This is a genomic window from Sphingomonas sp. (assembly GCF_964263785.1).
Taxonomy (GTDB): Bacteria; Pseudomonadota; Alphaproteobacteria; order Sphingomonadales; family Sphingomonadaceae; genus Sphingomonas.
In genome coordinates this window covers 1-54,842 of sequence record NZ_CAXVWL010000121.1, presented here as the reverse complement: position 1 = coordinate 54,842, position 54,842 = coordinate 1, and the positions used below count along the sequence as shown (strand labels likewise).

56 protein-coding genes and 1 pseudogene are annotated in these 54,842 nt (G+C 67.7%); 18 read left to right on the top strand and 39 right to left on the bottom strand.

Annotation, left to right across the window (positions count from 1 at the left end):
- Positions 1–109: 109 nt before the first annotated feature.
- The 5 genes from ychF to petA form a co-directional block, all read right to left on the bottom strand.
- Positions 110–1,210 (bottom strand): redox-regulated ATPase YchF, encoded by a 1,101-nt coding sequence (gene ychF, locus ACE5C1_RS16020; protein ID WP_374945070.1) that lies wholly within the window; start codon positions 1,208–1,210, stop codon positions 110–112.
- Between the two features lie 143 nt (positions 1,211–1,353).
- Entirely contained in the window at positions 1,354–2,184 is an 831-nt protein-coding gene (locus ACE5C1_RS16015) for a hypothetical protein (protein WP_374945069.1), read from the bottom strand.
- A 214-nt stretch (positions 2,185–2,398) separates the two neighbouring features.
- Positions 2,399–3,262 carry a cytochrome c1 gene (locus ACE5C1_RS16010; RefSeq protein ID WP_374945068.1) on the bottom strand — a complete coding sequence of 288 codons (864 nt, stop codon included), beginning with the start codon at positions 3,260–3,262 and terminating at the stop codon, positions 2,399–2,401.
- A 40-nt stretch (positions 3,263–3,302) separates the two neighbouring features.
- A complete protein-coding gene (locus ACE5C1_RS16005; RefSeq protein WP_374945067.1) occupies positions 3,303–4,589 on the bottom strand; it encodes a cytochrome bc complex cytochrome b subunit in 1,287 nt (428 codons plus the stop codon).
- A gap of 7 nt (positions 4,590–4,596) precedes the next feature.
- Positions 4,597–5,181 carry a ubiquinol-cytochrome c reductase iron-sulfur subunit gene (gene petA / locus ACE5C1_RS16000; protein WP_374945066.1) on the bottom strand — a complete coding sequence of 195 codons (585 nt, stop codon included), beginning with the start codon at positions 5,179–5,181 and terminating at the stop codon, positions 4,597–4,599.
- 177 nt (positions 5,182–5,358) lie between these two features.
- Here petA and ACE5C1_RS15995 point away from each other — a divergent pair, with 177 nt between their 5' ends.
- From ACE5C1_RS15995 to ACE5C1_RS15985, 3 genes are all read left to right on the top strand, one after another.
- The gene (locus ACE5C1_RS15995) at positions 5,359–5,805 is read left to right on the top strand and encodes a tRNA (cytidine(34)-2'-O)-methyltransferase (protein WP_374945065.1); all 447 of its coding nucleotides are present in this window, start codon (positions 5,359–5,361) and stop codon (positions 5,803–5,805) included.
- Positions 5,806–5,869: 64 nt separating this feature from the next.
- Positions 5,870–6,712, top strand: coding sequence for an oxygen-dependent coproporphyrinogen oxidase (gene hemF / locus ACE5C1_RS15990; protein WP_374945064.1), 843 nt, complete (start codon positions 5,870–5,872; stop codon positions 6,710–6,712).
- The gene (locus ACE5C1_RS15985; protein ID WP_374945063.1) at positions 6,703–7,296 is read left to right on the top strand and encodes a GNAT family N-acetyltransferase; all 594 of its coding nucleotides are present in this window, start codon (positions 6,703–6,705) and stop codon (positions 7,294–7,296) included. Before hemF ends, ACE5C1_RS15985 begins: the two co-directional genes overlap by 10 nt.
- Here ACE5C1_RS15985 and ACE5C1_RS15980 read toward each other — a convergent pair.
- The gene (locus ACE5C1_RS15980) at positions 7,275–8,027 is read right to left on the bottom strand and encodes a hypothetical protein (RefSeq protein WP_374945062.1); all 753 of its coding nucleotides are present in this window, start codon (positions 8,025–8,027) and stop codon (positions 7,275–7,277) included. The two genes, ACE5C1_RS15985 and ACE5C1_RS15980, sit on opposite strands and share 22 nt — an antisense overlap.
- Positions 8,024–8,842, bottom strand: a complete 819-nt coding sequence (locus tag ACE5C1_RS15975) for a glycerophosphoryl diester phosphodiesterase membrane domain-containing protein (RefSeq protein ID WP_374945061.1) — start codon at positions 8,840–8,842, stop codon at positions 8,024–8,026. The genes ACE5C1_RS15980 and ACE5C1_RS15975 overlap by 4 nt, the downstream gene beginning before the upstream one ends.
- Before the next feature lie 83 nt (positions 8,843–8,925).
- Between ACE5C1_RS15975 and lipB the strand changes: the two genes are divergently transcribed.
- From lipB to ACE5C1_RS15960, 3 genes are all read left to right on the top strand, one after another.
- On the top strand, positions 8,926–9,597 hold the full coding sequence (lipB, locus tag ACE5C1_RS15970) for a lipoyl(octanoyl) transferase LipB (protein ID WP_374945060.1): 672 nt from the start codon (positions 8,926–8,928) through the stop codon (positions 9,595–9,597).
- Between the two features lie 94 nt (positions 9,598–9,691).
- Positions 9,692–9,967, top strand: coding sequence for a hypothetical protein (locus tag ACE5C1_RS15965; RefSeq protein WP_374945059.1), 276 nt, complete (start codon positions 9,692–9,694; stop codon positions 9,965–9,967).
- A gap of 311 nt (positions 9,968–10,278) precedes the next feature.
- A complete protein-coding gene (locus tag ACE5C1_RS15960) occupies positions 10,279–10,923 on the top strand; it encodes a hypothetical protein (RefSeq protein WP_374945058.1) in 645 nt (214 codons plus the stop codon).
- Between the two features lie 7 nt (positions 10,924–10,930).
- Here the strand turns inward: ACE5C1_RS15960 and queE are convergent, their stop codons facing one another.
- From queE to ACE5C1_RS15935, 5 genes are all read right to left on the bottom strand, one after another.
- On the bottom strand, positions 10,931–11,563 hold the full coding sequence (queE, locus tag ACE5C1_RS15955; RefSeq protein ID WP_374945057.1) for a 7-carboxy-7-deazaguanine synthase: 633 nt from the start codon (positions 11,561–11,563) through the stop codon (positions 10,931–10,933).
- A gap of 1 nt (position 11,564) precedes the next feature.
- Positions 11,565–12,248, bottom strand: a complete 684-nt coding sequence (gene queC, locus ACE5C1_RS15950) for a 7-cyano-7-deazaguanine synthase QueC (protein ID WP_374945056.1) — start codon at positions 12,246–12,248, stop codon at positions 11,565–11,567.
- A gap of 262 nt (positions 12,249–12,510) precedes the next feature.
- Positions 12,511–13,404, bottom strand: a complete 894-nt coding sequence (locus tag ACE5C1_RS15945) for an Hsp33 family molecular chaperone HslO (RefSeq protein WP_374945055.1) — start codon at positions 13,402–13,404, stop codon at positions 12,511–12,513.
- Between the two features lie 134 nt (positions 13,405–13,538).
- Positions 13,539–14,456, bottom strand: a complete 918-nt coding sequence (gene argF / locus ACE5C1_RS15940) for an ornithine carbamoyltransferase (protein WP_374945054.1) — start codon at positions 14,454–14,456, stop codon at positions 13,539–13,541.
- A 138-nt stretch (positions 14,457–14,594) separates the two neighbouring features.
- Positions 14,595–15,785, bottom strand: coding sequence for an aspartate aminotransferase family protein (locus ACE5C1_RS15935; RefSeq protein WP_374945053.1), 1,191 nt, complete (start codon positions 15,783–15,785; stop codon positions 14,595–14,597).
- A gap of 171 nt (positions 15,786–15,956) precedes the next feature.
- Here ACE5C1_RS15935 and ACE5C1_RS15930 point away from each other — a divergent pair.
- Positions 15,957–16,603 (top strand): annotated as a pseudogene (locus ACE5C1_RS15930) (AIM24 family protein).
- Positions 16,604–16,683: 80 nt separating this feature from the next.
- Positions 16,684–16,875 carry a hypothetical protein gene (locus ACE5C1_RS15925; RefSeq protein ID WP_374945052.1) on the top strand — a complete coding sequence of 64 codons (192 nt, stop codon included), beginning with the start codon at positions 16,684–16,686 and terminating at the stop codon, positions 16,873–16,875.
- Between the two features lie 416 nt (positions 16,876–17,291).
- Here ACE5C1_RS15925 and parE read toward each other — a convergent pair whose 3' ends face one another.
- The gene (gene parE / locus ACE5C1_RS15920) at positions 17,292–19,286 is read right to left on the bottom strand and encodes a DNA topoisomerase IV subunit B (RefSeq protein ID WP_374945051.1); all 1,995 of its coding nucleotides are present in this window, start codon (positions 19,284–19,286) and stop codon (positions 17,292–17,294) included.
- A 140-nt stretch (positions 19,287–19,426) separates the two neighbouring features.
- On the opposite strand from parE, the gene ACE5C1_RS15915 reads away from it, so the two are divergent.
- The gene (locus ACE5C1_RS15915; RefSeq protein WP_374945050.1) at positions 19,427–20,293 is read left to right on the top strand and encodes an outer membrane protein; all 867 of its coding nucleotides are present in this window, start codon (positions 19,427–19,429) and stop codon (positions 20,291–20,293) included.
- Positions 20,294–20,539: 246 nt separating this feature from the next.
- On the opposite strand, the gene ACE5C1_RS15910 is transcribed toward ACE5C1_RS15915, so the two are convergent.
- Positions 20,540–21,274: a GcrA family cell cycle regulator gene (locus tag ACE5C1_RS15910; RefSeq protein ID WP_374945049.1), complete on the bottom strand. Its 735-nt coding sequence runs from the start codon at positions 21,272–21,274 to the stop codon at positions 20,540–20,542.
- Between the two features lie 53 nt (positions 21,275–21,327).
- Here ACE5C1_RS15910 and ACE5C1_RS15905 point away from each other — a divergent pair, with 53 nt between their 5' ends.
- Together ACE5C1_RS15905 and ACE5C1_RS15900 are read left to right on the top strand one after the other, a co-directional pair.
- A complete protein-coding gene (locus tag ACE5C1_RS15905) occupies positions 21,328–22,179 on the top strand; it encodes an ABC transporter permease (RefSeq protein WP_374945048.1) in 852 nt (283 codons plus the stop codon).
- Positions 22,176–23,465 carry a serine hydrolase gene (locus ACE5C1_RS15900; protein ID WP_374945047.1) on the top strand — a complete coding sequence of 430 codons (1,290 nt, stop codon included), beginning with the start codon at positions 22,176–22,178 and terminating at the stop codon, positions 23,463–23,465. Before ACE5C1_RS15905 ends, ACE5C1_RS15900 begins: the two co-directional genes overlap by 4 nt.
- Positions 23,466–23,508: 43 nt before the next feature.
- Here ACE5C1_RS15900 and ACE5C1_RS15895 read toward each other — a convergent pair whose 3' ends face one another.
- The 4 genes from ACE5C1_RS15895 to ACE5C1_RS15880 all read right to left on the bottom strand — a co-directional run bounded on the left by ACE5C1_RS15895 (position 23,509) and on the right by ACE5C1_RS15880 (position 26,563).
- Positions 23,509–24,021 carry a hypothetical protein gene (locus ACE5C1_RS15895; protein WP_374945046.1) on the bottom strand — a complete coding sequence of 171 codons (513 nt, stop codon included), beginning with the start codon at positions 24,019–24,021 and terminating at the stop codon, positions 23,509–23,511.
- Positions 24,022–24,037: 16 nt separating this feature from the next.
- Positions 24,038–24,811 carry a LysR family transcriptional regulator gene (locus ACE5C1_RS15890; protein WP_374945045.1) on the bottom strand — a complete coding sequence of 258 codons (774 nt, stop codon included), beginning with the start codon at positions 24,809–24,811 and terminating at the stop codon, positions 24,038–24,040.
- A gap of 148 nt (positions 24,812–24,959) precedes the next feature.
- The gene (apaG, locus tag ACE5C1_RS15885; RefSeq protein WP_374945044.1) at positions 24,960–25,358 is read right to left on the bottom strand and encodes a Co2+/Mg2+ efflux protein ApaG; all 399 of its coding nucleotides are present in this window, start codon (positions 25,356–25,358) and stop codon (positions 24,960–24,962) included.
- Positions 25,355–26,563 carry a trans-sulfuration enzyme family protein gene (locus tag ACE5C1_RS15880; RefSeq protein ID WP_374945043.1) on the bottom strand — a complete coding sequence of 403 codons (1,209 nt, stop codon included), beginning with the start codon at positions 26,561–26,563 and terminating at the stop codon, positions 25,355–25,357. The genes apaG and ACE5C1_RS15880 overlap by 4 nt, the downstream gene beginning before the upstream one ends.
- A 62-nt stretch (positions 26,564–26,625) precedes the next feature.
- On the opposite strand from ACE5C1_RS15880, the gene ACE5C1_RS15875 reads away from it, so the two are divergent.
- Positions 26,626–27,858, top strand: coding sequence for a phospholipid carrier-dependent glycosyltransferase (locus tag ACE5C1_RS15875; RefSeq protein ID WP_374945042.1), 1,233 nt, complete (start codon positions 26,626–26,628; stop codon positions 27,856–27,858).
- Between the two features lie 7 nt (positions 27,859–27,865).
- Here the strand turns inward: ACE5C1_RS15875 and ACE5C1_RS15870 are convergent, their stop codons facing one another.
- The 18 genes from ACE5C1_RS15870 to ACE5C1_RS15785 form a co-directional block, all read right to left on the bottom strand.
- A complete protein-coding gene (locus tag ACE5C1_RS15870; RefSeq protein ID WP_374945041.1) occupies positions 27,866–28,969 on the bottom strand; it encodes a glycosyltransferase family 2 protein in 1,104 nt (367 codons plus the stop codon).
- Entirely contained in the window at positions 28,966–30,018 is a 1,053-nt protein-coding gene (leuB, locus tag ACE5C1_RS15865; protein ID WP_374945040.1) for a 3-isopropylmalate dehydrogenase, read from the bottom strand. Before leuB ends, ACE5C1_RS15870 begins: the two co-directional genes overlap by 4 nt.
- Before the next feature lie 62 nt (positions 30,019–30,080).
- The gene (gene recO, locus ACE5C1_RS15860; protein WP_374945039.1) at positions 30,081–30,812 is read right to left on the bottom strand and encodes a DNA repair protein RecO; all 732 of its coding nucleotides are present in this window, start codon (positions 30,810–30,812) and stop codon (positions 30,081–30,083) included.
- Positions 30,813–30,848: 36 nt separating this feature from the next.
- Positions 30,849–31,745: a GNAT family N-acetyltransferase gene (locus tag ACE5C1_RS15855; protein ID WP_374945086.1), complete on the bottom strand. Its 897-nt coding sequence runs from the start codon at positions 31,743–31,745 to the stop codon at positions 30,849–30,851.
- Positions 31,746–31,747: 2 nt separating this feature from the next.
- Positions 31,748–32,698, bottom strand: coding sequence for a polysaccharide deacetylase (locus ACE5C1_RS15850; protein WP_374945038.1), 951 nt, complete (start codon positions 32,696–32,698; stop codon positions 31,748–31,750).
- A 665-nt stretch (positions 32,699–33,363) separates the two neighbouring features.
- A complete protein-coding gene (locus ACE5C1_RS15845) occupies positions 33,364–34,365 on the bottom strand; it encodes a type IIL restriction-modification enzyme MmeI (protein ID WP_374945085.1) in 1,002 nt (333 codons plus the stop codon).
- Positions 34,289–36,892: a DNA methyltransferase gene (locus ACE5C1_RS15840; protein WP_374945037.1), complete on the bottom strand. Its 2,604-nt coding sequence runs from the start codon at positions 36,890–36,892 to the stop codon at positions 34,289–34,291. The genes ACE5C1_RS15845 and ACE5C1_RS15840 overlap by 77 nt, the downstream gene beginning before the upstream one ends.
- 40 nt (positions 36,893–36,932) lie before the next feature.
- Positions 36,933–37,232 carry a CcdB family protein gene (locus ACE5C1_RS15835; protein WP_374945036.1) on the bottom strand — a complete coding sequence of 100 codons (300 nt, stop codon included), beginning with the start codon at positions 37,230–37,232 and terminating at the stop codon, positions 36,933–36,935.
- Positions 37,232–37,492, bottom strand: a complete 261-nt coding sequence (locus tag ACE5C1_RS15830) for a type II toxin-antitoxin system CcdA family antitoxin (protein WP_374945035.1) — start codon at positions 37,490–37,492, stop codon at positions 37,232–37,234. The genes ACE5C1_RS15835 and ACE5C1_RS15830 overlap by 1 nt, the downstream gene beginning before the upstream one ends.
- 42 nt (positions 37,493–37,534) lie before the next feature.
- A complete protein-coding gene (gene uvrC, locus ACE5C1_RS15825) occupies positions 37,535–39,457 on the bottom strand; it encodes an excinuclease ABC subunit UvrC (RefSeq protein WP_374945034.1) in 1,923 nt (640 codons plus the stop codon).
- Positions 39,458–39,593: 136 nt separating this feature from the next.
- A complete protein-coding gene (locus ACE5C1_RS15820; RefSeq protein WP_374945033.1) occupies positions 39,594–40,145 on the bottom strand; it encodes a hypothetical protein in 552 nt (183 codons plus the stop codon).
- The gene (locus ACE5C1_RS15815; protein ID WP_374945032.1) at positions 40,135–40,632 is read right to left on the bottom strand and encodes an ATPase; all 498 of its coding nucleotides are present in this window, start codon (positions 40,630–40,632) and stop codon (positions 40,135–40,137) included. The genes ACE5C1_RS15820 and ACE5C1_RS15815 overlap by 11 nt, the downstream gene beginning before the upstream one ends.
- A 14-nt stretch (positions 40,633–40,646) precedes the next feature.
- Positions 40,647–40,877 (bottom strand): F0F1 ATP synthase subunit C, encoded by a 231-nt coding sequence (locus ACE5C1_RS15810; protein ID WP_374945031.1) that lies wholly within the window; start codon positions 40,875–40,877, stop codon positions 40,647–40,649.
- 47 nt (positions 40,878–40,924) lie between these two features.
- Positions 40,925–41,704: a F0F1 ATP synthase subunit A gene (locus tag ACE5C1_RS15805; protein ID WP_374945030.1), complete on the bottom strand. Its 780-nt coding sequence runs from the start codon at positions 41,702–41,704 to the stop codon at positions 40,925–40,927.
- Entirely contained in the window at positions 41,704–41,994 is a 291-nt protein-coding gene (locus ACE5C1_RS15800) for an AtpZ/AtpI family protein (protein WP_374945029.1), read from the bottom strand. Before ACE5C1_RS15800 ends, ACE5C1_RS15805 begins: the two co-directional genes overlap by 1 nt.
- Positions 41,995–42,288: 294 nt before the next feature.
- On the bottom strand, positions 42,289–42,663 hold the full coding sequence (locus ACE5C1_RS15795) for a YdbL family protein (protein ID WP_374945028.1): 375 nt from the start codon (positions 42,661–42,663) through the stop codon (positions 42,289–42,291).
- A 1-nt stretch (position 42,664) separates the two neighbouring features.
- The gene (locus tag ACE5C1_RS15790; RefSeq protein WP_374945084.1) at positions 42,665–42,811 is read right to left on the bottom strand and encodes a YnbE family lipoprotein; all 147 of its coding nucleotides are present in this window, start codon (positions 42,809–42,811) and stop codon (positions 42,665–42,667) included.
- Between the two features lie 41 nt (positions 42,812–42,852).
- The gene (locus ACE5C1_RS15785; protein WP_374945027.1) at positions 42,853–45,978 is read right to left on the bottom strand and encodes a YdbH domain-containing protein; all 3,126 of its coding nucleotides are present in this window, start codon (positions 45,976–45,978) and stop codon (positions 42,853–42,855) included.
- 88 nt (positions 45,979–46,066) lie between these two features.
- Between ACE5C1_RS15785 and radC the strand changes: the two genes are divergently transcribed.
- Positions 46,067–46,750, top strand: a complete 684-nt coding sequence (radC, locus tag ACE5C1_RS15780) for a DNA repair protein RadC (RefSeq protein WP_374945026.1) — start codon at positions 46,067–46,069, stop codon at positions 46,748–46,750.
- Positions 46,751–46,809: 59 nt separating this feature from the next.
- Here radC and ACE5C1_RS15775 read toward each other — a convergent pair whose 3' ends face one another.
- A complete protein-coding gene (locus ACE5C1_RS15775; RefSeq protein WP_374945025.1) occupies positions 46,810–47,286 on the bottom strand; it encodes an EF-hand domain-containing protein in 477 nt (158 codons plus the stop codon).
- Between the two features lie 205 nt (positions 47,287–47,491).
- Between ACE5C1_RS15775 and purB the strand changes: the two genes are divergently transcribed.
- The 3 genes from purB to ACE5C1_RS15760 all read left to right on the top strand — a co-directional run bounded on the left by purB (position 47,492) and on the right by ACE5C1_RS15760 (position 50,470).
- Positions 47,492–48,802: an adenylosuccinate lyase gene (gene purB, locus ACE5C1_RS15770; protein ID WP_374945024.1), complete on the top strand. Its 1,311-nt coding sequence runs from the start codon at positions 47,492–47,494 to the stop codon at positions 48,800–48,802.
- Positions 48,803–48,994, top strand: coding sequence for a hypothetical protein (locus ACE5C1_RS15765; protein ID WP_374945023.1), 192 nt, complete (start codon positions 48,803–48,805; stop codon positions 48,992–48,994).
- 105 nt (positions 48,995–49,099) lie between these two features.
- Entirely contained in the window at positions 49,100–50,470 is a 1,371-nt protein-coding gene (locus ACE5C1_RS15760; protein ID WP_374945022.1) for a DUF418 domain-containing protein, read from the top strand.
- Positions 50,471–50,503: 33 nt separating this feature from the next.
- Here the strand turns inward: ACE5C1_RS15760 and dnaJ are convergent, their stop codons facing one another.
- Both dnaJ and dnaK read right to left on the bottom strand, forming a co-directional pair.
- Entirely contained in the window at positions 50,504–51,622 is a 1,119-nt protein-coding gene (gene dnaJ, locus ACE5C1_RS15755; RefSeq protein WP_374945021.1) for a molecular chaperone DnaJ, read from the bottom strand.
- A 70-nt stretch (positions 51,623–51,692) separates the two neighbouring features.
- Positions 51,693–53,591, bottom strand: coding sequence for a molecular chaperone DnaK (gene dnaK / locus ACE5C1_RS15750; protein ID WP_374945020.1), 1,899 nt, complete (start codon positions 53,589–53,591; stop codon positions 51,693–51,695).
- A gap of 168 nt (positions 53,592–53,759) precedes the next feature.
- On the opposite strand from dnaK, the gene ACE5C1_RS15745 reads away from it, so the two are divergent.
- Both ACE5C1_RS15745 and ACE5C1_RS15740 read left to right on the top strand, forming a co-directional pair.
- Positions 53,760–54,197: a copper chaperone PCu(A)C gene (locus tag ACE5C1_RS15745; RefSeq protein ID WP_374945019.1), complete on the top strand. Its 438-nt coding sequence runs from the start codon at positions 53,760–53,762 to the stop codon at positions 54,195–54,197.
- A 10-nt stretch (positions 54,198–54,207) separates the two neighbouring features.
- On the top strand, positions 54,208–54,669 hold the full coding sequence (locus tag ACE5C1_RS15740; RefSeq protein WP_374945018.1) for a vgr related protein: 462 nt from the start codon (positions 54,208–54,210) through the stop codon (positions 54,667–54,669).
- Positions 54,670–54,842 lie beyond the last annotated feature (173 nt).

Here is a 54,842-nt window from a genome sequence, read left to right as displayed (position 1 = left end):
CCCGACTCCGTTCGTGCTGAGCGAAGTCGAAGCACATTGCCCGGAACCATGCCCTTCGACTTCGCTCAGGGCGAACGGAATATAAGAATGCGATTCCGTCCAAAACGCTTCAAACGTTGAAGCGGAACAGCATCACGTCGCCGTCGTGGACGACATAGTCCTTGCCTTCCTGCCGCAATTTGCCCGCATCGCGCGCGCCGCTCTCGCCCTTGCACGCGACGTAATCGGCAAAGGCGATCGTCTCGGCACGGATGAAGCCGCGTTCGAAGTCGGTGTGGATCTCGCCCGCAGCTTGCGGCGCACGGGCGCCCGCGTGGACGGTCCAGGCGCGTGCCTCTTTGGGACCGACGGTGAAGAAGGTCAGCAGATCGAGCAAGGTGTAGCCGGCGCGGATCACGCGGGTGAGGCCGGTTTCCGACAGCCCGAGGTCGGACAGGAACTCGCTGCGATCCTCGGGTGCCATCGTCGCGATCTCGGCCTCGATCGCCGCCGACACGACAACCGCCTGCGCGCCCTCGGCCTTCGCCTTCTCGAAAACCCGCGCGGAAAAGTCGTTGCCCTCGGCGGCATGCGCCTCGTCGACGTTGCAGACGTAGAGCACCGGCTTGGCGGTCAGCAGCTGCGCCTGCGCGAAGACGCGGGCTTCCTCGTCGTCCTTCGGCTGGGTGAGCCGCGCGGGCTTGCCCCGACGGAGCAGGTCCAGCGCTCGACCGAGGACAACGGCGCCGATCTTGGACTCCTTGTCGCCCTGCTGCGCCTTTTTCGCGAGATTGGGGACCCGCTTCTCCAGGCTCTCCAGGTCGGCGAGCATCAGTTCGGTCTCGACCGTCTCGGCATCGGCGATCGGATCGACCTTGCCCTCGACATGGGTGATGTCGCCGTCCTCGAAGCAGCGCAGCACGTGGACGATCGCGTCGACCTCGCGAATGTTGCCGAGGAACTGGTTGCCGAGCCCCTCCCCCTTCGACGCGCCGCGGACCAGCCCGGCGATGTCGACGAAGGCGAGCTGCGTTTCGATGATCTTGGCGGCGCTGGCGATGGCGGCCAGCGAATCGAGCCGTTCGTCAGGGACCGCAACGTTGCCGACGTTGGGCTCGATCGTGCAGAACGGGTAGTTCGCCGCCTGCGCCGCCGCGGTCTGCGTCAGCGCGTTGAACAGCGTGGACTTGCCGACATTCGGCAGCCCGACGATACCACAGCGGAAACCCATCTCAGTCCTTCGTGCCGCAAAGCGCTGCGCCATAGAGGGCGGGGCCGCGAAACGCCAGCAGCGGCGGGCCGCTATGGCCCATCGAACCGCTGCCGGACTCGCCGATCCAGGCGCGTCAGCATCGAAGCCACGATACTGCCGCCTTAATTCGCGCGGATCGGCGTATCCCGCGTTGCGGCCGCGGATCGTCCGCCGCCGCCGCTGCGGCCGCCCCACTGACCGCCTCCCGGATTGCCGGTGGGCGTTGCGCTGGAACGATTGCCGCGAAACCCCTGCCCGCCATCGCTCCGGCCCCGATACCCTTGGCCGCCGGGATTGCCGCGATAGCCCTGCGCGCCATCGCTGCGAGACCCGCGAAAGCCTTCCGCACCGGGGTTGCCGCGGTAGGTCTGGGCGCCAGGGGTGCCGCGATCGGTCTGTGTACCTCGGTCGCCGCGGTAACCCTGTGTTCCCGGTCCGCCGCCATAGCCCTGATTGCCCGGCGTCCCGCGATAGCCTTGCGCGCCCGGCGCATAACCGTTGCGGTCGCCGCGGCCGCGGCCGTCACCGCGACCCTGCCAGCGGCCATCGTTGCCGTCGCCGCGACCCTGCCAGTTGCCGCCGCGGTCACCGCGATCGTTGCGGTAGAAGCCGTTCCACGATCCCTGGCCGTTCCAGTCGCGACTGCGATACCGCTGCTGTCCGCTCCAATAGCGTTGCTGGGCGTTGTTCCAGCGGTAGGGGCGGCGGTAGCTGTCGTAGACGTAGATGCCGGTGCCGGGATAATAATAGTCGCCGTACCAGCCGAAGTACGATGGCGAATAGCCCGCGTACCCGCCATAGCCGCTGTCGTAATATCCGTTGCCGTAATAGTCGCCGTAGCCGCTGCCATACCCCGTCTCGAGGCCGCCATAGCCGTAACCGTCGGTGCACGCGCCGAGCCCGAGGGCCAAGCCGACCGCGGCGCACAGGCCGCCGATGCGTCTGGAGATCATGTCGTCGCTCCCATACCCGGGGCATGCAGCGGATACGCGCTGCCGCTCTTCGGATAACGCGAACGGGTGTTGTGGGTTCCGGCGGGGGGCGCCCGCCGCATGCAACCCGCCCGGGGCACCCCTCAAAGTATTACTTTGATGGGATCCGTGGCGGGCTATGCTGCGCCGGCCGGGCTTGCGCGGGCGGCGGGGCGTGGCTGCGCCTGCGCTGCGCCTAGTGCTTCACCCCGCGCCACACGTTCTGGTACGCGCCCCATGCCAGGAAGCAGAAGATCACCAGGAACAGCACCGCAGCCAGCCCGGCGCCATGCCGCGCCTCGAGGTTCGGCTCGGCGGTCCACATCAGGAAGGCGGAGATGTCGCGTGCCATCTGGTCCTTGGTGGCCTTGGTGCCGTCGGCATAGCCCACCTGCCCGTCGGAGGTCAGCGGCGGCGGCATCGCGATGTTCAGGTTCGGATAGACCGGATTGAAATACAATCCTTCCGGCGTCTTGGCATCGGGGAACTTCTTCAGCAATTCCTCGCCGTGCTCGTTCTTGTAACCTGCCTGGTCGCGGTAGCCGAGCAGCAGCGCATGGACATAGTTCGCCCCGCCCTCGCGCGCCTTGGCCATCAGCGAGAGGTCTGGCGGCAGCGCGTTGTTGTTGGCGGCACGCGCGGCGGTCTCGTTGGCGAACGCCCAGGGAAAGCGATCGGACGGCACGTTCTTGCGGGTCGACGCCTCGCCGGTCTCCGGGTTCACCGTCGGCTGCTCGATCGCCCACTGGTTGGCGATCGCCTTCACCTCGGCCTCCGAATAGCCGATCTTCTGCAGATCGCGGAACGACACGAACTTTAGGCTGTGGCAGGCCGAGCAGACTTCCTTGTACACCTGGAAGCCGCGCTGGACCTGGCGGCGGTCGAAACGGCCGAACATGCCGTCGGACGCCAGCCCGATGCTCTCCGGCTCGACGCGGAACTCATGCTGCGCAGAGGGCGGCGCCGGATCGGTGATCGCGGTCTTCACCGTGCCGAACAGCGCGATCGCCAGCACGCCGACGAAGGCGAGCCCGATCAGGTAGGAGATTGCACGAACCATGTTTTGTCTTTCGTCCCCGAACTTTTCTAAACGCTCGTGCTCAATGCGCCATTGCGGTCTGCGCGGGGCTGGTGCCGCCGTGCTTGCCCAGAACCGCCTCGGTGATCGAATGGGGCAGCGGGCGCGGGCGCTCCGAGCGTGCGACCAGCGGCAGGATGATAAGAAAGTGCGCGAAATAATAGGCCGAGGCGAGCTGCCCCAGGATCACGTTGCGCGCATTCGCCTCGGCACCGCCGACATAGCCGAGCAGGAGGATGTCGAAGAGCAGCACGATGAGGAACACCCGGTATTTCGGGCGGTAGTTCGCCGAGCGGACCGGCGACGAATCGAGCCACGGCAGGAAGAACAGCAGCAGGATCGACCCGAACATCGCTAGCACGCCCCACAGCTTGGCGGGCAGGATGAAGTCTGCGGTGAACGACTTCAGGATCGCGTAGAACGGCAGGAAATACCATTCAGGCACGATGTGCGCAGGCGTCGAGAGCGGGTTCGCCTCGATGTAATTGTCCGGGTGGCCCAGCAGGTTCGGCGAGAAGAAGATGAGGGCGGCGAAGATCAGCATGAACACGCCCACCCCGACCGCGTCCTTCGCGGTGTAATAGGGGTGGAACGGCACGGTGTCCTGCTCGCCCTTGACGTCGACGCCGGTCGGGTTGTTCGACCCCGGAATGTGCAGCGCCCAGATGTGGAGGATGATGACTCCCATCGTCACGAACGGCAGCAGATAGTGGAGCGAGAAAAAGCGGTTGAGCGCGGCGTTATCGGGCGCGAAGCCGCCGAGCAGCCAGATGCGGATGCTTTCCCCGACAAGCGGGATCGCCGAGAAGAAGCCGGTGATGACCTGCGCGCCCCAGAAGCTCATCTGCCCCCAAGGCAGCACGTAGCCCATGAAGGCGGTGGCCATCATCAGCAGGAAGATGACGACGCCGAGCAGCCACACCATCTCGCGCGGCGCCTTGTACGACCCATAATACAGGCCGCGGCCGATGTGGATGTAGACGACCAGCAGGAACATCGACGCGCCGTTCGCGTGCGCATAGCGCAGGAACCAGCCTGCGTTGACGTCGCGCATGATGCTTTCGACCGAGCCGAAGGCGACGCCGGCGTTGGCGGCGAAATGCATCGCCAGCACGACCCCGGTGACGATCTGCAGCGTCAGCGCCATGCCGGCGAGGACGCCGAAGTTCCAGAAATAGTTGAGGTTGCGCGGTACCGGATAGCCTGCGCCGACCGCATTGTAGACGAGGCGCGGCAACGGCAGTTTCTCGTCGAGCCACCGCATCAGCGGCTGCTTCGGCTCGTAGTGCTTGGCCCAGGGAAAGCTCATAAGTGCCTCAGCCGACCGTGACGGTCGTGTCGGAGTTGAAGGTGTATTCGGGAACGAAGAGGTTCTTCGGTGCCGGGCCCTGACGGATGCGCGCCGCGGTGTCGTAGGCAGAGCCGTGGCATGGGCAGAAATATCCGCCGAACGGGCCGCGATTGTCGCCTTCGTGGATGCCCAGCGGGATGCAGCCGAGATGGGTGCAGACGCCGAGCGTGATGAGCCAGTTCTGCTTGCCCGCCTTGGTCCGTTCGGCGAGCGTCTGCGGATCGCGCAGCGACCCGATGTCGACCGCATTGGCCTCCGCGATTTCCTTCGGCGTCAGATTGCGGACGAACAGCGGCTGTTTGCGGAAGGTGGTGACGATGCCCTGCCCGGGTTCGATCTTGCTGACATCGACCTCCGTGGTCGATTGCGCCAGCACGTCCGCGCTTGGGTTCATCTGGTTGACCAGCGGCAGCACGATCGCGACCGCGCCGACGCCCGCGAAGGCGACAGCGGCGATGTTGATAAAATCACGGCGGCGGGGATCGTGGACGTCCTCGTTGAACGGCTCGGGCGATTCACCGGGAGGAACCATGTCTGCGTCAGTCGCCATTCACCTGGACCCGTTACCTTGAACTTGGAAAGCCTTGCAGCGGACCCGCCGTGCTTTCGCGCGACTGCCCGCTTCGATGCCCTTCGGTCCCGCGAAAGGCACGGGCCTGATAGACGCGGACACGCGGGTTTGCCAACAGCATTTGTGGGGACGGACCGGTCCGCGGGAGGGAGACGGATGCGCATCGCCTTGTACGAACCCGACATCGCGGGAAATGTCGGCACGATTCTGCGCACCGCGGCATGCTTCGGGGTGGCGGTCGACGTGATCGAGCCCGCAGGCTTTCCGTGGAGCAGCCGCTCGCTGGCGCGCGCGGGTATGGACTATGCGAGCCGGGCCGAGGTGGCGCGGCATGCCGACTGGGCGGCGTTCCGGAACGCGACGGACGGGCGGCTGGTGTTGCTGACCACGACCGGGGCGATCGACCTGCCCGAGGCACGGTTCGAGCGCGACGATGTGTTCGTGTTGGGTTCGGAAGGGTCGGGCGTGCCGGACCACATTCACGCCGCCGTCGACCTTCGGGTGCGGGTGCCGATGCGAGACGGGTTCCGCTCGCTCAACGTCGCAGCCACCGCGGCGATCGTGGTGGCGGAGGCCATGCGCCAAACGGGATGGGTTTTGTAGGTCCTTTTCGAGCTTGTTCGGGGAGGAATTGCGGTGGGCTCGCGGCTTGCGTAAGCCTTTCCCCATGCACCCGCTCGACCCGCAACAAGCCGCCGCACGCACCTGGTTCGAATCGCTGCGGACGCGGATTTGCGCCGTCTTCGAGGGCATCGAGCGCGAGGCCGGGTCGGACGCCGCGTTCGACTATCTCTCCTGGGACCGCGTCGATCCCTCGGGAGAGCCGGGCGGCGGCGGCGTGCGCGGGGTGATGAAGGGGCGGGTGTTCGAGAAGGTCGGGGTCAACGTATCGACCGTCGGCGGCACGTTCGAGGGCGACTTCGCCAGGTCGATTCATGGCGCCGGCGAGAACCCGGCGTTCTTCGCGACCGGGATCAGCCTGGTCGCGCACATGGCCAATCCGCACGTCCCCGCGGTGCACATGAACTGCCGCTATCTGGTCACGACCAAGCGCTGGTTCGGTGGCGGCGCCGACCTCAATCCGCCGCTGCCGGTGGCCGAGGACACCGCCGATTTCCACGCAACGTTGCAACGCGTGTGCGACGCCCATGACGCGGAGTATTACCCCAAGTTCAAGGCGTGGGCGGACGCGTATTTTTGGCTGCCGCATCGCCAGGTCCACCGCGGCGTCGGTGGCATTTTCTTCGATCACTTGGAGAGCGGGTTCGATGCCGACTTCGCGTTCGTGCGCGATGTCGGCGAGGCGTTTGTCGACGCCTATCCGCGAATCGTGCGGCGGCGCATGCACGATCCGTTCGACGAGGCCGACATCGCGGCGATGCGGGCATGGCGGGGGCGCTACGCCGAGTTCAACCTGGTCTACGACCGCGGCACGCTGTTCGGGCTGAAGACCGGGGGCAACATCGACGCGATCCTGATGAGCCTGCCCCCGGTTGCGACATGGGACTGACGCCGGTCGCGGCGGATCATGTCGCGACGGTGGTGACCTCGCTCGAGATGACGCAGCGACCGGCCTTGAGGCCCCTTCCCGCCTCCCCGCTGCGGCTGGTGACATGGCAGCGACCTGCGCCGGAGCGATATCGCGCGCTGTTCCGGCGGGTCGGCGCGCGGTGGCTCTGGTATTCGCGCCTCGCGCTCGACGATGCCGCACTCGTGCGAATCGTCCACCACCCGCGCGTCTCGGTGTTCGCGGTGGTGGATCGCGCGGGAATCGAAGTGGGCATGGTCGAGCTCGACGTCCGAACCGCAGGCGATTGCGACATCGCCTATTTCGGGCTGGTGCCCGAATTGGCCGGGCACGGGCACGGGCGATGGCTGATGGCCGAAACGCTGGCACGGGCCTGGACCGCGGGGGTCGTCCGGGTGCGGGTGAACACCTGTACGCTGGATCATCCGTCGGCGCTCGGCTTCTATCGCGCGCAAGGGTTCGCGGCGACGGCGCGCACGCTGGAGACCTTCCCCGATCCGCGCGCGCTGGGACTGCTGCCGCCCGACGCGGCACCGCAAACGCCCTATCTGGCGAGCCGCCGGTAGAGCGCGACCTGGGCGAGTGCGAGTACGAGTGCTGCCACCCACGCCACCCCGGCGGCGGCGGCGTCGATCATCGCGAGCAGCACCGGGTTGGCGAAGGTGCCGGCGCGAACGCCGTGCTCGGCGGCGATCACCGATGCGCCGAGCACCTGCCCGCCGACCATCGCCGCGCCGACCAGCAGCCCGATCGCCAGCCCGTGGCCGCGGGTGGATCGCCAGCTGCGCGCGATCGCAGTCACCGCGCCGGTGCCGCGTTCGCCGATCACCACCGGGCCGATCAGCACGGTGCGGGCGAGGACGTAGACGATGGCGGGCAGCACGACGACCGGCGCGAACGGGATCGAGAGCGCGATCAGCGCCACAACTCCGCAGGGCAGCGACACCAGCGCCGTGGCGAGGAACGCGCGGGGGAACAGCAGCGCGGCGCGCGCCAGCGCCGCACCGGTCGCGCGCGTAGGCGCAGCGTAGAGCGAGACGATCGCGAGCGCACCATATTGGCCGACGAGCGTGGCAGCAACGTACCAGCCGCCATAGGCCGCGATCCAGGGCTCGAGCGCCTGGGCCCACGTCTCCACGCCCGTACCCGGCGCACCGGCAGGCATCGGTGGGACAAGCAGCAGCAGCGCATATTGCGGCAGGAAGACCAGCAGCGCCGACACCGGCGACAGGATCGCCCGGTCGCGCCGCCACAGCGCGCGGACATGGCGCAGGATCGCGGCGAGATCGAGCGTCATGCGAAAACCGCCGCCACCCCTCGCTGCGTCACCGCGACGTAGAGCTGCGCGGTGAAAGCGGCGGCGATGACGGAGAAGATCGTCGTCACCACGCCCGCGGCGGCGGCGGCCAGGAAGGCGACGGTGGCGGAGCTGTCGAGCAGCAGGCCGAACACCGCACCGGTGATGAACTGCGCGGCACTGACCGCTACTCCGATGACGACCAGATAGAGCAGGACCACCCCGACGAGCCGCCACGTCAGTCCGCGGGTCAGCTCCCACGAGCGACGGAATGCGCCGAGGCCGCGGCGTTCGTTGAGCACGACGGCATTGGTCAGCACCAGCCGCACGCCGATCAGCAAGCCGGCGATCAGCAGCGCCAGCGCATAGAGTGCGAGGAACGCGGCGGTGCCGCCACCGATGTCGGGCAGCGTTCCGCGCGTCCCCATTGCGGTGAAGTCTGCGCCCGACAGGCCGACGACGACCCCGACCGGCACCAACAGCATCATCACGACCAGGATCGCGACGATCGTGACTGCCAGCGCCACCGGGAAGCGAGCGGTCGCCTGGCGGGTCGCATCGGCGTGGGTGGTCGCGGGATCGGTGGCGACTGCCAGCAGCGCCAATTGGCCCCACAAAGCGATGAGCGCGGCGACGATCGCGAGCAGGCCACCCGCCAGCGCGAAGCCGGTCGAGCCCGGCGTCAGCAGCAGCGTGACCGCATCGCGCACCAGCGCGGGCAAGAACAGCGTCGACGCCGCGATACTCGCGAGCACGCCGGTGCGCCCGCGCACGACGTCCATCGCCCGATCCCACACATTGCTCATCGAAACCATGCCGACCCCCGTTCGCTTGCGCGGCACCTAACGCACCGCGTGCCGGCTTGCCAGCGCGGCCGTGCTGCGCGAGAGCGTCGTCCGTGCCGAACCCGCCCGATCTTGCCGATATCGACTGGCGCGTGGAGCCGCGGCTTGTGCCCTACCGCCAAGCGCTCGCGACGATGGAGGCGCGCGCCGCGGCCGTGCTGGCGCGGGAGGCACGCGAGTTGATCTGGTTGGTCGAGCACCCGCCGCTCTACACCGCGGGGACGAGTGCCGACCCCGCCGAGCTGATCGAAGCGCGCTTTCCGGTGTTCGCCAGCGGGCGCGGCGGGCGGTACACCTATCACGGGCCGGGGCAGCGGGTGGGGTATCCGGTGCTCGACCTGGCGCGGCGCGGCAAGGACGTGCGCGGCTACGTCCATGCGCTCGAAGGCTGGGTGATCGCTGCGCTCGCACGCCTCGGCATCGCGGCGTTTCGCGCCGAGGGGCGGGTCGGCATCTGGACGGTGGATGACGGGAAGGAAGCCAAGATCGGTGCGATCGGAGTCCGGGTGCGGCGCTGGGTGACGCTGCACGGCTTCGCGGTCAACGTCGCCCCCGACCTGACGCATTTCGGCGGCATCGTGCCGTGCGGACTGCCGGATTTCGCCGTGACGAGCATCGCGCGGCTGACCGGCGCCGGCGACATGGCAGCACTGGACGCCGCGCTCGCCGCAACGGTTCCGGCATTCCTGCAAACTCTTTCTTGCCCGCTGAAAAACGAGGCTTGAGGGCAACCCCCGAGTCGTTTAATGTCCACGTTGATTTGGGGCTTTAACGGGGCCAGCGAGGCCTTTTCCAAATCCTCTATCTAGGGAGCTTCCGATGCGTGCACTGATTTCCAAGGTTCTGACCGGTTCGATGATCGCGGGCGCCGCTCTGGCGGTTTCGGCTTGCGGTCCCAAGACCGACACCACGACCGAGAACACGATGGTCACCGACATGAACGCCACCGAGGGCATGGACACCATGACCGACAACATGACCGCCGTCGATGGCGCGTCGAACGGTGGCATGATGGCGAACGACAGCGGCATGATGTCGGGCGGCAACGACACCATGATGATGTCGAACACCACGACGACCACGAACGCGATGTAATCGCACATCGAAGCACGGGCCCGGCGTTGCTGGGCCCGGTTTTCGGGCAAGGGCCGCTCGGGCGAGCGCTCGGCAAAGCATGACTTTGCCGGACGCATCGACCCGGGTGGCCCTTTGCTTTTGGGGCGCACCACGGATGCTGTCCCGGGCGATGCGACGAAGCGCTTCGTCGCATCGTGGTTAAAAAAGCGTTTGGGCCCGAGTCGAAAAGGCCGTAGAATCACGGGCCTGGGCTTTTCGGGGACGGTGGGATGAGGGTTGTGCGTAACGTCTTGGGGGGATGCGCTCTGGCAGCGGCGGTTTTGGCCGCAATGCCGGCCACCGCGCAATTCTATCTCCAGCCAAAGGAAATGGCGGGCACGCCGGTGAAGGGCGACGAACCCGGCATTGCGCTGCCCCTGCCGGGCGCGACCGACGCGGAGCGGCGCGCAGGACTGGTGTGGACGATGCGCGCGGCGCTCAACGTCGCCGCGCTGCAATGCCAATTCGAGCCGACCCTGCTGACCGTCGGTCACTACAACGGCATCCTGCTCGATCACGGGCCCGAGCTGAAGGGTGCCTTCGACACGCTCACAAAATATTTCATCCGGACCGCCAAGACCAAGGCGGCGGGGCAGTCCGCGCTCGACCAATATGGCACGCGCACCTATTCCGCGTTCGCCACAGTGGCCGCGCAACGCAATTTCTGTGAGACCGCGCACATGATCGGGCGCGACGCGGTGTTCACCCCGCGCGGCCATTTCGGTGAGCTGGCCGAAACGCGGATGCGCGAATTGCGCAATAGCTTGGTGCCCTACGGCGAGCAGATGTTCCCGCGCTACATGCGGCTCAGCACCGTGGCGACCCCGGTTCCCCGGCTGGAGGCGATCTGCTGGAACAAGAAGGGCGAATGGGTGACCAAGAAGTGCGGCGCGCAGAACTGGCCGCCGGTGGGCGTCGGGATGGCGGCGCGGTAGGCCGAGCCTATCGTATCCCCAGAAGCTTGTGGGTCTGCAGCGTCAAGCGCCACCACGGCCGCGCCATCACCAGTGCCATCGCGTCGCGGTGGTTCGCCGCCGCATCGGCATCGTCGAGCGGCTGGATGAGCCGGTGCGCGAAATCCCAGCGTTCGACGGTGTCGAGGTCGATGCCCGCCTGCGGCCACACCAGCTTCAATTCGTCGCCGCGCGTCTGGACCACGTCGGCCCCCGCCTTGGGGCTGATGCACACCCAATCTATGCCGGGGTGGACGGCAAGCGTGCCGTTGCTCTCGATCGCGATCCGAAAGCCTGCGGCGTGGAGCGCCAAGACGAGCGCGTCGTCGACCTGAAGCATCGGCTCGCCCCCCGTCAGTACGACGAAGCGGTGATCGCGCCCCTCCCCCCAATGCCCTTCCACCGACGCGACGAGGGTCGCGGCATCGACGAAACGCCCGCCGCCCTCACCGTCGGTGCCGACGAAGTCGGTGTCGCAGAAGCGGCACACCGCGGTTGCGCGGTCGCGCTCGCGCCCCGACCACAGGTTGCAGCCGGCAAAGCGCACGAACACCGCGCGGGTGCCCGCATTCACCCCCTCGCCCTGAAGCGTCAGGAACATTTCCTTGACCGCATAGGCCATCTCAGGCGGCGTAGCGCGTCGGATCGGCGACGCCCGCCTCGACGAACCCCTTCGCGCGCAACCGGCAGCTGTCGCAGGCGCCGCAATGCAGCCCTTCAGGGGTCGGATCGTAGCACGACCAGCTGAGCCCCATGTCGAGGCCTAACCGTGTACCCTCCAGCACGATCTGCGCCTTGGTCATCGCTTGCAGCGGCGCGTGGACGCGAAAGCGCTCGCCCTCCACGCCGGCTTTGGTCGCCAGTTCGGCAAGCGTCTCGAACCCGGCGATGAATTCCGAGCGACAGTCGGGATAGCCCGAGTAATCGAGCGCGTTGACGCCGATGCACAGGTCGCGCGCGCCCGCCGCCTCGGCCCAGCCGAGCGCCAGGCTGAGAAAGATGGTGTTGCGCGCGGGCACGTAGGTAACCGGGATGCCCTCTCCCACCCCGTCCTTGGGCACCGCGATATCGGCGGTCAGCGCCGATCCACCGAAGGTCGACAAGTCGAGCGGCAGCACGATGTGACGCTCGGCGTCGAGCATGTGCGCGACGCGCCGCGCGGCGGCGATCTCGATCTGGTGGCGCTGGTTGTAGTTGATCGACAGCGCGAGCAGCCGGTGGCCACGGCTCCGCATCATCGCGGCAGCGACCATGGAGTCGAGCCCGCCCGAGACGAGCGCGACGACGAGCGGTTGGGATGTTGACATGATCGTCGGCGCGCTAGGCCAGACTGGGCTGGACCGCAATGCCGAGGCACCCTGCAAGGCCCGCAAAAGAAGGGCCGCCCGAAAGCGGCCCAGTACGAGCGTTGCCGCCCATCAAGGGAGAAAACCGTGCCGAAGAGAAGCACGTCCTGCGCCCATAGCGCACGAGCGTTAACAGATCATCAAAGAAACCAGGGTGCCGGGTACAAATAAACCAATATAAAGAAAGAACATACGTTTGTGTAAGGAATAGACGAGCGGCGGCTCAGGAAGGTATCGGGAACTTGGTCGCACAAAAAGCGCAGTCGACCTCGATAACACCGTTATCGTCTGCCATCGACCGCCGATCGTCGTCCGAGAACTTGGCGAGCACCGATGCGACGTGATCGGGCGTGCACCGGCATCCGCGCGCCAGCGTGGTGCGCGCGAGAACGCGGACGTCCTGCTCCTCGTTGAACAGCCGCCAGACCAGCGTCTCCAGCGGCAGCGCGGCGTCGGCGAGCTCGTCGACCCCCATCGTCGATCCCAGCGCCTGGACATGCTCCCATGCGGGATGGTCGAGCCGGGTATGGAGCCGTTCGCGCCCGTCCTCGCCCTCGGGCAGGTGCTGGAGGAACAGCCCGCCTGCGACATGGCGCCCGTCGGTACCGCGCCGCACGCCGATCCGCACCAGCGTCGGGATCTGCTCGGACTGAACGAAATAGCTCTCGACCGCTTGCGCCAGCGTCTCGCCGTCGAGCGGCACAATGCCCTGATAGCGCCCGCCGGTGGTTTCGAGATCGAAGGTGATCGCGAGATACCCCTGCCCGAACAGCGCGAACAGCGTCGGCTGCTCGGGCGCGGCAGCCAGTTTGTCGGCGTCGTACTGGATGTATCCGCGCAGCTCGCCGCCGCGATAGTCGCAGACGAGCAGCTGAACGACGCCGTTCTCGGTGCGGGTCTGCATCGTCAGCTGGCCCGCCGCATCCTTCAGCGTCGATCCGACCAGCGCGACGAGGGTCAGCGCCTCGGCAAGCAGCGCCTCGATCGCGGGTGGATAGGCGTGCGCGGCGAGCACGGTGTCGAGCGTGGGCCCGAGGCGAACGAGTCGGCCGCGGGCGCTGCGCGACGGGATGGCGAAGCCCAGCGCCTGGTCGATTTCGATAGTTTCTGTAGACATGCTCGGGCGATATGGGTTCCGGCTGCGCAGGTTCAACGTCCTGCTGGCACTACCCCATCGTTCGCCCTGAGCGAAGTCGAAGGGCATGGGACTCAGGTGCTTCGACTTCGCTCAGCACGAGCGGGAAAGGGACTTCATCCGATCTGGCCGAAGCACCAGCGCAGGATGGATTTCTGCGCGTGCAGCCGGTTCTCCGCCTCCGCCCAGATCAACGATTGCGGCCCGTCGATGACCTCGGGCGTCACTTCCTCGCCGCGGTGGGCGGGGAGGCAGTGGAGGAACTTCGCGTCCGGCTTGGCGAGCGCCATCAGTGCGGCGTCGACCTGATACGGCGCGAGCGCCGCTAGCTTGGTCTCGGCATGCGCTTGGCCCATCGAGATCCAGGTATCGGTGACGACGATGTCGGCGTCCTCGACCGCCTCACGCGGCGACGCGACGACGCGCGCGCGGCCCGAGGCGCGGACGATCGCTTCTTCCTCGGGGGCGAATCCTTGCGGGCAGGCCGCGACGACGTCGAAGTGCATCAGCGACGCCGCTTCGACGATCGAAGCGAGCACGTTGTTGCCGTCGCCCAGCCACGCGACCTTCAGGCCGGGAAGCGCCTTGCCCGCTTCGATCATGGTCAGCAGGTCGGCCATGATCTGGCACGGATGCGAAGCATCGGTGAGGCCGTTGATGACGGGCACGCTCGCGTAATGCGCCATTTCCTCGACCTTGGCATGATCGTCGGTGCGGATCATGATCGCGTCGACGTAGCCCGACAGCACCCGCGCCGTGTCGGCCACGCTCTCGCCGCGGCCGAGTTGCATGGTGCCTGCATCCATGACGATCGAAGTGCCGCCGAGCTGGCGGATGGCCATGTCGAACGACACGCGGGTGCGCGTGGAGTTCTTCTCGAACACCAGCGCGAGGACGTACCCGGCGAGCGGAGCGTCGGCATCGGGCCTGCCCTTGGGCCATCCGGTGCGCGCGGCCTTGCGGTCGAGCGCGTCGGCCAGCATCGCGGCGATGCCATCGGAGCCGGCGTCGGCGAGGTTCAGGAAATGGCGCATTACAGTTCCTCTCCCTTCGGGAGAGGGAGGGAGGAGCGAAGCGACGGAAGGGTGAGGGCGACTGAAGAACGATACGTCGCACTCACCCTTCCGTCGCCGTCGGCGCGGGCCCATTCCCTCTTCCGGAGGGAGAGGGAGTTAGTCATCGCTCACCGGCACATACACCCGCGCCGCGTCGCTCAGCTTCTCGACGCATTCGGCGATGTGCGTCTCGTCCACTACCAGCGGCGGCAGGATGCGGACGACGTTCTCGCCCGCCGACACCAGCAGCAATCCGTAGTTGTCGCGGCAATGTTCGACGAAGCGGCGGCTGTCGCTCTTGAGCTTCAGGCCGAGCATCAGGCCGTGGCCGCGCACCGAATCGAACAGGTGATCGTGGTTGGGGATCATCTGCTCGAGCGACGCGCGCAACCGCGCGCCCATCGCCTCGACGTTCGCCAGGAAGCCGTCCGCCAGCACCACGTCGAGCACCGCTCCGGCCGCCGCCATCGCCAGCGGGTTGCCGCCATAGGTCGACCCGTGGGTGCCGAACACCATGCCCTTGGCGGCTTCCTCGGTCGCCAGGCACGCGCCCAGGGGAAAGCCGCCACCGATGCCCTTGGCCACCGACATGATGTCGGGGGTGATGCCGTACAGTTCGTGCGCGAAGAATTTGCCCGTCCGGCCGTAGCCGCACTGGACCTCGTCCAGGACGAGCAGCAGGCCGTGCTCGTCGCAGGCCTTGCGCAGCCCGGCCAGGAACTCCGGCGTGGCGACGCGGATGCCGCCTTCGCCCTGGATCGGCTCGACCAGGAACCCGGCAACGCTGTCGTCGATCATCGCCAGCGCACCGTCCAGATCGTTGAACGTCGCGTATTTGAAGCCGGGCAGCAGCGGCTCGAACCCATCGCGCATCTTGGCCTGGTTGGTCGCCGAGATTGCGCCCAGCGTCCGCCCGTGAAACGCGGTGTCGAAGGTGATGAGCGTGTTGCGCTCAGGATGGCCATTGGCGAAATGATAGCGGCGTGCGGTCTTGATCGCGCATTCCACCGCCTCCGCGCCCGAATTGGTGAAGAACACGGTGTCGGCAAAGGTCGCATCGACCAGCCGCTGCGCCAGATGCTCGCCCTGCGGGCTGCCGTAAAGGTTGGACACGTGCATCAGCGTCGCGGCCTGGTCGGCGATCGCCTTCGTCAGCGCGGGGTGGGCGTGGCCGAGCGCGTTGACCGCGATGCCGCTGGCGAAATCGAGATATTGCGCGCCGTCCTCGCCGTAGAGGTACACGCCCTGCCCTCGCACCGGACGCACCCCGCACCGCGGATAGACGGGCATCAATGGGGTGATCGGCACGAGCGGTTCCTTCCTCCAAACGAGAAGGGCGACCGATGGGCCGCCCGAGCCTTCCCATAACGGCGCGCCCTCGACCGGGTCAACACGGTTGCGCCTCTGTAGTGTGTTGCCTTGCCAACACACATCTGAAATCGAGGAGGGCGATCCGTGTCAAGCCACCCCTAGTCCCACATACGCAGCGCGGGCGTTGCCGACGACATCGGCTTCGAGCCCGAGGGCAGGAGCTCCAGTTCGTCGAGATCGAGCTCGACACCGACGAGAGCGCGATCGCTGAAGCCGGCGCGTTCGTCTGTAAGGACGCCAATATCGAGATGACGACGGTGTTTGGCAACGGATCGGCGGACCAGGGCGGCGGCTTCATGGGCAAGCTGCTCGGCGCGGGCAAGCGGCCGGTGACGGGGAGAGCCTGTTTATCACGGGCCTCACGCATCAGAGGCACGGTAAGGCACGGGTCGCCTTGGCCGCGGCGGAGCCCGGCGCGATCCCGCCGATCCGGCTCGGTGACTTGGACGGCACGCTGGTTACGGAGTAGCGAGGAACTCCACGTCGATACGGGCTGACTCGCCGCCTACACGCCGGGCGTCGACTTGGACCTGGTCAGCATCGGCGGGATCAAGTCGATGATCGGCGGCGGCGAAGGCGTGTTCTTCGCCCGGCTGCGGGGCCCGGGGACGGTGTGGATTCAGTCGGTGCCCTTCTCACGGCTTGCCGGGCGGATGCTGGCGGCTGCGGGATCGCGTGGCGGGGGGAACCGGGGCGAAGGGTCGGTGCTGGGCGGACTTAGAGACTTCATCGGGGGAACGATCAAAATAGTTTAACTGCCGCGGCTCTCGGCTATCTCGCTTGCGCCTTCGCAAAGAGATGATAGCTTCGCGCCTCCTCTCATAAGGAGCCATTCGTGAAGGACACGTTCAAGCAAGCCATAGGGTTCATCGATAGCGCAATCTCAAGCGCCGGACGTTGTGACGAGATCGCTAATAGAGCTGCTGCACGCGGCGACAGCGCTACAGCGGCAAGTTATCGGGGCAAAGCTGACGCGCAGATCACTCGGGCTGAGACGACGATTGCCAACCAGATGAAGAAGCTCTGATGACTGCTGGTGGTGCCCTGGCCAGCCACGACGGGCACCACCAATACGCTGTACTCTGCAATTTCTTCAAGCTTCTGGCTTTCAGGCCAGAAATCCACTCTTCACCGTAGATAGTCGCGATGACGCAGCTAGGTTTAGGTTCGTGACGGCTTGATCTGGTGTCCTTCCGACAGCGATCCAGCCCGGCGGATTTGCCCAGAACTCCGCGGCCTCGACGTCGCCGCCACAAGGGCCGTCACGCATTACCCAAGCTGCACGGGATGTTTCATTTACTAGCGCATCTGCGTTACGCACGGCAAACCAAGCGCCCCCGCTATACACGCCGCGGTACCGATCAACGAACACCGCAACAGGCCAATCTTCAATGTTGATGTCCATGCACCGATAGTAATGATGCCGACGCGATCATCAACGCGTCAAGCGTCGATCGCCTCGTCCTCCACCCGCGCCGCATTCTCCTGGATGAAGGCGAAGCGGTGTGCGGGGTTGGTGCCCATCAGGCGGTCGACTAGGTCCCTCACCCCTGCCCGCTCCTCATATTCCTGCGGCAGGGTGATGCGGAGCATGCTGCGTTTGGCGGGGTCCATCGTCGTTTCGCGCAATTGCTGGGGGTTCATCTCGCCCAGCCCCTTGAAGCGCGCGACGTCGACGTGTCTGCCCTTGAACACGCCGCGTTCGATCTTCTCGCGCTCGGCCTCGTCCATCGCGTAAAGCGATTTCGCCCCCGCGGTCAGCCGATACAGCGGCGGTTGCGCGAGGTGGAGGTGGCCGCGGCGGACGAGTTCGGGCATTTCCTGGAAAAAGAACGTCATCAAGAGCGTCGCGATGTGCGCGCCGTCGACATCGGCGTCGGTCATGATGACGACGCGTTCGTAGCGCAGCAGATCGGGGTTGCAGTCCTTGCGGGTGCCGCATCCCAGCGCCTGGATCAGGTCGGCGATCTCGCTGTTTGCCGCGATCTTGGCGCTGGTCGCGCTGGCGACGTTCAGGATCTTGCCGCGGATGGGCAGGATCGCCTGCGTCTTGCGGTCCCGCGCCTGCTTGGCGGAGCCGCCCGCCGAATCGCCCTCGACGATGAAGATCTCGGTGCCCTTGGGATCGTCGGTCGAGCAATCGGTCAGCTTGCCGGGCAGCCGCAACTTGCGGCCCGAGGTCGCCGTCTTGCGCTTGACCTCGCGCTCCTGCTTGCGGCGCAGGCGGTCGTCCATCCGCTCCAGCACATAGCCGAGCAGCGCCTTGCCGCGATCCATGTGAGACGCAAGGAAATGATCGAAATGGTCGCGGACGGCGCGCTCGACGAGCCCCGCCGCCTCGGGACTGGTCAGCCGATCCTTGGTCTGGCTCTGGAATTGCGGTTCGCGGATGAAGACCGACAGCATCAGCTCAGCCCCGACCATCACGTCGTCCGCGCTCAAATCCTTCGCGCGCTTGTCCTTCACCAGATCGGCAAAGGCGCGGAGCCCGCGGACGAGCGCCTGCCTGAGCCCCTGCTCGTGGGTGCCGCCGTCCGGCGTTGGAATGGTGTTGCAATACCAGCTGAAGCTGCCGTCGCTCCACAATGGCCAGGCCACCGCCCATTCGACCCGGCCCATCGCCGTGCCGGGAAAGTCCTGAGTCCCGGCGAAGAAGTCGCTGGTCGCGCATTCGCGGTCGCCGATCTGTTCGCGCAGATGATCGCCGAGCCCGCCGGGGAACTGGAACACCGCCTCGGCGGGCGTGTCGTCGGCAATGAGCTCGGGCGCACACTTCCAGCGGATTTCCACGCCCGCGAACAGATACGCCTTGGAGCGCGCTAGGCGGTACAGCCGTGCAGGCTTGAACAACAGTTCGGGACCGAAAATCTCGGAATCGGGAATGAAGGCGACCGAGGTACCGCGGCGGTTGGGCGTGTGGCCGAGTTCCTCCAGCGCGCCCATCGTGACCCCGCGCGAGAAGCGCTGGCGGTACAATCTGCGGTCTCGCGCGACCTCGACGACAGTATCCGACGAGAGCGCGTTGACCACCGACACGCCGACCCCGTGCAGTCCGCCGGACGTCGCATAGGCTTTCCCTGCGAACTTGCCGCCCGAATGGAGGGTGGAGAGGATGACCTCCAGCGCCGACTTGTTGGGAAACTTGGGGTGCGGATCGACCGGGATGCCACGGCCGTTGTCCACGACGGTCAGCCGGTTGCCGGGCTCCAGCGTCACCTCGATCCGCGTCGCATGGCCCGCGACCGCTTCGTCCATCGCGTTGTCGATCACCTCGGCGGCGAGATGGTGGAGCGCGCGCTCGTCGGTGCCACCGACGTACATGCCGGGGCGGCGGCGGACGGGCTCGAGTCCCTCGAGGACTTCGATCGACGACGCGTCGTAGCTGGAAGACGGTGCGGGCGAGATTCCGGATGTGGAGGCGAAGAGGTCATCGGCCATTGCCGGCAGCTATACCGCGTCCGCCGCCAACTGCAAAACTGTTGCCGTTTCGCCACATGCAAAAAGGTTTTCCCACAGCCGGGATATTTCGGTGTATGCTCGTGTTCCGTCGACGACTGCAACACTTCTCGGGAGTTCCCATGCGAAAGATCTTCATTGCCGCTCTGGCAGGAACCATGCCGCTGGCGGCGGCACCCGCCTTCGCCCAGGACAGCAGCGACACGCCGTTCTCCGGTATCTATGTCGGTGCGTCCGGCGGCTATGATATCCAGAAGAACGATGTCGGGGCCAGCATCCTGTTCGACCGCAACCTGGATGGCGGGTTCCGCGACACGGTTACGACCCCGACAGGCGCCAATGCGTTTTCGACCGGCTTCTGCAACGGCAGCGCGCGGACTCAATTGTCGCCGGCCGCGGGCGGGTCGTGCCGCAACGACCGTGACGGCTGGTCCTATTACGGCCGGGTCGGCGTCGATCACCAGTCCGGTCCGATCGTTTATGGCGCGGTCGGCGAGTTCGGCCGCTCGGAGATCACCGACAGCGTCACCGGCTTCTCGACGACGCCCGCCAGCTACGTGATGACGCGCAGCGTCGACTGGGAGGCCTCGATCCGCGGTCGTGCGGGCTTTGCGGCGAACAAGACGCTATTCTATGGCACGTTCGGCGCGGCTTATGCCAAGATCGACAGCTCGTTCGCGACGACCAACACCGCCAACGCCTTCGCCACCAGCGGCAAGAACCGGCAGTGGGGCTTCATCGGCGGTGGCGGCATCGAGCAGAAGCTGACCCCCAACATCTCGATCGGCCTGGAATATCTTTACCACGAATACCAGGACAACGATTTCCGTGTCCGGGCGACCGCAGGCGCCGGAATTGCGGGAAGCCCGGTCTTGCTGGCGGCCAACCCGTTCGTGCTCGCGCCGAATACCCGGGGGACCGACTTCCGCCGTTCCGACCCGCAGTTCAGCTGGAATTCACTGCGCGCGACAGTGGCGTTCAGGTTTTAAGGCGCAGCGCGGCTTGCAGCGCCCCCGCTGCAAGACTCGCGCAAGCGCGGCCAGCGTAGCGCCAGCTACGACTGACGACGCGGCTTTGCCGCGGCGCTGTGACCAACGAAAAGCCCGCCGGTCTCGCGATCGGCGGGCTTCTTCATATGTGGCCCGATCACCGGCAAAGCCGGCGATTCGTCGACCGCGGCTTGGGGCCGCGTCGGCCGTTCGGCGGGCCCAGCGCGCGTGGACCGCGTCGCGGTCCTATCGTGCCCTGGGCCCGCCGAATGGCAACGGCGGCGGCGGCCGCCGGTCGCGCCGGGGCAGCTGCGCCTGATACGCATGCCCGCAGTGCGAGACGCAATAGGGAAACCCGGGGTTCACCTTCTCGCCGCAAAAATGGAAATCGGGCTCGCCGGGATGCCCCAGCGGCCATTTGCAGATGCGGTCGTTGAGCTCGAGCAGACTCGTCTTGCCCGCGATCTCCGCCGAAGGCTTGGCGGGAACCAGGCGGCGCGGCGGCGCAGGGGTGCTGGGCGGCTGCTGCTCGCCGGGTGCCTGACGCAGGAACCCGCCCGGGCCGACCGAGCGCAGGATCGGCTGCGGCGGCGCGGCCGGAGCAGCAACGGCCGCGGGGGCCTCCAACTCCTCCTCCTCCTCCTCCTCGTCATCCATATCGACGTCCGTCTCGGGCGCAGGTGCGGCGCGCACGACGGGTTCGATCACAGGCGGCGCGGGCGGCGGTGGCGGAGGCGGCGCGGCAGCGATCGGTGCCGGCTCGACAGGTTGCACCGGCTCGACAGCCTTGCCCGGCTCGGCCACCTTCACCGGCTCGTTGGGCTTCACCGGCGACGGACGCGCCTGCAGCCCCAGCCGGTGCGCCTTGCCGATCACCGCGTTGCGGCTGACCCCGCCCAGTTCCTCGGCGATCTGGCTCGCGGTCTTGCCCGCTTCCCACATGCCCTTGAGCGTATCGATCCGCTCGTCGGTCCACGACATTCCCGTTATCCTTACATTGCGCGCAGCGTGGCCAGCGACTACCGCAGTGCGGCATGTCCAGCCAGTCCCCCATCGGCGAGAAACCTTCAGCGATCCGTTCCGCCCCCGGCGTTCCCACGATCAGGAGCGTCAATTGGGGTGGGCTGACCACGCTCTATATCAAGGAGGTGCGCCGGTTCTTCAAGGTGCAGCTCCAGACGATCTGGGCGCCCGCGATCTCGCAACTGCTGCTGCTGGTGGTGTTCACGACCGCACTCGGCGCGCGCGGAGAGGTCCATGTCGGCGGCGCTGTCGTTCCGTTCGCGGACTTCATCGCGCCCGGGCTGATCGTGATGGGGATGCTCAACAATGCCTTCGCCAACGCCAGTTTCTCGCTGCTCGTCGGCAAGATACAGGGCACGATCGTCGATTACCTAATGCCGCCGCTGTCGACCGCCGAGCTGCTCGCGGGGCTGGTCGGTGGCGCAGTCACGCGCGCGTTCTGCGTCGGCGGGGCGATCTGGCTGGCGATGGCGCTGTGGCCCGGGGTCCACGTCACCCCGCAGATGCTGCCCGCGATCGCGTGGTTCGGGCTGCTGGGATCGGTATTCATGGCATTGCTCGGGCTGCTGACGTCCATTTGGGCGGAGAAATTCGATCATGCCGCCGCGGTCACCAATTTCGTCGTCGCGCCGCTCGCTCTGCTGTCGGGCACCTTCTATTCGGTCGATCGGCTGGCGCCTGCGTTCCGCGCGGTGAGCCACCTCAACCCGATCTTCTACGTCATCTCGGGCTTTCGCTACGGGTTCCTGGGCGCCGCGGATTCGCCGGTGCTGCTCGGCAGCGTCGTGATCCTGGCGATCGACGTCGCGCTCGGGCTCGCCTGCTACCTGCTGCTCAAGAGCGGCTGGAAGCTTAGGAATTGAGGGCGCGCCCGCTCGCCCTCCTCGCGCTCGCGCCCACGGTCGCGCAGGCGCAGGCACCGGCGCCGGTTGCCAAGGCCCCCGCAACCCCGCTCCAGAGCCGCGTCGAGGCGCTGGTGGTGCTGTTTGCAGGTGGCGGCGATTTCGAAGCGGATTTCGCCGACCGCTTCCGCGCCGCTATCTCGCCCGAGCAGATGGCGGTCGTCACCGCCAAGCTGCGCGACCAGTTCGGCAAGCCGCTCGCTATCGAGCGCGTACAGGCGACCGGCGCTTGGCTGGCCGACGTCACGCTCGGCTTCGACCACGGCACCGCATCGATCACCCTCCAGATCGAGCCCACCGCGCCGTACCGCATCATCGGCTTGCGGATCACCGGCACGCAGTACCGCGACGACACCTTCGCGCACATCGCCGCCGACCTGCGCGCTTTGCCGGGGTCAGTCGGCTTCGGCGTCTATGCGCTGGAGGGCCGCGGGCCGCGGCCGGTGATCGAGGTCAACGCCGGCGGCGTGGCGCCGATCGGGTCTTCGTTCAAACTGTGGGTGCTCGCCGAAGCGGTGCGCCAGGTCCGCACCGGCATGCGGCGGTGGAGCGACGTGGTGACGCTCGGCCCCCGCTCGCTGCCCAGCGGCCAGATGCAGGCATGGCCCGCGGGGGCGCCGGTGACGTTGCAGACGCTGGCGACGATGATGGTGTCGATCAGCGACAATACCGCCACCGACACGCTGATGGCCACACTCGCCCGGGCGCGGGTCGATGCGATGGTCGCGACCGTCGGCGTGGCCGATCCGGCGCGGACGCTGCCGCTGCTGACGACCCGCGAGGCCGCGGCGATCAAGGCCGACCCCACGCTGCTCGCGGCGTGGACCCGCAGCGGCGTCGCCGGGCGGCGCACCCTGCTGCTGGCCAACCGCGCGAAGATCGCAGCCATGCCGCTCGACGTCGCGATGTTCGACGGCGCCCCGGTCGCTCCCGACGGGGTGGAATGGTTCGCGTCCCCGCGCGACATGGCGCGCACGCTAGACTGGCTGCGGATGCACGGCGACGGCCCGACCCAGGCGATGCTGGCGATCAACCCCGGCATCGCCCCGGGCAGCGCGCGCGCCTTCGGCTATGCGGGGTATAAGGGCGGGTCGGAGCCGGGGGTGATCGCGATGAATCACCTGCTGAACACGCGCGACGGGCATTGGTATGCCGTGACGGGGAACTGGCATCGGGGGGACGCGGCGGTCGATGACGCGGCGTTCGCGGCGATCATGGCGCGGGCGGTGGCGCTGGTGGCGCGGTAATATCGAGCATTAGCAGCGGAGATAGAACTCCCAGCTAGGGCTACTATCGACGCTTCTTTTTCAGTTTAGATGGATCGGATCCATCCGGATTGAACCCGCATCTGACCAGCATATCGTCAACGATTGCATCGGGGGTGCTGTAGCTGAAGCGAACATCTACCGCATCGGCGTCGAAATTTGCCGATCGTATAAAGACGGTACTGCTGCCCTTCATTGCAATAATGAATTTGATAGGATCAGTTCTATCGGTTTCTGATGTAACTTCGCGATCGTGCGAGTACCAGCGCACTGTTTCAGGTGGTCGTTGATCGAATCGATATTGGACGTCTGTACCGCCTAAAATTAATCCGGGCTGATTGTTACCAATATAGCGGTTGTAGTGAACTACAACACGAATTGAGGACCGTTCGGCTACGTTATCGCAGCCCATCGCTAAATACTCGTTGCCGCCGCCCACGATGGCGTAAACTGATTTAGCGTCACTGATCGGATCGGCGCGCTCCACGATTCGTAGCTGACCGCCAGCAACGGCGGCAATCAATAAGGCTGCAATCATTATGATACCCTACCTTCTATCCCGCCAGCGCCTCGACCAGCGCCTTGACCTTGGCCTGCCGCCATTGCGGGAGTGGGGCGACCAGCCAATAGCCTCCGTGCGACGGCACGGCGTCGCCCAGCATCGTCACCCGTCCCGCGGCGATGTCGCGTTCGGCGAGCATCTGCGGCACCATCGCGCGGCCCAGCCCCGCGGCGGCGGCGTCGATCGCCAGGCCAGCGTCGGCGACGCGGATGTGCGCCTCCAGGCCATCCCAGCCGATCGTCGTGTCGGGCGCGCCTTCGACCGCGACGGTGACCATGCCGTCGGATTCGATCGCCTCGCCCTCATGCTCGCCGGGGCCGTCGCCCCAGCGGATCGCGAGGTCGAGGTTGGCTTGGGCGAAGTCGACGCCGTCGGTGTCCGACAGCAGGACGAAGCGCACGTCGGGCTCTCGCGCGGCGTAGGCCGCCAGGCGGGGGAGCAGCCACTTTTCGGTCAGGTCCCTCGGGGCGGCGATGGTCAGCGACTTGGACGATTGCCCCGCCTGCATCGCGCGCACCGCTTCCTCGAAGTGGAGGAAGCCGTCGCGTAGAGGTGCCAGCCCCGCCTCGGCCTCCGGCGTCAGCTCCAGCCCGCGGGTGGTGCGGCGGAACAGGACGACGCCCAGCGTGTCCTCCAGCGCGCGGATCTGCTGCCCGACCGCGGCGGGGGTGACCGCGAGCTCGTCGGCGGCGCGGGTGAAGGACAGGTGGCGCGCGGCGGCGTCGAGGACGCGCAGGCCGTTGAGGGGGAGGTGGGTGCGCTTCATGAACGCGCGCCGCCTCTCGCTTCGGCTTTCACCCCCTTTGTCACCCCAGCGAAGGCTGGGGTCTCCCCAACGGCGCGCGTGACCCTCTCCACAAGGAGACCCCAGCCTTCGCTGGGGTGACGGATATGGGGCGAGCAGGCGGCGAGCCTCACTGCAGCACCGCAGGCGCAATCAGCATGAAGCGCGGGATCGCGGCGTCGAACGCCGCGCCGTCCTCGCCGACCATCCGGTAGCTTCCCTGCATCGCGCCGGTCGGGGTCGAGAGCGGGCAGCCCGAGACGTAGTCGTAGGCAGCGCCCGGTGCGATCATCGGCTGTTCGCCGACGACGCCCTCGCCTTCCACGGTATGCCGCGCGCCGCGGCCGTCGATGATGACCCAGTGGCGGGTGAGGAGCTGGACTGCGGCGTCGCCGTCGTTCTCGATGCGGATGTGATACGCCCAGAACCAGCGCCCGCGCTCGGGCTCGGACTGTTCGGCCAGATAGCTGACCGCGACGCGGACGGTCACACCGCGGGTGGTCTCGTGATAGGGGAAGAGCGCCTTCACAGGCCTGCCGCGCTCAGCGCGTGATCTAGATCGTCGATCACGTCCTGCGGGTCTTCAAGGCCGACGTTGAGGCGGAGCATCCCTTCGCCGATCCCCATCTCGCGGCGCTTGTCCTCGGCGACGCTGGCGTGGGTGGTCGATGCGGGATGGGTCATCAGCGAGCGCGAATCGCCGATGTTGTTCGAGATGTCGACCAGTTGCAGCGCGTCCAGCACCGCGTGCGCCTGGATACGCCCGCCGTCGAGCTCGATCGCGAAAATCGGCCCGCCCGCATCCATCTGGCTGACCGCGAGGTTATGCTGTGGGTGGCTCGGCAGGAACGGGCATAGCACCCGCGGCACCCGGCCTTCGAGGAAGGTCGCGACCTTCAGCGCGTTCTCCGACTGACGGCGGATGCGCAGGTCGAGCGTCTCCAGGCCCTTCATCACCACCCAGGCGTTGAATGGCGACAGCGTCGGCCCGGTGTTGCGGGTAAAGGGCAGCAAAGTGTTGTCGATGAAGTCCTTCGACCCGCACACCGCCCCCGCGAGCACCCGCCCCTGCCCGTCCATCATCTTGGTCGCGCTATAGGCGGTGACGTCGGCCCCAAACTCCATCGGGCGTTGCAGCGCGGGCGTCGCGAAGGCGTTGTCGACCACCGTCACGATCCCCCGCTCGCGCGCGACGTCGCACACCGCCTTCAAGTCGACGATGTCCATCGTCGGATTGGCGGGAGTTTCGAAAAAGAACACCTTGGTCTCTGGCCGCACCGCGTCGAGGAACGCCTGCGGATCGCGCGCATCGACCACCGTCGTGGCGATGCCGAACTTCGGCAGCAAGGTATCGGTCAGCCAGCGGCACGACCCGAACGCGGCGCGGCCGCCGACCATGTGATCGCCCTGCTGCAACTGGCACAGCAGCACCGCGGTCATCGCCGCCATGCCCGTCGCCATCGACCGGCACGCCTCGGCGCCTTCGAGCAGCGCGATCCGCTCCTCGAGCATCTCGACCGTCGGGTTCTGGAGGCGGCTGTAGGTCATTCCGACCTGCTCCCCCGCGAACCGCGCCGCCGCATCGCCCGCGCAATCGTAGGCATAGCCCGATGTCAGGAACAGCGCCTCCGACGTCTCTCCCCATTCCGAACGCGCGGTGCCGCCGCGGATCGCCTTGGTCGCGGGGCGCCAGGTCGAGGTGATGCTGCGGTCCTGCCCGGTCTTGCGCTTCATGGGTTGCGCTTTGCCGCGAAGGCGGGCTTGCCGCAAGGGTGAGGCTGTTGCAGGCGTGCCCGATGCAGCGCCTTGCGTCCCGCCCCCTCCCCGTTGCGCTTGCGCTGGGTGCGCTGGCGCAGGCGCTGTTCGCGTGGAGGCTGACCACCCCGCACACGCTCGTGTTCGACGAGGTCCATTACGTCCCCGCCGCGCGTACCCTCGCCGCGCTGTCCGGCCCGGCGAACATCGATGATCCGCTGCTCGGCAAGGCCATCGTCGCGCTCTGCATCGCGGTCTTCGGCGACGATGCGCTCGGCTGGCGTGCGTTCTCGAGCGTCGCGGCGACCGCAGTAGTGATGGGTGTTTTCGCAATCCTGTGGCTGACCTTCCGCTCGATACGGACCGCATTGCTCGGCGGATTGCTGGTGCTCGTGAACTTCACCGTGTTCGTTCAGGCGCGGATCGCGATGCTCGATGGGTTCATGGCCGCATTCGTCGTGCTCGCGGTCGCGGCGATGCTGTGGGCGGCGCGCGGCCAAGGGCGAGCCGTCGCGTGGCGGTGGCTGGTTGGCGGGGTGCTGCTGGGTAGCGCGTGCGGGACGAAATGGACCGCGGTGCCCTATGTAGCCTTTGCCGCGCTGGCGTTCGTGGCGGTGAAGCGGACCTGCCCGCACGCCTGGCCGGGGCTCGGCTGGTTTCGGGCTTGGGCGATTCTGGGTGCCAGTGTTGCGGCGACTTACACCGCGACCTTTGCGCCCGCCTTCTTCTATGCGAGCGACCCGATGACGTGGCGCACCTTTCTGCCGTTCCAGGCCGACATGTATGCGCGCCAGACGCAGGTGCTACCCGCGCATACCTATCAGTCGGCGTGGTGGACGTGGGCGCTCGATATCCGGCCGGTCTGGTATCTGTACGAGCCCGTCGACGGCGCGCAGCGCGGAGTGTTGATGCTCGGCAATCCAGTCGTGATGTGGAGCGGGCTGGTCGCCGTCGCAGCGTGCCTTTGGGCTTGGGCGCGCGCGCGCGACGCCAAGCTCGGGCCGGTCGCCATGCTGTGGATCGGCAGCTATGCCGTCTGGGCGATCGTTCCCAAATCGCCGAGCTTCTTCTATTATTACTACCTGCCCAGCATCTGGCTTCCCGTCGTCATCGCGGCGGCGCTTCACCGGTACGGCCGCAGGCGGGTGTGGGACGAGGCCGTGCTGCTGGCCGCGGCCGCGCTGTTCGTGTGGTTCTACCCGATCCTCTCGGCGTCGGCGCTGTCGGGACCGCAGGCGTTCCAGCGGTGGATGTGGTTCGACAGCTGGCGGTAATGGCGGATCAGTAGCGCCCCCAGGTGAAACGCGACGACAGCGCATAATTCCACACAGCGCCGACGAGCACCCCGATCAGCGCCGAGGCCGCCCACGCGCCCTGACGGACGTCGTGAACGAAGGCGGCGATGCCGATGTTGGCGACCGCGCCGACCGAGCAAACGACGCAGAACGACATCCAACCGTCGAGCAGCGGGCGCCATCCCTTTAGCCGCCGGTCGCGGTAGGTGAGCGCGTTGTTAAGACAGAAGTTGAAGGTCATCGCGGTCATGGTCGCAATGATCGTGGCGAGCAGGAAACTGGTGCCGATCGCCCGAAAGAACAGCCACACGGTGGACAGATGCAGCGCCGCGCCGAGCGCGCCGATCGCGGAGAACATCGCGAAGCGCACCGGCACGAAGCGCCCGAACATCCGGTCGTACAGCGCGATCAGATATTCCATCGCAACGACGTGATCGAGCTTGCTCTCGCCAGCGGTGCGAACGCGAAAGGTGTAGGGCAATTCGACGAAAGCGAGCGGGCGCGGGCTGGTCGTCATGATGTCGAGCAGGATCTTGAAGCCGATCGCGGACAGATCGGGGACGATGGCGCGGACGACCGCGGTGCGGACCATGAAGAAGCCGCTCATCGGATCGGTCAGGTCCGCCTTCAGCACCCGACGAGCCAGCCGGGTCGCGAACGCGGACTTGGCGACGCGGTCGCGGTCCCACTCGCCGGTGCCGCCGCCGGCGACGAAGCGCGAGCCGATGGCGAGGTCGAGGCGCGGGTCGTCGTGCAGCGCGCCCAGCATCGCCGGGAGCAACGTCTCGTCGTGCTGGAGGTCGCCGTCGATCACCGCGACGAGCGGCGCGGCGGTGGCGCACATCCCCTCGATACACGCCGACGACAGGCCGCGGCGGCCGATCCGCTGGATGACGCGGACGCGTGCATCGGCGCGGGCGAGATCGCGGGCGGCGTCGGCAGTGCCGTCCGGGCTGTCGTCGTCAACGACGATCGCTTCCCACCGAATGCCCGTCAGCGCCGCGTCGAGCCTGGCGATCAGGACGGGAACGTTGGCGCGTTCGTTGAAGGTCGGAACGACGATCGCAAGTTCGAGGCGGTCGGCGGTCACTCCAGCCCCGCGAGCACCGCGTCGGTCATCGCTTCTGTCGCCATCGTGCCGCCGAGGTCGGCGGTGCGCGCACCGCCGAGGATCGCGGCGCCGACCGCGACGTCGATACGGTCGGCCGCTTGCGGGTCCCCGAGCGAATGACGCAGCATCATCGCCGCGGACAGGATGGCGGCGCACGGATTAGCCTTGCCCTGCCCGGCGATGTCGGGTGCCGAGCCGTGGATCGGCTCGTACAGGCCCCGCCCCTCGCCATCGAGCGCGGCCGAGGGCAGCATGCCGATCGACCCGGCGCACATCGATGCCTGATCGGACAGGATGTCGCCGAACAGATTGCCGGTGACGATGACGTCGAACTGGCCGGGATCGCGGACCATCTGCATCGCGCAATTGTCGACGTACATATGGGTGAGCGTCACCTCGCGGTAATCGCGGGCGACCTCGTTCACCACGTCGCGCCAGAGCTGCGAGGTTTCGAGCACGTTGGCCTTGTCTACCGAGAGCAGTTTGCGCTTGCGGGTCAGGGCAGTCTCGAAGCCGACGCGGACGATGCGCGCGATCTCGACCTCGTCGTAGCGCATCAGGTCGTAGCCTTCGCGCAGGCCCGTCTTGGTCATCCGGTGACCCTTGTCGCCGAAATAGATGTCGCCGGTCAGTTCCCGGACGATCATCACGTCGATCCGCCGTGCGATCTCGGGCTTGAGCGAGGAGGCATCCTCCAGCCCGTCGAACAGCCGCGCGGGGCGCAGGTTGGCGAACAGACCGAGCTCCTTGCGCAGCCCCAGGATCGCCTGTTCGGGGCGCAGATCGCGTTCGAGCGCGTCAAAGGCCGGATCGCCGACCGCGCCGAACAGCACCGCATCGGCGCGCTTCGCCAGATCGAGCGTGTCGGGCGGCAGCGGGTGGCCGGCCACACGGTAGGCCGCGCCGCCGACCGGCGCCTCGGTAAAGCGCAGGTCGAGCCCGAGCGCGTCCAGCACGCGGCGCGCCTCGCGCGTCACCTCCGGGCCGATGCCGTCGCCGGCGAGGATCGCAATCAACGGCGTGGCCATGTTCGTCCCGTCTCCGTTCCCGGTCTCTGCTGTTGGCGCGCGCCTTGCCGCCCCCGGCCGCGTCACGCAACCGCTCTCTTGAGCCGGTCGACCAGCCGCTCGCGCCCCGCCAGCACGTCGGCGGCGCGACCGACCAGCAGGTCGCGGGCGAGAAAATGGCCGGTGATCCGCAAGCCGGCGAAGATGTCGTCCCATCCCGCCTCGCCGCCGGTGCGAAGGAAAGCGGGCAGCGGCATCAGCCGGTCCTCGTACCCGGCGGCGGCGGCGCGCGAGACCGCGGCACCGCTGCGTGGGCTGACGAAGGCGAGATCCTCCGCGCCGCCGCTCGCGACGCAGCGGTCGAGGTCGAGCCCGAAGCCGAGCTCGGCGAGCAGCAGCAGTTCGTAGCGCGCGCACGCCGCCGCCCAGCCGCGCGCCGACGGCGCCGCTGCAATCGCGCCGAGCAGCCCGGCGAGCGCGTCGTGCACCCTCGGATAGGCCTGTGCTTCGGGCAGCGCGGTGGCGGTGAGCGCGGTGGCCCAGGCGATGGCGGCGGCGGCGAGCGGTTCGTCGTGGAGGGGCGCAAGCGTGGTCGCCAGCTCCACGGTGAGCGCGGGCAATTGCTCCGCGGTGCGGGCGCGCCATTCGGCCTGGACGGTGTTGCCGGGTAGCAGCACGGGGCGGAGCGCACGCGAGCGGCCGCCGCGGACATAGCCCGGCTGCACGCCGTCATCGCGGGTCAGCGCACGCACGATCGCACCATGCTCGCCATGTGCACGGACCGCGAGGACGATGGCGAGGGCGGACAGGTGCATCGCGCGCTTGTCGGCGATGCGGGCGGATACCGCAACTCAGGCACGGCGGATGCGATCCGCGAGCCGTTTGGCCCGACCGCTCCCCGCCAGCCGCTTGGTCACCGCCACCGCGCGGTCCAACCCGGCGAGCGCCGCCAGTGCCGCGCGGTTGGCGAGCGTCGGGCGGAGCAGGATCACGTCGGCGCAGGCGGCGCCGGCGGTAGCGAACTGGCGCTTGTGCTGGCCCTCGCCTTCGGTGAAGTCGAACCGGGTGAAGCGGTCGTCGAACAGCTGCCGCATCGCTTCGGCGTGGAGGACGGTGCCCGGCGACGCATGCGCGAAGGCGGGGTCGTGGCCGACGTGGTCGTAGCGCAGCGTCGATCCGTCGGCGGTGCAGCACAGATAGGCGATCGGCGCGCCGTCATGGAACAGCAACCACGCGCGAACCGAATCTTGGGCCGCGAGGGTGTCGAGGACCGCGACGTCCTCGGGCAGTCCGGCGTCGAGCAGGCGTTCCTGGTAAGTCAGCGCCGACAGCGGCCGGGCGAGGGCATAGAAATCCGCCAACTCCGCAGGGGTGCGGTATGCACGGACGTCGAGCGCCTTGCCGTCTGCCAGCCGCTTGGTCTTGCGGCGAACCGCCGAGCGGGCGTTGGCGGAGAGCGCGGCGAGCCAGGCTTCGTGGCCGATCGTCAGGTCGGTGTAGTGACGGACGTAGCGGTGGCGGACCCGCGCGACGAAGCCGTCGGCGCGCAGCGTGGCGACGAGCGCTTCGGGCATCGAGGTGAGCAGATAGCCGTCGGCATCGCCCAGCGGCGGGAGCGATCGGGTGGTGCCCGAGAGCACGTCGTCGAGCGACCACGCGACGCGGACCATGCGGCGCGGGATCGCGGCGAGCGTCCGCGCGCCGACTTGGAAGCGCAGCGGTGCGTCGACCGCGAAGCTTGCCGGCATCGTCACCGGGCGCGTTCCTCGACCATGTTGGACCATAATTGCTCGGCCTGGCGCCAGCGGGTGCGCAGCAGATTGGGGCCGAGCGGCGCGTCGTCCTGCCCCAGCGACAGCGCCGGGCGGGCGGCGAAATGGGTGGTGGGCAGCGCCTCGCGGCGCTCGTCGAGCATCTCGCACAGCCGCTCGAACCGGCGGACGTGGACCGCGTTGGCGCGGGTGCCCGCGCGGTTGGCGAGCTCGAAGCCGTGGCTGACGATCGTCACCGCGGCGTGGGCGTTGGCGGCGGCGTGCTCCAGCGCATCGCGCGCTTCGGCCACCGACAATGCGCACAGCTGGAACGTCCGCAAGGATCCCGGCGCGTCCTCGATCACCGTCACCGGCACCTCGACCACCCCGCGCCAGACCGGCGCGATGTGGCGCGCGGGCAGCCCGACCTGGCTCGGCCACGGCACCGCGGCACCATTGTGGCTGCTGTCGTAGGCGAAACCGAGCTGCGCCAGCGCGGCCAGCGTGTCGTCGTTGGCGGCATAGGACCCCGCGCGGAACGCGACCGGCGCCGGTGCGCCTGCGGCGACCAGCAGGTCGGCGGCGCCCGACAGCAGATCGCGCTGTTCGTCGAGATCGTATTCGACCAGCTCGAAGCGGGCATAAGCGGCGGCGCCGTCGCCCGCGACCGCGCCGGCCCAATTGGGATGGAGATGCAGCTGCACCTCCTGCCCGGCATCGAGGATCGTTCCGACCAGGCGGCGGAACGGCTCCAGCCCGAAGAGGAGCGACGGCATCGGATCGACGAAGAAGCACGCCTTGAGCCCGTGCCGTCTGAGCAGGCCGAGCTGGTAGGACAGGCCGACTCCGGCGGGCTCGATCGAGCGCGCGTAGATCGCGGCGGCGTCGTGCCCGGCGGCATGGTGGCGCCACGCGAATTCGGTGTCGACGGTGAGGAAGACTGGGGTCATGCCACGAATCGTAAGAGGACATGGTGAAGAGTTGGTTGCCGGGCTCCGGGGGCGACGACGTTGACACTGGTTGACGCGTGCGCCCACCACCCGTTCGTGCCGAGCGCAGTCGAAGCACTTGGGGCAGGCGTGCCCTTCGACTTCGCTCAGGGCGAACGGAAGTGGGGGGGCGGCCCAGCCTGAAGAGGGTATGGTCAACGCGTTCAGGAGGTGAAGGCGTTGACACCGGTTGACACGTAGAAGCGGGGGCGACGTTGACACTGGTTGACGGGTGAACGCCCATCCCCCGTTCGTGCTGAGCGCAGTCGAAGCACACGTCGCCACGAGCGGCCCGCCTGCGGATAGTAGCCCTTCGACTTCGCTCAGGGCGAACGGAGGTACGGGGTTGGCCCGACCTGAGGATTTTACGGTCAGCGCGTTCAGGAGGCGAAGACGTTGACACTGGTTGACGGGTGAACACCCAAGATCCGTTCGTGCCGAGCGCAATCGAAGCACACTTCGCCATGAGCGGCCCGCCCGCGGATAGCAGCCCTTCGACTTCGCTCAGGGCGAACGGAGTTGGGAGTCGGCCGGGCATTCGCGGATCGTGGCACGGGTCGTGGGTTGTAGGACAGCGGGTTGTGCCGGTGCACCACTCCTCCCCCTCCGGGGGAGGAGTGAGCGCGTCACCCGAAGCGCGGCTGCTGATACTCCGGGCGGAGCCAGCGGATGTGGCCGGCGGCTTCCTCTGCGGCGCGCTGCGCGTTGAGGGCGACCAGGCGGGCGACGATCTCGGCGGCGGGGAGCGGCTCGCGGCGCCAGTCCTCGCCCCAGCCGTAGGCGTCGGCGACCGCCGCATCGAGGTCGTCGTGGAGCTTGGCGACGATCCGCGCGCGCGCCTTCACCGCCGCGCCCTCGCGCTCGGGCGGAAGGGTGGCGCCCGAGCGGACGTCCTCGACCAGGTTGTAGAGGCCGGTCATGGTGAGCGACGGGTTCTCGGCGAGCGCGGTGCGGCGGAGCGCATCGAGGCGCTCGGCGATCTGCGCGACGGCCTCGCTGGGGTCGGGAAAGGGGAAAGGATCGAATATCAAAGACTTGTTGTACCGGTGACCTTGCTCGAAAGTGGCAACGCCAAGCAACGAGCACTTGGCATAGGTCCACAACAGGTGGGTGGAAGACGACAGCACGCCAAGGTGAAACGGATCGGCCGACGCCAGCGCAACGACCATGTTGTCGGGCACGACGCTGGCATCGAGGAACTGGAACAGGCGATGCTTCGCGGTCTCGGTCGTGCCGATGTAGCGGGATAGCCCCGCCAGCGCGGGCCGCAGCTCGGTTCGCGGCTTGCCGAAGATCCACCATCTGTCGAGATAGGCGCGCGCGTCGGCGGTGGGCGATCGCTCGACCTGCGCCGCGCGTCCTGCGCGAACGGTCGTCAGCAGATGCTGATACACCTCCGGGAAGCGGTCCATCACCTCGTTCTCGGACAGGCCGAAGAGGTCGATCACCATCGCGCCGCGCGGGCGCTGGAGCAGGTCGCGGCCGTTGCGATAGTCGCGGATGTGCGCCTCCAGCCCCGCGCGCGTGCCGAGGCCCAGCGCCTTTGCCTGCTCAGGCGTGACGATGAAGCCTGCGCCGTGCAGCTTGACGCCGGGGGAGCATAGTCCGTCGTTCGCCTTCAACGGCACGACCCGCGTCACGTCGGTGCCGACGCTGAGATCGGCGTTGATCGCGCCGTGCTGCACGCTCTCGTCCAGTTCGGGCGCGTCGGTGTGAAGCATGCGCTCGCCGGTGATCGTCACCACGCGGCCCTCCCCTGCCCCCGAAGCATCGCTCTTCTGGGCCACGGTCATCGCGATGCGGACCGCGGCGGCGTCCTTGCCGACGCGGGTCCAGGGGGTGATCGGGGATGGCGAGGACGAGGTGGAGCTTGCCTACTTCTCCCTCTCCCCTTGTGGGAGAGAGTTCGGGGTCGATCATGCCCCCGGCATGATCTGAACCCTGCGGGGCAGGGTTCACCCCGAGCTGGAGCGACGCAGTCGCGGAAGGGTGAGGGGGAGTCTCGGGCGGATCGCTCGTGACGTTCCCCTCACCCTTCCCACTCGCTGGCGCGAGCGGGCCCCTTCCCTCTCCCACAAGGGGAGAGGGAGCCAGCCACGCCTCGATCACCCGGCGCGAAAACACCTGGGTGATGCTGTTGGTCGTGACGAAGCCGAAGCGCTTGAGGCGGGTGCCGGGACGGGTAAGGATGTCGGCGGCGCGGTCCCACCAGTGCATGACGAAATCGGCGGATTTGGGCACGCGCGGGTTGGCGCGCCACAGCGCCTCGGCATAGGCCCCGCCGAGCCGGTCGCGCACGTCCTTGCCACCGATGAACGGTGGGTTGCCGACGATGAAGTCCGCCTCCGGCCATTCGGGGCGGCGTGGATTGGCGGTGTCGGGCTCGCCGGTGGCGGTGCGGACCAGCACTGCGTCGTAGCCGCCGTGGGTGCCTTCGTTGATGTTGCTCAAGGGGGGCAGGACGGGCTCACCGATCGCGTCGGGGGTGTTGGCAAGGCGGTAGCGCAGCCAGCCGATCCACAGCACCAGCTCCGCAATCACCGCGGCGCGCGGGTTGAGCTCCAGGCCCAGGAACTGGTTGGGATGGACCGCGGGGGCGAGCGTGCCGCCCAGGCCGGTGACGAACTGGCGCACCTCGCCCTCCAGCCGCAGCAACTGCTCCATTGCGACGTAGAGGAAATTGCCGGTGCCGCAAGCGGGATCGAGGACACGGATATGCACGAGGCGATCGTGGAAGGCGGTGGCGAGCGCGATGGCCTGCGCCTGTTCCTCCCCGGCACGGGGAGGGGGACCGTCGCGAAGCGATGGTGGAGGGGCAGTTCCACGGACTGCATGGCTTGGGGCTGCCCCTCCACCAGCCTGCGGCTGGTCCCCCTCCCCGTTCCAGGGAGGATCAAGAAGGGCCATCGCCTCCGCCCGCACGCTCTCCCATTCCGCCGCGAGCACGTCGGTCATCGTCGCCTGGACCAGCCGCTCGACATAGGCGCGCGGGGTGTAATGCGCGCCGAGCTTGGCGCGGTCGGCGGCGGTGAGGACCTGTTCGAGCAGGGTGCCGAAGATCGCGGGCTCGACGCTACGCCAGTCCTTGCCCGCGGCGACCAGCAGCTCGCGCTTGGAGCTGGCATCGAGATCGTAGACTCGCGCGCCGGCGAACAGATTGCCGTTGAAATAGCGGACCACCGCATCGCCCTGCGACCAGTAACGATTGACCTCCTGCGGGTCGTTCATCCGGCTCCACAGGTCTTCGAGGCCGCGGCGCCAGAACTGGTCGGAGCGGCCCTCCGCATCGCCGAGGAAGGTCTTGAAGCTGTCGGCGGGCAGCAGCCCGGTGTCCTCGGCGAACATGCAGAACAGGGTGCGCATCAGGAACAGGCTGGTCGCCTCGATCCCCAGCGCGACCTCGGCGTCGCCGGGGCGCAGGCGGCGCTGGTCCTGTTCGAGCTGCGCGGCGACGCGGCTGAGGCGCTCGGCGATGTCGCGGGTGACTTCCGCCGCGCGCAGGCGGGGATCGACGCTCGCTGGGTCGGTCCAGATCGCGCGGAGGACTTGCGCCGCGGACTTGCCGAGCCCGGCCAAGGCCTTGTCGCTGGCGAGATCGGCGAGCGCGATGCGGTACTGCCGCTCGTCGGGGAACGGGCCGTAGCCGCGGCCGTTGCCGCCCCAGTCGAAATACAGTTCGAACGTGCGGCCGATGTCGGCGACGAGGAGGAACGGCGGCGCGCGGTGATGATCGGGCAGCGCCAGCGCGTAGCGCTCCGCCTGGAGCCGCGCGTCGGCCATCAGCCGGTCGTAACGCGGCGTCGCCTTGCTCGGCTCGGCGAAACCGACGGGGTTGCCGAAGAGGTCGAGGATCGGCACCGGCGGCGGCGCGGCGGGTTCGGGCGGGGCCGCTGCGGCACCCGGCTGGCTCTGCTTGGCCTCCAGCACGAAGCAGTTGCGCTTGTAGAGGTCGATGCGCTTGGTGGATCTGGTGCCGAACACCGCTTCGGAGCGGACCGGCGCCTCGAAGCGGTAATCCTCGGTTGCGAACCCTGCGTCGCCGGGGACGGGCACGCCCAAGGCCTGCGCGAATTCGGTGAGGAAGAGCTGGTATTCGGCTCGCTCCCCCGCACCGGTCTTGCCGACCCATTTCTTCAGCAATTGCTCGAGCGTCATCGCGCGCTTGTGGCGGGGTGCGAGCGGCGGGGCAAGCGCGTCAGGCTGTGCCGATGAGGGTGTCGAGCGCGGTAACGATGCGGTAATCGTCGTCCGCGAGGGTAGCTACGACTTCGCCGAGGTCACCTACCGGGACTGCTACCGCCAAGTGCGTCACGAGCACCATCGCTTCTCCGCGAACCACCATCGAAGGGTGCAGGGCTCCGGCACGGTCGGGAACGTCCTCCTCGAGCGATAGCGGGACAACAAGTCGTGTCTTGAGATACGAAAATCTGTCCGCTTGCACCTCAAGGAACAGCTTGCCGGTCGCACGGCCACGACGCACGTCCAGACGCGCCATCAAACAATACGATACTCAGCAAACGGCATGCCATTCCGGTCTAGCCAGTCATTCCATGCCTCCATTGCCTGACGGTTTTCCTCGGCCCATTTGGCGTCGGCGGCGCGCTTCTCCTCCGCCGACCGCGGATCGGCAGCGCGCCTGATGGCGGCGTGCAAGCCCGCTTCACAGGCACGGACCACGTCGATACCGCGCGCATCGGCTTCGGCGATCATAGCCTGATCGATCGGCACACCCTCGATCTTCACCTGTGCGTTCATCGTGTCCTCCCGCTCCCAAGATGATGCGGGCCTAAGCCCGCGTCAACGCGCGTGGTAAAAGTCATAGACCTGTTGCGCCACGGCCGCCGACACGCCCGGTGCCTGTTGCAGGTCCGCCAGGCTGGCGTTCCTCACCGCGCGGCCGGTGCCGAAATGCATCAGCAGCGCCTTCTTGCGCGCGGGGCCGATGCCGGGAACCTCGTCGAGCGGCGAGGCGCCGATCGCCTTGGCGCGCTTGTCGCGGTGGGCGCCGATGGCGAAGCGGTGGACCTCGTCGCGCAACCGCTGGAGGTAGAACAGGACGGGCGAGTTGACGGGCAGCTGGAATTCGCGGCCGTCGGCCAAGTGGAACACCTCGCGCCCGTCGCGGCCATGGTGCGGCCCTTTGGCGACGCCGACGAGGCAGACGTCCTCGATGCCGAGGTCCTCCAATACCGCCTTGGCGGCGTTCAGCTGGCCACGGCCGCCGTCGACCAGGACCAGGTCGGGCCAGGTGTCGCCGTCGCGGTCGGGGTTCTCCTCCAGCTGGCGGGCGAACCGGCGGCGGAACACCTCGCGCATCATCCCGAAATCGTCGTCGGTCGCCGCTTCGTTCCCCTTGATGTTGAACTTGCGATACTGGCCCTTGCGGAAGCCCTCGGGCCCGGCGACGACCATCGCGCCGAGCGCGTTGGTGCCCTGGATGTGGCTGTTGTCGTACACCTCGATGCGGGCGGGAGGCTCGGCGAGGTCGAACAGCTCCGCCACCTCGCGCAGCAGCCTGGCCTGGGTCGTCGATTCCGCGAGGCGACGTTCGAGCGCTTCCTTCGCGTTGCGGGTGGCCTGCTCCATAAGACGGCGGCGGTCGCCGCGCTGGGGGACGGAGAGCGCGACCCGGTAGCCGGCCGCTTCGCCGAGCGCCTGGGCGAGCAGTTCGGCTTCCGGCAGCTCACGGTCCAGCAGCACCTGTTTCGCGGGCGGCACTTCCTCGTAGAATTGCATCAGGAACTGGCTGAGCACCTCGTCCTGCGGCACGTCGGCGGTGTGCGCGGGGAAGAAGCTGCGGTGGCCCCAATTCTGGCCGCCGCGGATGAAGAACGCCTGGATGCCCATCACCCCCTCGTGGCAGGCGAGCGCGAAGATGTCGGCGTCGCCGACCCCTTCCGCGTTGATCGCCTGCGTGCCCTGGATGAAGGTGAGCGCGCGGAGGCGGTCGCGCAGCACGGTGGCGCGTTCGAAGTCCATCGCCTCGGCGGCTTGCTGCATCTCGGCGCCCAGCTTGGCCTGGACGTCGGTTGCCTTGCCCGCGAGGAAGCTCTTGGAATCATCGACCAGCTCGGCATAGCCCGCAGGGTCGATCTTGCCGACGCACGGCGCCGAGCAGCGCTTGATCTGGTACAGCAGGCATGGCCGGTCGCGAGTCTTGAAGAAACCGTCGGTGCACGAGCGCAGCAGGAACAGTTTCTGCAAGGCGTTTAGCGTGTTGTTGACCGATCCGGCGCTTGCGAAGGGGCCGTAGTAATTGCCTTTGGCCCGCCTGGCACCCCGGTGCTTCTGGATGCGCGGGAAATCGTGGTCGGCGCGCAGGAGGATGAAGGGGAAGCTCTTGTCGTCGCGGAGCAGCACGTTGTACGCTGGGCGGTAGCGCTTGATGAGCTGCGCTTCGAGCAGCAGCGCCTCGGCCTCGTTGTTGGTGGTGACGATCGTCATCGAGCGGGTCTGGGACACCATCCGCTGGAGCCGCTTCGAGAGCGTCTTGAACTGGGTGTAGTTGGTGACCCGGCTCTTCAGCTGGCGCGCCTTGCCGACGTAGAGGACGTCGCCCTTGGCGTCCTGCATGCGGTAGACGCCGGGGCGCAGGGGGAGCGTGGCGACGACGTTGCGGATCGCGGCGACGCCCGCTTCCAGGTCCGGCGCCTCGCTGCCGCGAACGGTGTAGGTGGTCTGCGCTTCGTTGAATCGGTCGGGAGCGTTGGGGGAGGACATGAGGGCGATCTAGGGATGCGCCTTCCCGAACGCCAGCGGCGTCGCCCTCACCCTTCTGCGGCTTCGCCGCTCCCTCCCTCTCCTACCGGGAGAGGGAAGAGGCGCGTAGCGCCGATAGGGTGAGGGCGACCGTCCGTCAGTTCAGCCGGCCGATCCCTGCGATCGCGCGGTCGGTGAGTGCGCGGTCGGCGTTCGCGTCGTGGCGTTCGGCGATGATCGACGCCGCAGCCTTCGCGGCGGCATCCGCTGCGCGCGCGCGGACCTCGGCAATCGCGGCGCGTTCGGCGGCGGCGATCTTGTCCTCGGCCATCTTGCCGCGACGCGCGATCAGGTCGGCGCTGTCGGCCTCCGCCTTGGCGCGGACGTGCGCGGCTTCGGCTTGCGCATTGGCGACGATCGCCGCGGCATCGCCGGCGCTGGCCGCGTCGCGGACCTTGGCGTCGGCCAGGAGCTTCTCGGCTTCCGCGCGCAAGGCCGATGCCTCATCGAGCTGGCTGCGGATCGTCGCGATCCGGCCGTCGAGCATCCGCGCGACGAGCGCAGGCACTTTCTGCCAGAGCATGATGCCGACAACGATCAGCATCGACAGCGCGACCCAGCCGGGCGCGGTGATGCCGAGCGCCGACGGCTCGTGATGGAGTTCGGCGACGCCGGTATGCGCCACGGTGTTTACGGTATCAGCCGCCATGCGCCAGCTCCGCCCTTACCCGCTGTTCGATCAGGCCGCGGTCGACCGCTACGCCCGACACGCGCGCGACGATCTGCTCGACCGCTTCGACGGTGGCCTGCTCGATCTCGTCGACCGCGTGATGCTTGGCGGCGTCGACCCGTGCCATGGCTTCCGCCATCCGCGCTTCGGTCGCCGCGTCGCTCGCCTTCAAGCGTTGCTCGGCAGCCAGCGTCGCCGCCATCTTGGCCTCGGCGGTGGTGTGGAGCGCCTGCGAGCGGGCGGTGTCGAGGCCCGCATGGTACGCGCTGTCCTGCGCCGTCACCGTGGCGCGCGCCGCTTCCGCCGCGGCGAGGTCTCCCGCGACCCGACCGTTACGATCGTCGATCGTGCGTTCGATGCGGGGGACCATCGCCTTGCCGATCCCGAAATAGATCAGGGCGAACACGATCGCGAGCCAGAACAGCTGCGATGCATAGATGGCCCCGACCTGGGATAGCTGCGGCATGCGGGCGGCTCTTCTTACTTGACGACGAAGAGGATGAGGATCGCGACGACGAACGCGATCAGGCCGAGCAGCTCGGCGGCCGCGAAGCCGATGAACAGGCGGCCCTGCTGACCGTCAGCCGCACCCGGATTGCGCAGCGCGCCTTCGAGGAACGAGCCGAACACGTTGCCCACGCCGAGCGCGGCCATGCCGACGCCGATCGCCGCAAGGCCGGCACCGATGTACAGTGCACCAAGATCAGTCATTTCAAGCTCCCAGTTATTCAAAGGTCACAGTAAAGTCGCACATACGCCTAGTGCAGGTGCACCGCGTCGTGGAGGTAGAGCGAGGTCAGCAGCGCGAACACATACGCCTGGATCGCGCAGACCAGCAGTTCGAGCGCGGAGACGCCGATGATCATCAGCATGCTGGCGAACCAGACGCCGACGCCCAGCCCGCTACCCGCGCTCAGGCCCTGAACCGCGAACGAGCCGAACACTTCGAGCAGGATGTGCCCCGCCGTCATCGCGACGAACAGCCGCAGGCCGAGGCTGAACGGGCGGACCATGAAGGACACGAACTCGACCGGGATGATGACCGGCATCAGCCACAGCGGCGCACCGTGCGGCACGAACAGCGAGAAGAATTTCAGGCCATGCTTGGCGAAGCCGACGATCAGGACGATCGCAAAGGAAAAGAAGGCCAGCACCGCAGTAACGGTGATGTGGCTGGTCACCGCAAAGGTGTGGAGACCCGGCAGGATCGCCAGCGGCAGCACGCCGACCAGATTGGCGAACAGAATGAAGAAGAACAGCGAGAAAATGTATGGCGCGAACTTCTTGCCGCCCTGGCCGATGTTCACGGTCACCATGTTGTCGATGAACGCGACCGCGCTCTCGACCGCGACCTGCCAGCGGCCCGGCACCAATTGGCGGCGGAGCCCGCCCGCCATGAACAGCGCCAGCAGCACGAACACGACGACCATGAACAGCGCCGAGTTGGTGAAGGACACGTCGTAGCCGAACAGCGACAGGTGTCGACCGAGCACGGGCTCGACCATGAACTGTTCCATCGGGTCGATTGCACCGGCCATTACTCGGCACGCTCCTTGGAAATACGAAAGATGTTGCGAAACGCGACGACGATCGCGAGCGCGATGAACACGAGCAGCAGCCACGGGCTGGTGCCCAGCCACCGGTCGAGCGCCCAGCCCAGGATGCCGCCACCGATCGGCGCTCCGACCAGTTCGGCCAGGACGCGCGAGCCCTGCCCATAGCCCTTGGCGGGCTTGCCCGACGGCGCGCCCGACGCACGCGCCGCCTCAGCCGCTTTCGCGGCGGCGATACGGCGATCGAGATCGTCATTCGGGCGGTCGTCGGCCACGCGGAACCTTCGCGGATAAGAAAAAGCCGCCGAGCGTAGGACGCGGCGACAGGATCCGGGGGCGAACCCTCGGCTTGGGGGCGCATTTAGAAAAGCGAACCGGCCAAGTCAACCGCGTGAGATCAGACGACACGCCCCGAGATGACCGTCACCCCGAACCTGTTCCGGGGTCCAGGGTGCGGCAGGCTAAACGGTCAGAGGCTCAAGGGACGGCACTTGTGGAACCCTGGACCCCGGAACAGGTCGCGGTGACGGAGTACGTGGGGAACGTGTCACGTGTCACCTCCCATCCTCTCACGCACAGCGTCCATCGCGCTCAGGCGCCGCCGCAGTGCGGGTCTTCCACACGCCGTCGGGGGACTTGTACTTCTCGCCTGCGCCAGTCTGCGCGATCAAGTTGCAGCCGCTGGTGAACGCCAGCTGCTCGACGGTCGCACCGCTCGCCGCCGCCTTTTGCGTGTACGCCGCCTTGCGCTGGATGTTGATGTTGCCGACCAGTGCGCGCAAATCTGCGCCCCCTGCGCCGACGATGCCTAGATAGCCGTCGGGCTGCTCGCCGACCTGCCCACTCGCGCGCGCGGCGGCATAGGCGGGATCGCGCTGGGCGTACGCCGCGGTCGCAAGCCCGGCGAGGACCAATGCTCCTGCAATCACCAAGACCTTGCGCATGTCAAAAAATCCCCGGGTTCTGCTGGATCAGCGATTTTGCCTCGCCGTCGAGGCGGTAGACGACTTCCTGCGTGACGTTGATGTTGAGGTTGATCTCGATCGGTTTGGTCGGCGCGGACACATTCACGCAGGCGGCCATCGGCATCATTCCCGTCACCAGCGCCAAGGTCGTGATCCTTTTCATCATCGTCAATCCTTTGTTACCGGGGAAGCGCTTGCGGGGGGCTGAACGGGCCGGGTGCTTGCGGGCGGGGCCGCACGCTTGTTCCGGTCTTCCAGCAGCGCGGGCAGGTTGCGCTGGATCAGGCGGCGGGGGTCGTAAAAGGACTGCGCCGAATCGATCAGGCCGCGAAACGGCGCCTTGATCCGCACGTTGAACACGAACGGCAACCGCTGGAGGCGGCGGATGATGAAATTGCCTTTCGCGCCTTCGCCCTGGCTGACCCCGGCGAAGCGGACGTCGGTGACCATCTCGCCCGCCAGTGGCCCGTTCATGGTCAAGGTCAGGCTGCGGTATTTCAGCGACTTCAGCGCCTGGAACGCGACATTGCCCCAGAAGCCGACGTCCTTCTCGCCGATCTCGCCGACGTAGCGGATCGTGCCGCCGCCTTGTCTCACGGTCATGTTGCCGCGCTCAATCCGGCCGCCGGCCTCGTCGAACACCATCGGCAGGACGCCGTCGAAGGTGCCGGTCGCGTCGAGGTTCTTGAAGTCGAATTGCTGGAGGAAGCGGTCCGCGGCGATGCCGTCGACGTGAAACGTCATTCGGCGCTGTGCGGCCTGCGAGAAATCGAGCAGGGTCGGGGCGAGCGTCAGCCGCCCGCCCGCGAACGGCCAGGCGCCGCCCTCCACCTGCACGCGCGAATCGGCGAGCGTCCGGTAGCGGATGGCGCCGTCGGTCACCGCGATGCCGGGGTTGACCGACTTGATCGTGGCGACCTGCCCCGGCGCGCTTTCCAGGGCGAGGAGGTCGGTGAAGCGGATTTCGGTGGCGATGCCGGTGACGGGCCCGAAGGCGGCGGCGAGATCGGTGCCCGCGGTGCGGAAGGTGCCGGTCGAGGTGACGCCCTGCGCGTTCCAGGCGATGTGCCCTTCCCCCGACACGGTGCCGCGGACGTCGGCGATGACGCCGAAGGTGAGGCGAGTGAGCAGCTCGGGCTGGAACCCCTTGGCGAAGGCGAGCGCGGGAACGATGAGGTCGGCCGAGCCTGCCCCCGGGCCGAGCGCGTGGCGGATCGCGACATCGGCGACCTTCGTGCCGGTGGTGGGTTCGTGGAGCGTACCCCGCGCACCGATCAGGCCGTCGACGAGCGACAGCGACACGGCGCGGGCCTGCATCGGCTGGAACCGTGGACTCGTGGTCTGCGCGTCGCTGACCCCGAGCGCGCCGCCGAGGCGCAGCGCGCCGCCCGCGAAGCGCCAGTCGCCTGCGGCGCCGGACAGCAGCAGCGGTACGTTGGCGATCCGGCCCGCGCCGCCCGCGAACCGTCCCGCAACGCCACCGCCGCTCACGCGACCTTCGATGCGGGCGAAGTCGAGGCGAGTGACGCGGTCGGGCGAGCCGATGCGGGTCGCGACGCCATCGACCGCGAAGCTCCGGCCGGCGAGGCGAAGCGTCGCGCCGGACGAGGCGAGCGCGACGGGGGTGCTGCCGAGCGTTCCCGACAGGCGTGCTGCGGCAAGCCGTGCGCCGCCCTTCAGTTCGCCGCCGATCGCTCGAACCAGCGCGCCTCTGGTCGGACACAGCGACAGGCGCGCCGGGCGCAGTGACAGGCCGGATATCACCAGGCGGTCGAATGCGATCGGGGTGCATGCGGGGTTCGCCGCCAGTCCGCCGCGCGTCGGACGCAGATCGAGCGGCACGGTCAATCGCTCGACGCGACCGTCGCCGAGCGGGCCGGACAGCGTCGCGCGCGTGACGATGCGCCCGTCGACGACGCTCACCGGCGTCAGCGCCAGGCTGGCGCCGCCCGCGACGTAGGGGGTCATCGTGAGCGTCGCGCGGACCGCTTCGCCCGCTGCCCGGACGCCGCGCACGTGCAGTTCGGGCAGGCCGCCGCCCGCGAGCGTCACGCCGCCCTCGAGCGACAGCGCGGCCGGAGACCGCCAAGCGACGACCGATCCGGGCTCGAACGCCAGCCGGGCGCCGCTTGCCGAACGCAGAGTCGCGTCGCGCACCGACAGCCGCAGGTCGCCGCCGCGGAACAGCCCGAGCTCCGCCTCGCCCGACAAGTGCCGCGCGGCCGTACGCGTGGCTGCGGTGAGGCGATCGATCAGCGGCGCGACCGGCGTTCCCGCGGCGACCCCCGCGAATTGGGGGACCAGCGCCGCGACGTCGGCATCCACCACCGCCAGCTGGCCCGCGTAGCTGAAGGCGCCGCCGCGCGCCTCGACTCCGCCGTCGAGCGCGACGCGCGCTGCGCTCCCGCCGAAACCGCGGACGCGACTTGCGGCGAGGTCGATGCGAACGGTCATGTCACGCCCGCCCTGGTGGAGGAACGCGAGCGTGCCTGCGACGCCGTCGGCGCTTGCGCTCGGGTGGACGATGGTGCCGGTTTCGAGACGCAACGTCAGCGCCGATCCGCTCGACGCGCCGAGCAGGACGTTGCCCGTCACGTCGCTGTGCACGCGGGCGACGCGGACTCCCGCGCAGGTCGCGCTCGCGAGATTGACCGGTCCGTCGAAGGCGACCCCGCGGGCGCTCGAGCGCACCCGCAGCGCAGCCGCGACGCGATTGCCCGCGCAGCCGCCGCCGGACAGCCGCTCGCTGACCACCGCCACCCGCCCATCGAAGCCGTTGTCGAGCCTGCCTTGGCCGTGCAACGACAGGCCCGCCAGACCATAAGGCGTCTCCAGCCGCATCCGCGCGTCCTCGACCGACAAGTCGAGCTTCGGCAGCGAGAACGCGCCGCCGGTGGACTTCGGCAGCAAGCGGTCGATCGCGCCAAGCGACAGCCTGCCGTCCACCAGCCCCGCGCGGAGGCGCAGCCGACCCGCGCGAACCGCCGACAATTCCGGGCCGTGCGCCGTCACGCGGGTACGCGTCTCGATCCAATCTGCGACCAGATCGGGTGCGGAAGGATCACCGATGACGACGTTGGTCAGGCGCTGGCCGCCGAACCCCAGGTCGGCGATCGTGTAGAGCGCGGGCACGTGCGCGGCGGCGAGGGTGCGATCGACATAATGCGCGGCGATCGGCTTGCGGACCAGCCACAGCACCGCCAGCGCGGCGATGAGGACGATCGCCAGCGCCACCGCGACGCGGCGGCGGGTGGACCAGCGGCCGCGGGGCCGGTCTTCGCTCGTATCGTCCACCCGCCCCCTTCCATGCTCCCGTGCCTTCTACGCCGACACCTCACCTGCGCAATTGCACGCCGCCGCGCCGCCGCATAGGTTCGGCGGCATGGCCGATGCCGATCTCGATACCGCAGGCCACCGCGCACGCCTACGCCAGCGGCTGGCCGACGGCGGCGGCGAGGCGCTGCTCGACCACGAGTTGGTCGAATATCTGCTCGCGCTGGCGATCCCGCGGCAGGATACCAAGCCGCTGGCCAAGGCGCTGCTGCGCGAGTTCGGCGGCATCGGCGGGGTGCTGACCGCCGACGGCGAAGCGCTGAAGCGGGTCAAGGGCATGGGCGAGACATCGGTCGCGGCGATCAAGATCGCACATGCCGCCGCGACCCGCCTGCTGCGCGCGGAGGTGGCGGCGCGGCCGGTGCTGGCGAACTGGCAGGCGCTGCTCGACTATCTGCGTGCCGACATGGTGCATCACGCGATCGAGCGGTTCCGGGTGCTCCACCTGGACACGAAGAACATGCTGATCCGTGACGAGGTGATGAGCACCGGCACGATCGACCAGGCCGCAGTCCATGTCCGCGAGGTGATCCGCCGCGCGCTCGATTTCGGATCGGCGGCGATCATCCTGGTCCACAACCACCCGAGCGGCGACCCCTCCCCCAGCCGCGCCGACATCGACGTGACCCGCGCGATCGCCGAGGCGGGCAAGCGGATGGGAATCGCTGTCCACGATCACCTGATCATGGGGACCAGCGGGCATGTGTCGTTGCGTGCGCAGGGGCTGATCTGACCCGGACACGAAAAAGCCGCCGGGCTTGCACCCGGCGGTTCGGTGGGAAGTCGCAGGGATTACGACTTGGCGGGGGCCAGGAAGCCCGTCACCTCGGTCTTGGAGAGCGACTTGCTCTTGTCCTTGTCGGCTTGCGCGAACGCCGCCTGGTTCCACTTCCTGGTGGCCGGGCTGTTGGCGTCGGTCGCAGGATCGGTCTGCGACTTCAACGCGACCATCCAGGCGCCGAATTCGGTCGCGCTCAGCGTGCCGTTGGCGTCCTTGTCGTAGGTGCCGAACTGCGAATCGACGACTGACGCGACCTGGTCGGCTCCGGCGGCGGGCTGTGCCGCGGTTTCGGCGGGCGCCGGGCTCGTGGCGGGTGCCTGCTGCATCGGATCGCCCGGTGCGGGCGAAGTCTGTGGCGTTGCGCCGACAGTCGTCGGAGCGGTTTGCGTAGGCATCGCTGTGTCGGGCGAAGTCGTGGGCGCAGTCTGCGCCAGTGCGGGGGCAGTCATCGCCATTGCGGCGCCCAGAAGTGCATATTTCAGCATCATATTGCTCCATCCATGTCTGAGGTGAAGTCGTGAAATGGTCGAATACCGCCTGTGCGGCGTTCGGAATAGTCAACGGATGGTCGCCGCGATGGTTTCACCGCCTTGCCGGTTGGATCATCGGCGCGGCCCTGCTATCCGCGGAAAACCGCGATTCCGCCGTCGAAGGTCGCGATGAGCCGTGCCATAGCTACGATCGGGAAAACTGATGATTCCGCGCTATTCCCGCCCCCAGATGGCGGACATCTGGACCCCCGAGACGCGCTTTCGCATCTGGTTCGAGATCGAGGCGCACGCGGCCGACGCACTTGCCGAACTGGGCGTGGTCCCGCACGAAGCCGCCGCGCGCATCTGGGAGGCGGACGCCGCAGCCGGGCCGTTCGACGTCGCGCGGATCGACGCGATCGAGGCGGAGACCAGGCACGACGTCATCGCCTTCCTGACCCACGTGTCCGAACGCACGGGGCCGGAAGCGCGCTTCCTGCACCAGGGCATGACCTCGTCCGACGTGCTCGACACCGCGCTGGCGGTGCAACTGGCGCGCGCGTCCGACATCCTGCTCGCCGATATCGACGCGTTGCTGGTCGTCATCGAACGACGCGCGCGCGAGCACAGGATGACGCCGACGATCGGGCGCAGCCACGGCATCCATGCCGAGCCGGTGACCTTCGGGTTGAAACTGGCGCAGGCCTATGCCGAGTTTGCGCGCAACCGAGAACGGCTGGTCGCAGCGCGCGCGGATATCGCGACTTGCGCGATCTCGGGCGCGGTGGGGACGTTCGCCAATATCGATCCGTTCGTGGAGGAGTATGTCGCGGGCAAGCTCGGGCTGAGCGTCGAGCCGGTCTCGACCCAGGTCATCCCGCGCGACCGCCACGCGATGTTCTTTGCGACCTTGGGCGTGATCGCGGGATCGATCGAGCGGCTGGCGACCGAGGTGCGGCACCTCCAGCGCACCGAGGTTCTGGAGGCAGAGGAATATTTCGCGCCGGGGCAGAAGGGGTCGTCCGCGATGCCGCACAAGTGCAATCCGGTACTGACCGAGAACCTGACCGGTCTGGCGCGAATGGTGCGCGGCTACGTCACGCCCGCGCTGGAGAATGTCGCGCTATGGCACGAGCGCGACATCAGCCATTCGTCGGTGGAGCGCTATATCGGCCCCGACGCGACGATCACCCTTGATTTCGCGCTCGCGCGGCTGACCGGGGTGATCGACAAGCTGGTCGTCTATCCCGAACGGATGGGGCGCAATCTCGACCGGATGGGCGGGCTCGTCCATTCGCAGCGGGTGCTGCTGGCGCTGACCCAGGCGGGGGTGAGCCGCGAGGACGCGTACCGGCTGGTCCAGCGCAATGCGATGCGGGTGTGGGAGTCCGACGGCGCGCTGTCGCTGCTGGAGCTGCTCAAGGCCGACCCCGAGGTAACGCTCCCGGACGCGGAGCTGGAGGACAAGTTTGATCTGGGCTATCACTTCAAGCACGTCGACACGATTTTCAAACGCGTGTTCGGCACTACTTGATTGCACGAACTGCAATCGTCATTGCGCGCAACAATGTTGCGCACTTCTGTAACAAGCTGCATTTATGTCCGTGCCGGATATTTCTCCGGCATCGGAGAACCAACCATGCGTATGTTTGAAACCGTGACCAGCTCGATGCTGGCGATCGCGGTCCAGGCGCTGGTGGTCGGGGTGGTCATCACCACTTTCTGATCCATCGGCCACCCGCCCCTTGCATGCGAGGGGCGGACAGGCCGCCGCCTGATGGCCGTTCGATATCTTACCGAATATTAACCCCATTGACGTAATCCGCTGCGGGTGACGATCGCCCGCAAAAACCCGCTACCCGCCGCGCAACCGCGGATCGACGCGCTCGACGTGCTGCGGGGTATCGCGGTGTGCGGCATCCTGCTGATGAATATCTTCGGCATGGGCGGACTCGACGAATATCCGCTCACCACCTTTCCCGCGCGCCCGAACGCCGAGTGGATCACCTGGGGCTTGCAGACCGTGTTCGTACAGGGCGCGATGCGCGGGCTGTTCACGATGCTGTTCGGCGCGGGCATGCTGCTGATGCTGCGCCGGGCGGAGGGCGAGGACGGACGCGCCGCACCGATCGACGTCTGGGCACGCCGCGCGCTGGTGCTGATGGCGCTGGGCACGCTGCAATGGGCCGTGCTGCTGTGGCCGGGCGAGATCCTGTGGAATTACGGGGTCAGCGGCCTGTTCCTGCTGGCAGTGCGCACCGCCAACGTCCGCACGCTGGTGATCGCCGCCGGGCTGCTGATCGCGGGGCTGTCCGCCAACACCGCATACTGGACCCACCAGCAGGTCGACCAATATCACGACGGTACCGCCGCGATTGCGCTGCGCGACGCCGGATCGCCGCTGACCGCCGAGCGACGCGATGCCGCGACCGCGCTGGAGGCGCAGCGCGCCGCCATCCATCCGCGGCCCGCCACCACGGTCGAACGGCTGGCGCAGCGGACCCACTTCGTCTCGCTGCTCCGCTGGAGTGCCGCCTATTGGGCGCGCGAGAACATCGGCATCACCGGCTGGCTCGACATCGCCGAGAGCCTTGCATTCATGATGATCGGCATGGCGCTGTTCCGCACCGGCGTGCTGACCGGTGCGGCGCCGCCGTCGACCTACCGGCGGATGATCCTGATCGGATATGGCGGCGGGCTGGCGTGGCGTGCGGTGCCGGTGCTGCTGGCCGCGCGAACCGGATGGGACATGGGCAATCCTGCGGTCGCGACGTGGCAGTGGACACTGGCGCTGGCGATGTTCGAACCGGCGCGGCTGCTGGTCACGCTGGGCCACGCGGGGCTCGCGCTGGCGCTGCTGCAACGCGGAGCGTTCGGTCGTGCGGACACGTTGCGCGCGCTCGGACGCATGGCGCTCACCGTCTATTGCCTGCAATCGGCGATCGGATCGGCGCTGTTCTACGGCCTGGGGCTGGTCGGCCGCTTCTCGCTGCCGGGGCTGTGGACGATCACCGTGGCGATGTGGATCGCGACCGCGCTGTTCTGCCGCTGGTGGCTGGCGCGCTTTGCGATGGGGCCGGTCGAACGGGTGCTCAGGGTGCTGGCCTATGCCCAGTGGAGCGAGCCGCGGACGTGGGGACGGCCTGTCGTCGCCTATAGCGCAACGTCGCATCCGGGGCGGCGATCAACCGACACTTGCTGACCCGTCGCCCCCGACGCGTTGCCGGCGCGCCGCCTATTCGCCCGCGATCACCGCCTTCAGCTTGGAAAAGAACCCCTGGCTGGCGGGGCATTCGTCGCCGGTCTCGGTCTCGCGGAACATTTCCAGCAATTCGCGCTGGCGGGTCGACAGCTTGGTGGGGGTCTCGACGTCGATTTGGATGACCAGGTCGCCCGAGCCGCGGCCCTGTAGCACCGGCATGCCCGCGCCACGCTGACGCAGCTGCTTGCCCGACTGGATGCCGGGCGGGATCTTCACCTCATGTGTGCGGCCGTCTAGCCCCGGGATCGACAGCGATCCGCCGAGCGACGCTGTCGTGAAGCTGATCGGCGCGCGCGCGAACAGCGTCGTGCCTTCGCGCTCGAACAGATTGTGGCGTTTGACGTGCAGAAAGATGTAGAGGTCGCCCGGCGGGCTCCCGCGCGGTCCCGCTTCGCCTTCGCCAGACAGGCGGATGCGGGTGCCCTCGTCGACACCGGCGGGCACGTTGACCTTGAGCGTCTTGGTGCGGTCGACCCGGCCCTCGCCGCGGCAATCGGGGCATGGATCGGCGATCACCTGGCCTGCGCCGTTGCAGATCGGGCAAGGCCGCTCGACCACGAAGAATCCCTGCTGCGCGCGGACCTTGCCGTGACCGTGGCAATGCTGGCAGGTCTTGGCCTGCGTCCCCGGCCGCGCGCCCGATCCGTGGCAGGTGTCGCACTGCGCGGAGACATCGACGGTGATCTCGGTCGCCTTACCGTGAAAGGCCTCCTCCAGGCCGATCTCCATGTCGTAGCGCAGATCGGCACCGTGCCGCGCCTGCCCGCGCCCGCCGCCGCGCCCGCCGCCCATGAACTCACCGAAAACGCTTTCGAAAATGTCGGAAAAGCCGCCGAAGTCCTGGGCGCCGCCGCCACCCTGCTGCTGGAACGCGGCATGACCGTAGCGATCGTAGGCGGCGCGCTTCTGCGGGTCCTTCAGGACCTCATAGGCTTCGCTGACCGCCTTGAACTTGCCCTCGGAATCCTTGCAGCCCGCGTTCTTGTCGGGATGGTATTTCATCGCGAGCTTGCGGTATGAGGACTTGAGCGTGCCCGCGTCCGCGGTCCGCTCGCATTCCAGCAGCTCGTAATAGTCGATCGTGGTGGTCATGTACGCCCCCGGACGACACAGCCCCCACCCCTGCTTGCGCGGGGATGAGGGCTGCGGGTCATCTTAGTCTTTACGCTTTGTGATCGTCGACTTCGGAGAATTCCGCGTCGACCACGTCTTCCTTGGGCGCTTCCTCGGACGACGCCGGAGAGGCCTCGGACGCGGCCTGCTTCTCGTAGATCGCCTGGCCCAGCTTCATCGCCACGGTGGCGAGCGCCTGCGCCTTTTCGGTCATCCGGTCGGCGTCGTTGCTCTCGACCGCGGCCTTCGCCTCGTCGATCGCCGCCTGGATCTCGGTCTTCAAGGATTCGTCGACCTTGTCGCCATTGTCCGCCAGCTGGCGCTCGGTGGTGTGGATCAGCGATTCGGCGTTGTTCTTCGCCTCCGCCGACGCACGGCGCTTCTTGTCCTCCTCGGCGAACTGCTCGGCATCGCGGACCATCTGGTCGATATCGGCGTCCGACAGACCGCCGCTCGCCTGGATGCGGATCTGCTGCTCCTTGCCGGTGCCCTTGTCCTTGGCGCTGACGTTGACCAGCCCGTTCGCGTCGATGTCGAACGTGACCTCGATCTGCGGCACGCCGCGCGGTGCCGGCGGGATGCCGACGAGATCGAAATTGCCGAGCATCTTGTTGTCGGCCGCCATCTCGCGCTCGCCCTGGAACACGCGGATGGTTACTGCGCCCTGGTTATCGTCCGCGGTCGAGTAGGTCTGCGACTTCTTGGTCGGGATCGTCGTGTTGCGGTCGATCATCCGGGTGAACACGCCGCCCAGCGTCTCGATGCCGAGCGACAGCGGGGTCACATCGAGCAGCAGCACGTCCTTGACGTCACCCTGCAGCACGCCGGCCTGGATCGCGGCCCCCATCGCGACGACCTCGTCGGGGTTGACGCCGGTGTGCGGCTCCTTGCCGAAGAACGCCTTCACCGCCTCGCGCACCTTGGGCATGCGGGTCATGCCGCCGACCAGCACCACTTCGCTGATGTCGTCGGTCTTGACGCCCGCATCCGCCAGCGCCTTCTTCATCGGCTCGATGGTGCGCTTGATCAGGTCGTCGACCAGACGCTCCAGATCGGCGCGGGTGATCGTCTTCACCAGATGCTTCGGGCCATTCTGATCGGCAGTGATGAAGGGCAGATTGACTTCGGTCGATACTGCCGAGGACAGCTCGATCTTGGCCTTCTCGGCGGCTTCCTTCAAGCGCTGGAGCGCGAGCTTGTCCTTGGCGAGGTCGATGCCCTCGTCCTTCTTGAACGAATCCGCCAGGAACTGGACGATCTTGTTGTCGAAGTCCTCGCCGCCCAGGAAGGTGTCGCCGTTGGTCGCCTTCACCTCGAACACGCCGTCGCCGATCTCCAGGATCGACACGTCGAACGTGCCGCCGCCGAGATCGTAGACCGCGATCGTCTTGCCGTCCTGCTTCTCAAGCCCGTACGCGAGCGCCGCCGCGGTCGGCTCGTTGATGATGCGCAGCACTTCAAGGCCGGCGATCTGGCCGGCGTCCTTGGTCGCCTGCCGCTGCGCGTCGTTGAAGTACGCGGGCACGGTGATAACCGCCTGGGTCACCGTCTCGCCGAGGTAGGACTCGGCGGTTTCCTTCATCTTCTGCAGCGTGAAGGCGCTGATCTGCGACGGGCTGTAGTCCTTGCCGCCTGCCGAGACCCACGCGTCACCATTCGGCCCGCGTGCGATCTTGTAGGGGACCAGCTCGGTGTCCTTCTTGGTGATCGGGTCGTCGAAACGGCGGCCGATCAGGCGCTTGACCGCAAAGATCGTGTTGTCGCCGTTGGTGACCGCCTGGCGCTTGGCCGGCTGGCCGACCAGCCGCTCGCCGTCCTTGGCGAAGGCGACGATCGATGGCGTGGTGCGCGCGCCCTCCGCATTCTCGATGACCTTGGGCTTGCCGCCCTCCATCACTGCGACGCAGCTGTTGGTGGTGCCGAGGTCGATGCCGATAACTTTTGCCATGTGTGCTCTTCTAGCCCCTCACGAACGTAAAAAAGTGGGAAGCGGCGTCCCGTTACGGCAACGCAACTTACCGGTGATGGGCGCGATATAGGGGGGGTTGCGCTTGCTGCAAGATTGCGCCCGGCCTAGTGGCGATATGTGATTTTCCAAACGCGCGAAGGAGTTCGCTTGATCCGTCTACTGCCCTTCGCCGCCGTCGCGCTGCTCGCAGGTTGCGGCATGGCGCCCGAACTGAGCGTCGACGATGCCTGGGTCCGGCTCGGCGCGGTGAAGGGGCGGCCCGCGGCGGCGTATTTCGCCGTCCACGGCGGGCCCGTCGACAAGACGATCATCGCGATCACCAGCGACGTTTCGATCCGGTCGGAGATGCACGAAAGCATGAAGAGCGGGGGAATGATGACGATGGCGCCCCTCGCCAGCGTGCCGGTGCCCGCGAACACTGATGTCGTGTTCAAGCCGGGCGGGCGGCACGTGATGCTGTTCGACATGAACCCCGGGATCGTGCCGGGCGGGCGCCCGGTGCTGCTGACCCTGTCCTTTTCCGACGGCACCCGCGTGTCGCGCAAGGCGACCGTGTTCGCGGCGGGCGACCCGGCACCCGAATGACCGTCGCCGTATGAAGCGCACGCTGACCGCGGGCGAGACCGCGCTGGCGGCTTCGGTGTTCGGAACGGCGATCGACTATGGGCAGGTGACGCTTGTCCGGCGCAAGTGGGCGTTCTTCCAACCCCGCGATGTCGTCATGGCGCCGCGCGGGCACATCCACTTCCACCCGGCGGGCGACCAGTGGCGCGACGATTTCGCCGCGGCGCCGCTCGATGCGCAAGGGCTGTTCATCCACGAGATGGTCCATGTCTGGCAGCACCAGCGCGGCGTCTTCCTGCCGCTCGCACGGCATCCGTGGTGCCGGTACGATTATGCGTTCAAGCCGGGACAGGCATTCGCGCGCTACGGCATCGAGCAGCAGGCGGAGATCGTCCGCCATGCGTTCTTGCTGCGCAACGGCGCGACGGTGCCGGGGGCGCCGGGGGTCGAGCGGTACGCGACGCTGGTGCCGTTTCGGGGGGGGCGAGCTTAATAGCACCTGACCTGTAATTCGTCACCCCGGACTTGTTCCGGGGTCCAGGGTGCCGCGAGTAATGCCCTATGAGCCTCCAGTCGGCTCGCCCGCCGATCGCTGGGCCCCGGAACAAGTCCGGGGTGACGGATGGGGATGAGCGGATCGCGCGCCCACGTGTTTCTCGTCGCGCT

Excerpts from the sequence above, each read along its gene's own strand:
- ychF (WP_374945070.1), bottom strand. The coding sequence starts at position 1,210 with ATGGGTTTCCGCTGTGGTATCGTCGGGCTGCCGAATGTCGGCAAGTCC.
- ACE5C1_RS16015 (WP_374945069.1), bottom strand. The coding sequence starts at position 2,184 with ATGATCTCCAGACGCATCGGCGGCCTGTGCGCCGCGGTCGGCTTGGCC.
- ACE5C1_RS16010 (WP_374945068.1), bottom strand. The coding sequence starts at position 3,262 with ATGGTTCGTGCAATCTCCTACCTGATCGGGCTCGCCTTCGTCGGCGTG.
- ACE5C1_RS16005 (WP_374945067.1), bottom strand. The coding sequence starts at position 4,589 with ATGAGCTTTCCCTGGGCCAAGCACTACGAGCCGAAGCAGCCGCTGATG.
- petA (WP_374945066.1), bottom strand. The coding sequence starts at position 5,181 with ATGGCGACTGACGCAGACATGGTTCCTCCCGGTGAATCGCCCGAGCCG.
- ACE5C1_RS15995 (WP_374945065.1), top strand. The coding sequence starts at position 5,359 with ATGCGCATCGCCTTGTACGAACCCGACATCGCGGGAAATGTCGGCACG.
- hemF (WP_374945064.1), top strand. The coding sequence starts at position 5,870 with ATGCACCCGCTCGACCCGCAACAAGCCGCCGCACGCACCTGGTTCGAA.
- ACE5C1_RS15985 (WP_374945063.1), top strand. The coding sequence starts at position 6,703 with ATGGGACTGACGCCGGTCGCGGCGGATCATGTCGCGACGGTGGTGACC.
- ACE5C1_RS15980 (WP_374945062.1), bottom strand. The coding sequence starts at position 8,027 with ATGACGCTCGATCTCGCCGCGATCCTGCGCCATGTCCGCGCGCTGTGG.
- ACE5C1_RS15975 (WP_374945061.1), bottom strand. The coding sequence starts at position 8,842 with ATGGTTTCGATGAGCAATGTGTGGGATCGGGCGATGGACGTCGTGCGC.
- ACE5C1_RS15965 (WP_374945059.1), top strand. The coding sequence starts at position 9,692 with ATGCGTGCACTGATTTCCAAGGTTCTGACCGGTTCGATGATCGCGGGC.
- ACE5C1_RS15960 (WP_374945058.1), top strand. The coding sequence starts at position 10,279 with ATGCCGGCCACCGCGCAATTCTATCTCCAGCCAAAGGAAATGGCGGGC.
- queE (WP_374945057.1), bottom strand. The coding sequence starts at position 11,563 with ATGGCCTATGCGGTCAAGGAAATGTTCCTGACGCTTCAGGGCGAGGGG.
- queC (WP_374945056.1), bottom strand. The coding sequence starts at position 12,248 with ATGTCAACATCCCAACCGCTCGTCGTCGCGCTCGTCTCGGGCGGGCTC.
- ACE5C1_RS15945 (WP_374945055.1), bottom strand. The coding sequence starts at position 13,404 with ATGTCTACAGAAACTATCGAAATCGACCAGGCGCTGGGCTTCGCCATC.
- argF (WP_374945054.1), bottom strand. The coding sequence starts at position 14,456 with ATGCGCCATTTCCTGAACCTCGCCGACGCCGGCTCCGATGGCATCGCC.
- parE (WP_374945051.1), bottom strand. The coding sequence starts at position 19,286 with ATGGCCGATGACCTCTTCGCCTCCACATCCGGAATCTCGCCCGCACCG.
- ACE5C1_RS15915 (WP_374945050.1), top strand. The coding sequence starts at position 19,427 with ATGCGAAAGATCTTCATTGCCGCTCTGGCAGGAACCATGCCGCTGGCG.
- ACE5C1_RS15910 (WP_374945049.1), bottom strand. The coding sequence starts at position 21,274 with ATGTCGTGGACCGACGAGCGGATCGATACGCTCAAGGGCATGTGGGAA.
- ACE5C1_RS15905 (WP_374945048.1), top strand. The coding sequence starts at position 21,328 with ATGTCCAGCCAGTCCCCCATCGGCGAGAAACCTTCAGCGATCCGTTCC.
- ACE5C1_RS15895 (WP_374945046.1), bottom strand. The coding sequence starts at position 24,021 with ATGATTGCAGCCTTATTGATTGCCGCCGTTGCTGGCGGTCAGCTACGA.
- ACE5C1_RS15890 (WP_374945045.1), bottom strand. The coding sequence starts at position 24,811 with ATGAAGCGCACCCACCTCCCCCTCAACGGCCTGCGCGTCCTCGACGCC.
- ACE5C1_RS15880 (WP_374945043.1), bottom strand. The coding sequence starts at position 26,563 with ATGAAGCGCAAGACCGGGCAGGACCGCAGCATCACCTCGACCTGGCGC.
- ACE5C1_RS15875 (WP_374945042.1), top strand. The coding sequence starts at position 26,626 with ATGCAGCGCCTTGCGTCCCGCCCCCTCCCCGTTGCGCTTGCGCTGGGT.
- leuB (WP_374945040.1), bottom strand. The coding sequence starts at position 30,018 with ATGGCCACGCCGTTGATTGCGATCCTCGCCGGCGACGGCATCGGCCCG.
- recO (WP_374945039.1), bottom strand. The coding sequence starts at position 30,812 with ATGCACCTGTCCGCCCTCGCCATCGTCCTCGCGGTCCGTGCACATGGC.
- ACE5C1_RS15855 (WP_374945086.1), bottom strand. The coding sequence starts at position 31,745 with ATGCCGGCAAGCTTCGCGGTCGACGCACCGCTGCGCTTCCAAGTCGGC.
- ACE5C1_RS15850 (WP_374945038.1), bottom strand. The coding sequence starts at position 32,698 with ATGACCCCAGTCTTCCTCACCGTCGACACCGAATTCGCGTGGCGCCAC.
- ACE5C1_RS15840 (WP_374945037.1), bottom strand. The coding sequence starts at position 36,892 with ATGACGCTCGAGCAATTGCTGAAGAAATGGGTCGGCAAGACCGGTGCG.
- ACE5C1_RS15835 (WP_374945036.1), bottom strand. The coding sequence starts at position 37,232 with ATGGCGCGTCTGGACGTGCGTCGTGGCCGTGCGACCGGCAAGCTGTTC.
- ACE5C1_RS15830 (WP_374945035.1), bottom strand. The coding sequence starts at position 37,492 with ATGAACGCACAGGTGAAGATCGAGGGTGTGCCGATCGATCAGGCTATG.
- uvrC (WP_374945034.1), bottom strand. The coding sequence starts at position 39,457 with ATGTCCTCCCCCAACGCTCCCGACCGATTCAACGAAGCGCAGACCACC.
- ACE5C1_RS15820 (WP_374945033.1), bottom strand. The coding sequence starts at position 40,145 with ATGGCGGCTGATACCGTAAACACCGTGGCGCATACCGGCGTCGCCGAA.
- ACE5C1_RS15815 (WP_374945032.1), bottom strand. The coding sequence starts at position 40,632 with ATGCCGCAGCTATCCCAGGTCGGGGCCATCTATGCATCGCAGCTGTTC.
- ACE5C1_RS15810 (WP_374945031.1), bottom strand. The coding sequence starts at position 40,877 with ATGACTGATCTTGGTGCACTGTACATCGGTGCCGGCCTTGCGGCGATC.
- ACE5C1_RS15805 (WP_374945030.1), bottom strand. The coding sequence starts at position 41,704 with ATGGCCGGTGCAATCGACCCGATGGAACAGTTCATGGTCGAGCCCGTG.
- ACE5C1_RS15795 (WP_374945028.1), bottom strand. The coding sequence starts at position 42,663 with ATGCGCAAGGTCTTGGTGATTGCAGGAGCATTGGTCCTCGCCGGGCTT.
- ACE5C1_RS15790 (WP_374945084.1), bottom strand. The coding sequence starts at position 42,811 with ATGATGCCGATGGCCGCCTGCGTGAATGTGTCCGCGCCGACCAAACCG.
- radC (WP_374945026.1), top strand. The coding sequence starts at position 46,067 with ATGGCCGATGCCGATCTCGATACCGCAGGCCACCGCGCACGCCTACGC.
- ACE5C1_RS15775 (WP_374945025.1), bottom strand. The coding sequence starts at position 47,286 with ATGATGCTGAAATATGCACTTCTGGGCGCCGCAATGGCGATGACTGCC.
- purB (WP_374945024.1), top strand. The coding sequence starts at position 47,492 with ATGATTCCGCGCTATTCCCGCCCCCAGATGGCGGACATCTGGACCCCC.
- dnaJ (WP_374945021.1), bottom strand. The coding sequence starts at position 51,622 with ATGACCACCACGATCGACTATTACGAGCTGCTGGAATGCGAGCGGACC.
- dnaK (WP_374945020.1), bottom strand. The coding sequence starts at position 53,591 with ATGGCAAAAGTTATCGGCATCGACCTCGGCACCACCAACAGCTGCGTC.
- ACE5C1_RS15740 (WP_374945018.1), top strand. The coding sequence starts at position 54,208 with ATGAAGCGCACGCTGACCGCGGGCGAGACCGCGCTGGCGGCTTCGGTG.